48 protein-coding genes and 1 riboswitch (1 of these 49 cut by a window edge) are annotated in these 57,671 nt (G+C 60.0%); of the genes, 23 read left to right on the forward strand and 25 right to left on the reverse strand.

Annotation, left to right across the window (positions count from 1 at the left end):
- The 4 genes from BJF91_RS08085 to BJF91_RS08100 all read right to left on the reverse strand — a co-directional run.
- Nucleotides 1-1,650: the 5' portion of an alpha-galactosidase gene (locus BJF91_RS08085; RefSeq protein WP_075613989.1), read on the reverse strand. The gene continues 456 nt to the left of window position 1, outside the view; only the first 1,650 of its 2,106 coding nucleotides appear in the window; it begins with the start codon at nt 1,648-1,650; its stop codon lies off the left edge, out of view.
- Complete coding sequence (locus BJF91_RS08090; RefSeq protein ID WP_075613990.1) at nt 1,647-2,498, reverse strand: carbohydrate ABC transporter permease; 852 nt, start codon at nt 2,496-2,498, stop codon at nt 1,647-1,649. The genes BJF91_RS08085 and BJF91_RS08090 overlap by 4 nt, the downstream gene beginning before the upstream one ends.
- Nucleotides 2,498-3,406: a carbohydrate ABC transporter permease gene (locus tag BJF91_RS08095; RefSeq protein ID WP_184412807.1), complete on the reverse strand. Its 909-nt coding sequence runs from the start codon at nt 3,404-3,406 to the stop codon at nt 2,498-2,500. Before BJF91_RS08095 ends, BJF91_RS08090 begins: the two co-directional genes overlap by 1 nt.
- A gap of 113 nt (nt 3,407-3,519) precedes the next feature.
- A complete protein-coding gene (locus BJF91_RS08100; protein ID WP_075613991.1) occupies nt 3,520-4,752 on the reverse strand; it encodes an ABC transporter substrate-binding protein in 1,233 nt (410 codons plus the stop codon).
- Between the two features lie 161 nt (nt 4,753-4,913).
- On the opposite strand from BJF91_RS08100, the gene BJF91_RS08105 reads away from it, so the two are divergent.
- Together BJF91_RS08105 and fhuF are read left to right on the forward strand one after the other, a co-directional pair.
- Complete coding sequence (locus tag BJF91_RS08105; protein WP_075613992.1) at nt 4,914-5,849, forward strand: helix-turn-helix domain-containing protein; 936 nt, start codon at nt 4,914-4,916, stop codon at nt 5,847-5,849.
- A gap of 188 nt (nt 5,850-6,037) precedes the next feature.
- Entirely contained in the window at nt 6,038-6,829 is a 792-nt protein-coding gene (gene fhuF / locus BJF91_RS08110) for a siderophore-iron reductase FhuF (protein WP_075614527.1), read from the forward strand.
- 25 nt (nt 6,830-6,854) lie between these two features.
- On the opposite strand, the gene BJF91_RS08115 is transcribed toward fhuF, so the two are convergent.
- The 4 genes from BJF91_RS08115 to BJF91_RS08130 form a co-directional block, all read right to left on the reverse strand.
- Nucleotides 6,855-7,328, reverse strand: a complete 474-nt coding sequence (locus BJF91_RS08115; RefSeq protein ID WP_075613993.1) for a GNAT family N-acetyltransferase — start codon at nt 7,326-7,328, stop codon at nt 6,855-6,857.
- A 167-nt stretch (nt 7,329-7,495) separates the two neighbouring features.
- Nucleotides 7,496-8,116 carry a sigma-70 family RNA polymerase sigma factor gene (locus tag BJF91_RS08120; protein ID WP_083943234.1) on the reverse strand — a complete coding sequence of 207 codons (621 nt, stop codon included), beginning with the start codon at nt 8,114-8,116 and terminating at the stop codon, nt 7,496-7,498.
- 276 nt (nt 8,117-8,392) lie between these two features.
- Nucleotides 8,393-9,712, reverse strand: a complete 1,320-nt coding sequence (locus BJF91_RS08125) for a lysine N(6)-hydroxylase/L-ornithine N(5)-oxygenase family protein (protein ID WP_075613994.1) — start codon at nt 9,710-9,712, stop codon at nt 8,393-8,395.
- 42 nt (nt 9,713-9,754) lie between these two features.
- Complete coding sequence (locus BJF91_RS08130) at nt 9,755-13,747, reverse strand: non-ribosomal peptide synthetase (RefSeq protein WP_075613995.1); 3,993 nt, start codon at nt 13,745-13,747, stop codon at nt 9,755-9,757.
- Between the two features lie 333 nt (nt 13,748-14,080).
- Here BJF91_RS08130 and BJF91_RS08135 point away from each other — a divergent pair, with 333 nt between their 5' ends.
- The 6 genes from BJF91_RS08135 to BJF91_RS08160 all read left to right on the forward strand — a co-directional run bounded on the left by BJF91_RS08135 (nt 14,081) and on the right by BJF91_RS08160 (nt 22,308).
- Entirely contained in the window at nt 14,081-15,217 is a 1,137-nt protein-coding gene (locus tag BJF91_RS08135; RefSeq protein ID WP_075613996.1) for a GNAT family N-acetyltransferase, read from the forward strand.
- Between the two features lie 28 nt (nt 15,218-15,245).
- Entirely contained in the window at nt 15,246-16,649 is a 1,404-nt protein-coding gene (locus BJF91_RS08140) for an MATE family efflux transporter (RefSeq protein ID WP_075613997.1), read from the forward strand.
- Nucleotides 16,646-17,842 (forward strand): PLP-dependent transferase, encoded by a 1,197-nt coding sequence (locus BJF91_RS08145; RefSeq protein ID WP_075613998.1) that lies wholly within the window; start codon nt 16,646-16,648, stop codon nt 17,840-17,842. Before BJF91_RS08140 ends, BJF91_RS08145 begins: the two co-directional genes overlap by 4 nt.
- 173 nt (nt 17,843-18,015) lie before the next feature.
- A complete protein-coding gene (gene lysA, locus BJF91_RS08150) occupies nt 18,016-19,263 on the forward strand; it encodes a diaminopimelate decarboxylase (protein WP_075613999.1) in 1,248 nt (415 codons plus the stop codon).
- A 414-nt stretch (nt 19,264-19,677) separates the two neighbouring features.
- Nucleotides 19,678-20,502, forward strand: a complete 825-nt coding sequence (locus BJF91_RS08155; RefSeq protein WP_075614000.1) for a helix-turn-helix transcriptional regulator — start codon at nt 19,678-19,680, stop codon at nt 20,500-20,502.
- A 528-nt stretch (nt 20,503-21,030) separates the two neighbouring features.
- The gene (locus BJF91_RS08160; protein WP_075614001.1) at nt 21,031-22,308 is read left to right on the forward strand and encodes a glycosyltransferase; all 1,278 of its coding nucleotides are present in this window, start codon (nt 21,031-21,033) and stop codon (nt 22,306-22,308) included.
- Nucleotides 22,309-22,392: 84 nt separating this feature from the next.
- Here the strand turns inward: BJF91_RS08160 and BJF91_RS08165 are convergent, their stop codons facing one another.
- Nucleotides 22,393-23,283 (reverse strand): SMP-30/gluconolactonase/LRE family protein, encoded by an 891-nt coding sequence (locus BJF91_RS08165; protein ID WP_075614002.1) that lies wholly within the window; start codon nt 23,281-23,283, stop codon nt 22,393-22,395.
- 163 nt (nt 23,284-23,446) lie between these two features.
- Here BJF91_RS08165 and BJF91_RS08170 point away from each other — a divergent pair, with 163 nt between their 5' ends.
- Together BJF91_RS08170 and BJF91_RS08175 are read left to right on the forward strand one after the other, a co-directional pair.
- Nucleotides 23,447-23,866 (forward strand): GlcG/HbpS family heme-binding protein, encoded by a 420-nt coding sequence (locus BJF91_RS08170; protein WP_075614003.1) that lies wholly within the window; start codon nt 23,447-23,449, stop codon nt 23,864-23,866.
- Nucleotides 23,863-24,756 carry an NAD(P)-dependent oxidoreductase gene (locus BJF91_RS08175; protein WP_075614004.1) on the forward strand — a complete coding sequence of 298 codons (894 nt, stop codon included), beginning with the start codon at nt 23,863-23,865 and terminating at the stop codon, nt 24,754-24,756. Before BJF91_RS08170 ends, BJF91_RS08175 begins: the two co-directional genes overlap by 4 nt.
- 44 nt (nt 24,757-24,800) lie before the next feature.
- Here the strand turns inward: BJF91_RS08175 and amaB are convergent, their stop codons facing one another.
- Together amaB and BJF91_RS08185 are read right to left on the reverse strand one after the other, a co-directional pair.
- The gene (amaB, locus tag BJF91_RS08180; RefSeq protein WP_075614005.1) at nt 24,801-26,336 is read right to left on the reverse strand and encodes an L-piperidine-6-carboxylate dehydrogenase; all 1,536 of its coding nucleotides are present in this window, start codon (nt 26,334-26,336) and stop codon (nt 24,801-24,803) included.
- Between the two features lie 64 nt (nt 26,337-26,400).
- Nucleotides 26,401-27,684: an NAD(P)/FAD-dependent oxidoreductase gene (locus tag BJF91_RS08185; protein ID WP_075614528.1), complete on the reverse strand. Its 1,284-nt coding sequence runs from the start codon at nt 27,682-27,684 to the stop codon at nt 26,401-26,403.
- Nucleotides 27,685-27,901: 217 nt separating this feature from the next.
- On the opposite strand from BJF91_RS08185, the gene BJF91_RS08190 reads away from it, so the two are divergent.
- Complete coding sequence (locus BJF91_RS08190) at nt 27,902-28,801, forward strand: LysR family transcriptional regulator (protein ID WP_075614006.1); 900 nt, start codon at nt 27,902-27,904, stop codon at nt 28,799-28,801.
- Between the two features lie 161 nt (nt 28,802-28,962).
- Nucleotides 28,963-29,111: riboswitch (FMN riboswitch) on the forward strand.
- 151 nt (nt 29,112-29,262) lie between these two features.
- Complete coding sequence (locus BJF91_RS08195) at nt 29,263-29,739, forward strand: 6,7-dimethyl-8-ribityllumazine synthase (RefSeq protein ID WP_075614007.1); 477 nt, start codon at nt 29,263-29,265, stop codon at nt 29,737-29,739.
- A 58-nt stretch (nt 29,740-29,797) separates the two neighbouring features.
- Here the strand turns inward: BJF91_RS08195 and BJF91_RS08200 are convergent, their stop codons facing one another.
- The 8 genes from BJF91_RS08200 to BJF91_RS08235 all read right to left on the reverse strand — a co-directional run bounded on the left by BJF91_RS08200 (nt 29,798) and on the right by BJF91_RS08235 (nt 38,991).
- Complete coding sequence (locus tag BJF91_RS08200; RefSeq protein ID WP_075614008.1) at nt 29,798-31,126, reverse strand: extracellular solute-binding protein; 1,329 nt, start codon at nt 31,124-31,126, stop codon at nt 29,798-29,800.
- Between the two features lie 30 nt (nt 31,127-31,156).
- Nucleotides 31,157-31,999, reverse strand: coding sequence for a carbohydrate ABC transporter permease (locus BJF91_RS08205; RefSeq protein WP_075614009.1), 843 nt, complete (start codon nt 31,997-31,999; stop codon nt 31,157-31,159).
- Nucleotides 31,996-32,892 carry a carbohydrate ABC transporter permease gene (locus BJF91_RS08210; protein WP_139310631.1) on the reverse strand — a complete coding sequence of 299 codons (897 nt, stop codon included), beginning with the start codon at nt 32,890-32,892 and terminating at the stop codon, nt 31,996-31,998. The genes BJF91_RS08205 and BJF91_RS08210 overlap by 4 nt, the downstream gene beginning before the upstream one ends.
- A complete protein-coding gene (locus BJF91_RS08215) occupies nt 32,882-33,985 on the reverse strand; it encodes an ABC transporter ATP-binding protein (protein ID WP_075614011.1) in 1,104 nt (367 codons plus the stop codon). The genes BJF91_RS08210 and BJF91_RS08215 overlap by 11 nt, the downstream gene beginning before the upstream one ends.
- 36 nt (nt 33,986-34,021) lie before the next feature.
- On the reverse strand, nt 34,022-35,548 hold the full coding sequence (arfA, locus tag BJF91_RS08220) for an arabinosylfuranosidase ArfA (protein ID WP_075614012.1): 1,527 nt from the start codon (nt 35,546-35,548) through the stop codon (nt 34,022-34,024).
- A 230-nt stretch (nt 35,549-35,778) separates the two neighbouring features.
- Entirely contained in the window at nt 35,779-36,705 is a 927-nt protein-coding gene (locus BJF91_RS08225; RefSeq protein WP_075614013.1) for an ArsR/SmtB family transcription factor, read from the reverse strand.
- 78 nt (nt 36,706-36,783) lie between these two features.
- Entirely contained in the window at nt 36,784-38,163 is a 1,380-nt protein-coding gene (locus tag BJF91_RS08230) for a M20 family metallopeptidase (RefSeq protein WP_075614014.1), read from the reverse strand.
- Between the two features lie 87 nt (nt 38,164-38,250).
- Nucleotides 38,251-38,991, reverse strand: a complete 741-nt coding sequence (locus BJF91_RS08235) for a FadR/GntR family transcriptional regulator (protein WP_075614015.1) — start codon at nt 38,989-38,991, stop codon at nt 38,251-38,253.
- A 183-nt stretch (nt 38,992-39,174) separates the two neighbouring features.
- Between BJF91_RS08235 and kdgD the strand changes: the two genes are divergently transcribed.
- The 8 genes from kdgD to BJF91_RS08275 all read left to right on the forward strand — a co-directional run bounded on the left by kdgD (nt 39,175) and on the right by BJF91_RS08275 (nt 48,863).
- Nucleotides 39,175-40,080, forward strand: a complete 906-nt coding sequence (kdgD, locus tag BJF91_RS08240) for a 5-dehydro-4-deoxyglucarate dehydratase (protein WP_075614016.1) — start codon at nt 39,175-39,177, stop codon at nt 40,078-40,080.
- Between the two features lie 85 nt (nt 40,081-40,165).
- Entirely contained in the window at nt 40,166-42,082 is a 1,917-nt protein-coding gene (locus BJF91_RS08245; protein WP_075614017.1) for an ABC transporter substrate-binding protein, read from the forward strand.
- Nucleotides 42,083-42,229: 147 nt separating this feature from the next.
- A complete protein-coding gene (locus BJF91_RS08250) occupies nt 42,230-43,213 on the forward strand; it encodes an ABC transporter permease (protein ID WP_075614018.1) in 984 nt (327 codons plus the stop codon).
- A gap of 77 nt (nt 43,214-43,290) precedes the next feature.
- Entirely contained in the window at nt 43,291-44,361 is a 1,071-nt protein-coding gene (locus tag BJF91_RS08255; RefSeq protein WP_075614529.1) for an ABC transporter permease, read from the forward strand.
- 9 nt (nt 44,362-44,370) lie between these two features.
- Nucleotides 44,371-46,086 carry an ABC transporter ATP-binding protein gene (locus BJF91_RS08260; protein ID WP_075614019.1) on the forward strand — a complete coding sequence of 572 codons (1,716 nt, stop codon included), beginning with the start codon at nt 44,371-44,373 and terminating at the stop codon, nt 46,084-46,086.
- Nucleotides 46,086-46,946 (forward strand): SMP-30/gluconolactonase/LRE family protein, encoded by an 861-nt coding sequence (locus tag BJF91_RS08265; protein ID WP_075614020.1) that lies wholly within the window; start codon nt 46,086-46,088, stop codon nt 46,944-46,946. Before BJF91_RS08260 ends, BJF91_RS08265 begins: the two co-directional genes overlap by 1 nt.
- A gap of 28 nt (nt 46,947-46,974) precedes the next feature.
- Nucleotides 46,975-47,739 (forward strand): NAD-dependent epimerase/dehydratase family protein, encoded by a 765-nt coding sequence (locus BJF91_RS08270; protein ID WP_075614021.1) that lies wholly within the window; start codon nt 46,975-46,977, stop codon nt 47,737-47,739.
- 98 nt (nt 47,740-47,837) lie between these two features.
- Nucleotides 47,838-48,863 (forward strand): DNA topoisomerase IB, encoded by a 1,026-nt coding sequence (locus tag BJF91_RS08275; RefSeq protein ID WP_075614022.1) that lies wholly within the window; start codon nt 47,838-47,840, stop codon nt 48,861-48,863.
- An 89-nt stretch (nt 48,864-48,952) separates the two neighbouring features.
- Here the strand turns inward: BJF91_RS08275 and BJF91_RS08280 are convergent, their stop codons facing one another.
- The 6 genes from BJF91_RS08280 to BJF91_RS08305 form a co-directional block, all read right to left on the reverse strand.
- Entirely contained in the window at nt 48,953-49,282 is a 330-nt protein-coding gene (locus tag BJF91_RS08280) for an L-rhamnose mutarotase (RefSeq protein WP_075614023.1), read from the reverse strand.
- Nucleotide 49,283: 1 nt separating this feature from the next.
- Nucleotides 49,284-50,111 carry an amidohydrolase family protein gene (locus BJF91_RS08285; protein ID WP_075614024.1) on the reverse strand — a complete coding sequence of 276 codons (828 nt, stop codon included), beginning with the start codon at nt 50,109-50,111 and terminating at the stop codon, nt 49,284-49,286.
- A 1-nt stretch (nt 50,112) separates the two neighbouring features.
- Entirely contained in the window at nt 50,113-51,126 is a 1,014-nt protein-coding gene (locus tag BJF91_RS08290) for an aldo/keto reductase (RefSeq protein WP_075614025.1), read from the reverse strand.
- A 124-nt stretch (nt 51,127-51,250) separates the two neighbouring features.
- Nucleotides 51,251-52,192, reverse strand: coding sequence for an ABC transporter substrate-binding protein (locus tag BJF91_RS08295; protein WP_075614026.1), 942 nt, complete (start codon nt 52,190-52,192; stop codon nt 51,251-51,253).
- Nucleotides 52,193-52,301: 109 nt separating this feature from the next.
- Nucleotides 52,302-53,336 carry an ABC transporter permease gene (locus BJF91_RS08300; protein WP_075614027.1) on the reverse strand — a complete coding sequence of 345 codons (1,035 nt, stop codon included), beginning with the start codon at nt 53,334-53,336 and terminating at the stop codon, nt 52,302-52,304.
- Nucleotides 53,333-54,895: a sugar ABC transporter ATP-binding protein gene (locus BJF91_RS08305; protein WP_407639868.1), complete on the reverse strand. Its 1,563-nt coding sequence runs from the start codon at nt 54,893-54,895 to the stop codon at nt 53,333-53,335. The genes BJF91_RS08300 and BJF91_RS08305 overlap by 4 nt, the downstream gene beginning before the upstream one ends.
- A 287-nt stretch (nt 54,896-55,182) precedes the next feature.
- On the opposite strand from BJF91_RS08305, the gene BJF91_RS08310 reads away from it, so the two are divergent.
- The 3 genes from BJF91_RS08310 to BJF91_RS08320 all read left to right on the forward strand — a co-directional run bounded on the left by BJF91_RS08310 (nt 55,183) and on the right by BJF91_RS08320 (nt 57,600).
- Nucleotides 55,183-55,920, forward strand: a complete 738-nt coding sequence (locus tag BJF91_RS08310) for a FadR/GntR family transcriptional regulator (RefSeq protein ID WP_083943235.1) — start codon at nt 55,183-55,185, stop codon at nt 55,918-55,920.
- Nucleotides 55,921-55,959: 39 nt separating this feature from the next.
- Nucleotides 55,960-56,694, forward strand: coding sequence for an SDR family oxidoreductase (locus BJF91_RS08315; protein WP_075614029.1), 735 nt, complete (start codon nt 55,960-55,962; stop codon nt 56,692-56,694).
- A gap of 63 nt (nt 56,695-56,757) precedes the next feature.
- A complete protein-coding gene (locus tag BJF91_RS08320; protein WP_075614030.1) occupies nt 56,758-57,600 on the forward strand; it encodes a fumarylacetoacetate hydrolase family protein in 843 nt (280 codons plus the stop codon).
- The last annotated feature ends 71 nt before the right edge of the window (nt 57,601-57,671 follow it).

Raw genomic sequence — 57,671 nt, forward strand, 5'->3', positions numbered from 1 at the left:
ACCGAGATGATAGGCGAGCGCCACCACGGCGCGGAAATCGAGCGTCAGGCGCCGATCGGTCTGGTGGTTGGGCGAGGCCGAGACATGGCTGCCCAGAACTTCCGGCGGCACGAACACGCTGGCGCCGCGCTGGATTTCCAGCCGCTCCAGGGCATCGGTGCAGTCGGAGGTCCAAACGCGATGCGTGCGTGCCAGCACGCCGTAATCGATCCGGCCGCCGCCCGAAGCGCAGCTTTCGATCTCGACATTGGGATGCGCTGACCGAACCCGGTCCATCAGCGCATAAACCGCTCGGGTCTGGGCAGAAATCTTTGCCTTGCCATCGCGACCACCGGCATGGGTGAGATCGCGGTTCATATCCCATTTGATGTAGGAGACGGCGTGATGGCTCAGAACCGCATCGATCTTGCCGAACAGATAGTCGCTCACTTCCGGCCGGGTCAGGTCGAGCACGAGCTGGTTGCGCGATAGCAGCAGCGGCCGGCCATTGACCTGCAAGGCCCAGTCAGGATGCGCCTTGTAAAGCTCGGAGACGGGATTGACCATTTCCGGCTCGAACCAGATGCCGAACTGCATGCCGAGACCGGTGACATGGTCGACCAGCGGCTTAAGCCCGTCAGGATATTTGCGGGCGTCGATATCCCAGTCGCCAAGGCTGGTCGTGTCGTCGTCACGCTTGCCGAACCAGCCGTCGTCGAGCACGAAGCGCTCGATGCCGAGTTCAGCCGCCGAGGTCGCCTGGGCCTGGAGCGAAACCATCTGGTGGTCAAAATAATTGCCTTCCCAGGTGTTCAGCGTCACCGGGCGCGGCGCCATGGAACCGCCAGGCCAATGCATGAGATCGTCACGCACAAAGGCATGGAAAGCGGCGCGATCAGGGCCGGCATAGGCGACGGGGCTGCGATAGCTTTCGCCCGGTGCCAGGATCGTTTCGCCCGGCTCGAACAATTCGCCGAGGTGCACCAGGCGGCGGCCGTCGTCCAACCGATCGATGGCGATCTGGTGGTTGCCGCTCCAGCCGAGCGCCACGCCGAAGCTCTGCTCCGGCGCTTCGATGGTCAGCATCGGGAACCGGTCGTGGGAGGTACGGCCACGCCGGCTTTCCTGCGACCAAAGACCGTTGCCGAGGGTCTCGCGGCGGATCTGGAATTCACGGCCCCACATGCCGGTAAAGCTGAGGACGTCGACGGCACCTGCTGAAACCGGGAAGCTCGCCGCCATGCAGCGGTCCAGATTATAGTCGCCGGAACCGATATTCTTAAGCTCGGTGGAAAGGCCGATGACGCCTGACGAAAACACCTCGAAACGCAGCGTGATAGCCATGCCGGCCACAGCATCCTGGGCGCAGAGCAGCGTGACGGGTCCTGTCTGCTCAACCGTCCAGTCCGAAAACTGCAGGATGAAGTCGCGCCCGGCGCGGTGCCCTGCTATGGCCGGCCAGCCGAAGAAGCCCATGCCACCGGTTGGCAGCAGGACGGAGGATGGCACGGCGTCATCCATGCCGTTGATGCGGCTGGAGCGTTCGATGTCGACAAGCGTCGGATCAGAACTTGGCGCCTTTCCGAAGCTGATAATGTCAGGCATGCCGCTATCGGGCAGGCTCAGGCCGAGCGCAAAAGCGCCCTTGCCGATGGAAACGATGGTTTTCATCCCTTGGTTGCTCCAAGTGTCAGCCCGGCGATGAAATGCCGCTGCATCAGGAAAAACATGGCGACCGGCGGCAGGGCCGCGACGATCGAGCCGGCGGAAACCAGGTTCCAGGCCGCAACCCATTGGCCGTTCAGGGAATAAAGGCCGGCGGTAACAGGCATGGCCGACTGACCCTGAACAAGGACCGTGGCCCAAAAATAGTCGTTCCAAACGAAGGTGAAGACCAGCACGGACAGAGCCGCAATCGCCGGCCGCATCAGCGGCAATACGATATAGCGGAAGATCCGCCATTCCGAGACGCCCTCGACCCGAGCAGACTCTATCAAAGCGAAGGGCAGACCCTTGATGAAATTGCGCATGAACAGCGTGCAGAAACCGGTCTGGAAGGCGACATGAAACAGAACGAGGCCGGTCACCGTGTCGTAGAGCCCCATTTTCAGGGTCATGTCGCGCACGGGCACCATGAGGATCTGGAAGGGGATAAAGTTGCCGGCGACGAACAGGAAGAACAGGACGAGGTTGCCCTTGAACTTGTAGGTGGCCAGCGCAAAGCCGGTGAGGCAGGAGAGCGCCACCGCGCCGATCACCGTTGGAATGGTGATCTTGAACGAGTTGAGGATATACCAGCCAAGCGGCGAGTTTTCGAAGACCGCGGTATAGTTCTGGACGCCGGCAAAACCGGAGGGAATGCCGAAATAGTTGCCCGCGGCAAGATCGCTCGGAGGCCGCACCGAGGTCAGCGCCACGCCAAGCAGCGGCAGCAGCCACAGGACCAAAGCAATCGGCAGCACGAGGTTGTAGCCGAAACGAATGATCGGCGATGATTTCTGGATCGGTGTCGGAAACATCAGTTATTCCTTTCCTGGCCGAGCATGCGCACGATGAACAGCGTGATGAACACCATCATGATCAGGAACAGGACGACGGCGATGGCTGCGCCATAGCCCATGCGGTAGCCATATTCGGAAAGTGCTTCTTCATACATGTAATAGGAGAGCACGCGGCTGGAACCATAGGGGCCGCCGGCGGTCATGATCGACACGAGGTCGAAGGAGCGCAACGCGCCGATGACGGTCACCACCATGGCGATGAAGGTGGCGGGCGCAAGCTGCGGCAGGATGATATTTTTCAAGAGCGACCAGCCCTTGGCGCCGTCCATGCGAGCGGCTTCCACCTGCTCCGGATTGATATTGTTGAGCCCGGTCAGATAGAGGATCATGCAATAGGCGGTCTGCGGCCAGAGGCCGGCAACGATAATGCCGTAGGTGACGAAGCGCTCATCAGCGAGCACTGCGAAATCCAGCCCCGTCAGATCTTTCAGCAGCACCGAGAACAAGCCGAAATTCGGCGCGTAGAACCAGGTAAAGATCAGGCCGACAACGACCTGACTGATAACGAAGGGGAAGAAGAACAGCGACTTGTAAAGCCTGATGCCGGTGACCGTCTGGTTGAGAAACAGGGCCACGGCCAGACCGCAGGGAATGGCCAGGAGGTAGAGAACCAGCCAGATAACGTTGTTCTGCAGCGAGGTGTAGAAGGCCTCGTCGCCAAGCAGTTCCTGGTAATTGGCAAGACCGATCCAGGTCTTGGCACCAACGCCGTCCCAATCGTGGAAGCTGATCCAGACAGACTGGAAGATTGGCGCCACGACATAGACGAGGAACATGACCAGGCCTGGCGCCAGAAACAGGGCTGGCGCGATGCGCTGTTGATGTCGTTTCCAGAATCCGGATGAAACAGGAGCAGCAGTGCTCACGGCAGCACCTCCGTTATAGCAAGGCCCGACGATGCGGATGCATCTCGACCGTCATAGGAATGAAAAGCCGGCCGGACGCGCAAGACGCGACGCCCGACCGTTGGGAGAACCGATTATTTGTAGACGCGCGCGCGCACCTTATCGAGGCGAGCGAGAATGGCGTCGACCTTGTCAGGCTTGACCATGAATTCCTGGAAACCTTCCATGCCGGCCTTGGCCATGTCGGCAGGCGCATCGCGGTCATAGAACTGTGCGAGGGCGTAGGCGGTCGAAAGCATGTCGAAGCCGGCGCTGAGGAACGGATCGTTGGACTTCTGCGACTGGTTGTTGATCGGCAGCTGACCGAGGATCTCGTTCATCTTGGTCTGGGTTTCCGGCTTGGCCAGGAAGGCCAGGAACTTGCGGGCATCGGCCTTGTTCTTCGCACCCGACGGGATGTGGAAGGATTCGGTCGGCGCGTCTTCAGCCCGCGGCAGCCCGGGGGTGATTTCCGGGAACTGCAGGAAGCCGATCTGCTCTTCCTTCAGGCCGCCATCCTTCATCGGCGCAACGGCGAAATTACCCATCAGATACATGGCCGCCTTGCCCTGCACGAACTGCGGCATGGCATCCTGCCAGTCGAGCGCAGCATGGTTTTCGATGAAATAGCCCGGCTTGACCAGTTCGGCCCACTTGGCGAACACGGCCTTCACGCGCGGATCGGTATAGGGAACCTTGCCTGCGGTCAGATCCATGTGGAATTCGTAGCCATTGACGCGCAGGTCGAGATAGTCGAACCAGCCGGCCGTCGGCCAGAGCGCCTTGGTGCCGATGGTGAACGGCGTAATGCCGGCCTTCTTCAGCTTGTCGCAGGCGGCCACCAGTTCGGCCCAGGTCTTCGGCGGGGTAATGCCCTGTGCAGCGAAGATGTCCTTGCGATAATAGATGCCCCACTGATAGGTCGAATAGGGAATGCCCCATTTCTTGCCGTCGATGTCCATCGACTTGGCTGCGGACTTCAGCTGGTTGTTGAGATCGTCTTTCGCCCAGAGGTCGGATACGTCCTCGAACAGGCCGGCTTTGACGAAGGGAGCCATGCGGTTGCCGGAATACCAGGAAACGACATCAGGCGCATCGGCAGTCAGAAAGTTGCGAATGGCGGATTTATAGCCTTCGTGGTCGAAATTATTCCATTTCACGGTGACATCGGGATTGGCCGCCTGGAAATCCTTCAGCAGCTCTTCCATCGCCTTTTTCGGCGTCGGGTCCGACTGGTCGGAGTTCAGCACGATCTGGCCAGCAAAGGCGCTCGACACGGTCAGCGCATAGCCGAAGGCCAGGCCTGCCACGATTCTAAAATGGGTCATTATGTTCCTCCCCGGGAATCAATCTCAGCGTCATCATCTGCAATGTGCAGCATCTTTGCGTCCGCCTCCTGCAGAAGCATCTTGACCGTGAGCCAGAAAGCCGCAATCTACCTCCGAAATTCCGGCTTAGAATTCCGGTATCCTAAGATTTTTGGTGCGATATGGCTCGACGTCCCGCCGTCGTCAACAGACTAGGCGCAATACCTGTACACCCGGAACGGGACCCTGCCCATCCCTTGGTTGTATTCGGCGATCATCGATTCTGTGCCGGGGAGTTGATGGAAGTGCAAAAGATGGCCGGTCCGCATATGCACAGCCAGATCGAGCTGAATTTCGTGCTCGAGGGCGCCATGACCTACTGGTTCGATGGCCGGGAGCTGACGATTTCGGATGGTAGGCTCTGCCTGTTCTGGGGGATGATCCCGCATCAGGTGATCGATCGCCATGCCGGCACGCGCTTCATCTGCCTTTATGTGCCGATGTCGGTCTTCCTCGGCCTCGCCAATCTCAGCCAGTTCCGTGACTCGGTGTTTCGCGGTGCGGTGATCGAGGCACTCGATCTGCGCCCCTTTGACCGCGAAATTTTCCTGCGTTGGCGCGAGGAACTGCTGCGGGGCGATGAACGCGACATTGAGATCGTCCGCTCAGAACTGACGGCACGGCTGATGCGCATCGAGCGCGACGGCTGGCGTGATCTGCGCGAACAGGGCTCGGCACTCGCCAGTGTCGGACAGCGCGATGCCGGCTGGGTTCTGCATGTCGAAAAGATGCTTCGCTTCATCGGAGAACGCGCGCCTGACGATATCTCGGCCGACGATGTCGGACGTGCCGCCGGACTGCATCCCAACTACGCCATGGGCCTGTTCAAGCGCGCCGTCGGCATCACCATTAATCAGGCCATCATTCGTCATCGGCTGGATACGGCCCAATCCCTGCTGATTTCCTCGGACATGCCGATTACCAAGGTGGCTTACGAATCCGGTTTCGGCTCGCTATCGACTTTCTACGAGGCCTTTCAACGACGCTTCATGGAAAAGCCAGTGCAGTACCGCCAACGCATGCGGGCAAAGGGTACGGTAGCCCAGGCCAGCACCTGATATTCGTCGCGCTTTTAGCAGTTTTGCTCACGACCCAAAAAAAGATGATTATTATCATCATGTTTTCTTGACGCACAGGTTGCGTCGATTTAGCTTACCAGCGATCGGATCAATCGAAGGCTGGGAAAATCAATGGATTGCATCAACAAGGTCTTGATCCTTTTCCGCCCGTTTGCGCGGTGAGCGGTATGGCCTCTGTCAGCGCCTCCGCCCGCCCCCTCTCCTTAGTTGACGGTTTCTCCAGCGGAAATGCTGACCCATGGTCGCCTGATATGCCGGGCGACGATCGGTTTCCGTTCTGCCGGGGCAAATTGCTGCTGAACGAACCAGACGATGGCGAGGTGATGGCCTGCAGCCGACTTGCCGACAAGTCCGTTTTCACAGACCTGATCGACCGCTACGGTGCCAAATATCCCGGCGCCGACAGGCGCGCAGTGACCTCGATGTGGACGCTCTACTATTTCAGCATCCTGACGATTTCACCGACCGTACATCGCCTCGTCCACGGCCGCCAATTGTCCCTTGGCTTCGAAGATCTGTCGCTTGTCTACAACAGCGAGACCGGGGAGCCGCAGGCTTTCTTGTTGCCAGACACCGGTCGTGACTGCAGCGACGCACCCGCTATCGCCGATCTGCATGTGCTGCTGCGCGATCACGCCGCCCCGGCGATTGCCGTCATGGCCGATCACAGCGGGGTTGCACCAAAACTGCTTTGGAATAACGTCGCCGTTTACCTCAACTGGATCATCAAAGAGATCGGCAACAAGGCAGGACCGCATCTGGCGCAGGAAGCCATCGATATCGTCGGCGCGGAACATTGGCCGGATGGCACCCGCAATCCCCTATTTGGAATGATCCGGCTTGCCCGCAGGCAATGCGGAATGGACCATTTCCAGCGCAAGGTCTGTTGCCTGCGCTATAACCTGCCCGGCGTTTCCGGCTGCGGCGATCTCTGCCCAGTGCCAGACGGCCGCCGTTGACGGCGGCCACCAGCCGACTGGTTTGTTATTGCTGCCCGTCCAGTGGGCGAACCAGGAACAGGCACGGAGAGCCCTCGTCCCACAGGGCCGTCAACACTTCCGCCCGCAGGAACCCATTGTTTTCGTAGAAGGCGCGAGTAGCGTCGTAATGCGGTTCGTCGCGTCCGCGCGGTGCCAGTGTCTTAACGGTCAGTAACTTGCAGCCACTCTTGCGTGCGAAGCTTTCGGAAGCTGTCAGCAACCGTCGCCCTACGCCACGGCGCTGATAGGCTTGACGCGTACCGATTACGAGGATTTCCATCGCATCCGGCAGATGCGGCCTTAGCATTACAAAGCCCGCCACTGCGTCTTTGTCCATGCAAGCAAACATTGGCAGGCTATCGGCCACGTCGGCACAAGCCGCAATCACCTCAGGCTCTGAAAACCAGTCGGATAGTTCCGTCATGATCTCCTGGCACAGGACACCTCGGCCAGAGGTCCATTCGACGATTTCCAACATATCAATATATCCATCTTTTAAAACACGTGATGAAAAATCAAGGCGCCACCGAAATCGATGGACGAACTAAAAACGGATGGACGGCGGCGGAACGCGCCACCCCTCCAAAATCGAGGGCAACGGCAACCCTTTAGAAAATCGGCTCCCTTAACGCACCCGCACGCGTCTCACGCCGCGGTCTGCTCGCGATAGGGCGATGGCGCACGGCCCTGCGTCAGGGGAACTTGCGCTTCGATGTGCTTGGCCTTGCGGGCCTGCGCCCGGCACGGCTGTCCATCCGGGCAAATCGCCGCCAGGCACTGGGCGTGGGCATCCCGCAGCAAGCCGCAGACCAGAGCGCAGGACACGCCGGCCTGTCGGGCGATGATGTTTTGCGGCACGCCCTCGAAGAAATGCTCCTCGTAGAATTTGCGGGTCCGCGCCGGCATCGACTCCATTGTGCAGCGGAAGGCCTCATAGGCCTCTACCTCCTGAAGATGCTCCTCCGGGCTGCCGTAATCGGAAGCTGTCTCCCCCTCCTCCTCGTCAGCAAACAGGCCGCGCTCATAGCGCAGCCGGCGCATATGGTCGGTCGCGAGGTTGCGCACCATCCGCATTACGTAGGAGATAGGCATGACGATGTCCGGCTTCAGCGGCTTGGCAATCAGTTGCAGCAACACATCCTGGACGACGTCCTCCGCGAGCGACGAGCAACCGGTGATACGCCGTGCCGCCGCGAGAAGTTTCGGCTTGATCATCAGGGCTAGTTTAATCTGTTCGTCCGATATCGAATGAAAAACATTGGCCATCGTGTTGGGCTCGCCTTGAAATCCCAGATTGAAACCTTGGAATTCCCCTATATTTTTGCGGCACCGTAAAAAACATGATAATAAGAGTCAACATAAAACCAGAGGACGTTCTTGGTTTTCGACAACAAGATTTAACCAACTGTTTTTGAAAGAATATTCCTGACAGCCACTTGTCGTCGGAAGGAATATCCATGCAAGCCAAGACAGAATTGCAATCCCAGCCCCACAACTTCCCAGCGTCGAGATGACGTCGACGCCGGTGATCGTAAAGCTGGATTATTCCGCTGCCTGACCGAGCCGGGCGGCGGGCACGGGATCACCATGCTGTCCCTGCCAATGCACAAGTGGCTCCAGCAACTGCAGATCGAAATGGTCATGCCCGAGCAAGGCGTTGACGATCACGGCGCTGCGCCAGGCGGCAAGGCTCATCTGCGGCTCGGCGATGCCGTGGCTGTGGCGGCCGGCATTGAGCACGAAGATCTTGTTTTCGGCAGGTCCGTCCCAGGCCAGCGAGAAGTCCTGGTTGAGGACCGGTTCGCCGAGCGTGTTGTAATCGATGCGTTGCGCATGAGGCTGCAGGAAGGTCGGCAGCTCGAAACGATAGCCGGTTGCAGCCACGATCAGGTCGACCTCGACCGTTTCAATGCTCTCGTCGAAACCATTGCGCATGGTCAGTTCGATGGTCTGTCCCTGGCGGCGGCCGGCCGTGACATCCCGGAACGGACGAAGCTGAATGCCGTCGTCCCCAGCACCGCCACGCTCCAGCCGCCGCTCGTAGAGCCGGCGATAAAGCTTTTTCAGGGTCGAGGCAGAAATGCCGTCGCTGGCCAGCAACTGGCGGCGGGTATGGGTGATGCGCAGATCTTCCGTCAGTCCGTGGAAGCAATCCATATAGCCGGGCGTGAAAAGCTCATTGGTGAAAGGCGTCGCATCGAGCGGCTCAAAATTAGGCCGACGGCTGATCCAGAGGACAGAGTCGACACTTTTGAGATCCAGCAGCGCATCGACGAGTTCAGCACCGCTCTGGCCACCTCCGATGACAGCAACGCGGCGCGCCTTGACGCCACCCAGACGGTGCGCGGCCTCGCTGTTGTGGAAGATCATCGACTTCGGCAGATCCTCAGCCCAGGTCGGCAGCGACGGTTTCTTGCCGACGCCAACGGCGAGGTTGCGGGCGACGACACATTCACCATCGACGTCGAGGGCGAGCGCGCCATCGACCTTATCCATCCGGCGTACCGTCTTGCCGAACGAAAGCGACGGCAGGTTGCGGGCCACCCATCCAAGGTAATCGGCGAATTCCTGGCGCGGCACCGCCTCATATTCTGCATTGAGGAACTGGTAGAAGCGCTTGTGGCGCACGAGATAGGCGAGAAAGCTCCAGGGGCTGGTGGGGTTGGTGCCGGTTACCAGATCCTTCAGGAACGAGGTCTGCATTTCCGCGCCCGGCAGCATCATGCCCGGGTGCCAGGAGAAGGCCGGGCGGCTATCGAAGAACTGTGCCTTGACCGCCGGGATCGAATCCAACTGGGCGGCGATGCTAAGGTTGAACGGACCAATTCCGGCTCCCGCCAGATCGAGCACGTGGGATGTCATGTTTCACTCCAGACTGAGTTTGAAAATGGGAAAGCGGAAGGTTCAGCTCTCTTGCACGGCGAGGTCGAGCCTCTGGGCAAAGCGCTGGTGGAAGCGGGACTTGCCGATGATCGACAGGTGATTGGTGCCGGGCACGAGTTCAGTGGCCGTGGCATTGGGAGAATGGCGTCGCCAGTCGATGACGCTAAGGCCGCGGGTAACCGAATCCTCCGCCGAGAACGGATGGATGCGGAATTGCGAGGATTTCAGCTGATAATTGCGGAAAATCATCGCGTTATCGAGCAGGACCCAGAAGATATGCTCTTCCGAGCCGATATCGGGACCATCCACCGGCAGCAGTACATTGTGCTTGACGATATGGAACAGGAACTGCTCGTAGACCTCGGCGTCCATCGCCGCGAGCAACCGGTTCCAGTCCTCGCGCATCGGCGCCACCTTCAGCCAGCGCTGCACTGCCTCATGGGTGCGCTCGCGCGCGCCTGGTTCGAACTGCGGCCAGACACCGATGGCAAATTCATCGCCCATGTCGCAGACATCGACCATGCCGATCATCTTCAGGTCGATGTCATTGCCGAGCTGCTGGGCCGCCTCATAGGCGAGCAATCCGCCCCAGGACCAGCCGAGGAAAGCGCAGGGACGCCCCTTGGCCTGGCGATGGACAGCTTCGGCATAGCGGGCAGTGATATCTTCCACCCGCGTGCTGAGCGCCGGCGTTTCCGTCAGTGAATAGCAGACGAAACCGGTGGCCGGCTGGTTCGGCCCGAGATAGTCGACCAGCCGCATATATTCACGGGTGCTGACCAGGAGGCCTGGGAAGCAAAAGAGCGTCGGCCGATCGCCATCACGACGCAGATAGATCGCGCCTAGCTTGTCCTCCTGGCGGTTTTCGTCCATCGCCAGCGCCAGGTCACGCACGGTCGGATAGTTGAACATGTCGGCAATGGTCAGCGGCCATTTGGGATGCAGCATCTTAAGCCGCGAGACAATGCGCACCGCCGCAAGCGACTGGCCGCCGGCATCGAAGAAGTTTTCGGTGACGCTGAGTTCGCTCACGTCGAGGATCTGCTTCCAGACCGCGAGAATAGCCGCTTCCTTATCGTTTTCAGGGGCGACGATCTCGCGATTGAGCTTCGGCAGCGGAAGGGCGGCGCGGTCGAGCTTGCTGTTCGGCCCCATCGGCAATTCATCGATCAGCATGATATGCTGCGGCACCATATAATCGGGCAGAACCGTCACAGCAGCGCGGCGCAGATCGTTGACGTTGAGCTCTTCGCCGTCGCGGGGCACGACATAGGCAATCAGTGCACTACGGCCACTGTCCTGATGCAGCAGCACAACCGCTTCCGCGACTTTGGGGTCAGCACGCAGCGCCGCCTCGATTTCGCCGGGCTCGATCCGGTAGCCGCGCAGCTTGATCTGGTGATCGACCCGGCCGGCAAATTCCACCGTGCCATCCGCACGCCAGCGACCGAGATCGCCTGACTTGTACATCTTCCCGCCGTCAGACGAGAAGGGATCGGCAATGAACCGCTCTGCCGTCAACTCCGGCTGGCCAAGATAGCCACGGGCGATACCGCTGCCACCGATATGGATCTCGCCGATCACCCCGACCGGCAACGGCTGCAAATCGGCATCGAGCACATAGATACGCCGGTCGCCAACACCGCGACCAATCGGTGCAACGGTCCCTTCAAAGCGGGTTCCGGCCGGAATTTTCCAAACCATCGGCGTCATGATGGTTTCGGTTGGGCCGTAGCCGTTGATCAGCATCTTTGCCTGGAGATTGTCTGTAAGCAGATCGAACACTGCCTGCGACAGCGCTTCACCGCCGAAGGAATAGAGCCGCAATTGCGGAATGCCGCCCTTTTCCGCCGCATATTCGGCAAGGCCGCGCACATAGCTGGTTGGCAGGCTGGCATTGTTGACGCCGTGCTTGCGCATCAGCGCAAAGGCCTCTTCTGGGGTCGCCAGCTTGTCCGAAGTCAACACCACCCCGCCACCGGCCATCAACGGCACCATCCAGCGCTCGTGCCCACCATCCGATGTGAAGGGCAGGACGGGATATTCACAGGAGTTTTCGTCCATCTCGTAGATGCGCAGCGTTGCCTTGCAGTGATGGGCAAGCGGGCCATGGTCGACGGCAACGCCCTTCGGCACGCCGGTCGAGCCTGACGTGTAGATCACATAGGCAAGCTGCTCGGGAGCGATGGCGGTTTGCGGGGCAACGTCGCTTTCGCCTGAGAGATCAAGCGTATCGAGATCGAGGATTGGCGTGGCAATATCGCGCGGCAGCTCGTTGATGGAGCGTTTGCGGGAAATCACCAGGGCGAGGCCCGGCGCACTCAGAATGTGGCGATTGCGCGCTTCGGGATGATCCGGCTCAACAGGGGTAAAGGCGCCGCCCGCCTTCATGACCGCGAGGATGGCGATGATCGCCTCGATGGATTTGGTCAGCGCCACAGCTACCCGCTTCTCCGGACCGATACCCATAGCGATCAACCGATGCGCCAGCCGGTTGGCCGCCGCGTCCAGTGCGCCATGGGTGATGGTGCGCTCGCCTTGCGCCACGGCAAAGGCATCCGGCCGCCGACGTGCCTGGGCAGCGATCACCTCATGCACAGGCGTGCCGTCATCTGGCTGCGGTTGGTCCGGATAGGGTGCGGCAAGCCTTGCCAGTTCCTCTGGCGCCATGAAGGCGATTTCTTTGACGGGCGTTTCTGCATGATTCCCCAGGGCCTCGAATGCACGGCTGAGATCGCGGCCAAAATCGGCAACCATGATTTCGGAATGGCTGCGCGGGTCAAAACCCAATGTCAGTGCCAGCCGGCCGGAGCCACTACGCGCAACCGTGACGACAAGCGCCGCATCGCGGCGAGCAGGCGGCTCAATGTGGACCGAAACCGGCTTATCAGCCATGGCGTGGCCGTCCACCACCAAGGCCGGACGAATGTCGAGAAGCGCACCGATAACGCTGCCGGTGTCGAAACGATCATCGCGTCGCGCCAGCGCATCGGCCAGCGTTTCGAACGGCAGGCGATGCGACAGCGCCGCTTCCAGCCCCTCGGCCATTCGGCCGCGCACATCGTCCAGGCTGAGATTGCCGTGAACTTCGCCAGTTACGACAAGAAGATCCTCACTGCGGGCCACGACCGCGCAATTTGCGGGGCGGGTGACAAGGCCGATACGCTGGCTGGGGCAACCGCTATAGCGACGCAAAACGACAGCCAGCGCCGCCAAAGCGTTTTGGGTTAGGGCCGCATCATCCTGCGCAATGCTCGGCGCGACTTCGATCTCCACGACCTGCTCGGACCACGCCAGTTGCGCATCGCCTGAAGCGCTTGCGGTCTGCCCCGGCAGCACGGCAATGGTCTCCTGAGCCGCGAGACGGTCAAACCAGACATCGACCTCAGCCTCCAAGGTCGCTCCGCCGGAAACAGCCGACTGGTTCATCCACTTGTAAGCCTCGACAAAGGCACCAGCATCGGACCAGTTTGCCGGCAACGGGTGCTGGAGCATGTCCAGAAAATCAATGGCCAGTCGGTCCAGAGCGGCGCGGTCGCCGAGCAGCGGATGCAAAGCAAAGAGTGCAGCAACGGTCTTCCCCGCCTGGCTAAACAGGTAAAAACGGGCGGCTTTATCCTTTTCGAGGTCAATGGCTCTCTCGGCTTCAGCCTGAGCAAACAGGTCGAACGCCTTATCAAGCGCTTCATCGTCGCCGAGAACCTGCTCCACGAGATCGAAGGCGGGCGCCTGATACGGACTGTCGTTGTTCAAAGCCTGATAGATCGTGCCGCCCTTGCGCACCCCGAAGCGGCGCGTCAGAAGCGGATGCCGCCCGATCAGCGCCTCAATCTGCGCGCGAGCGACAGACTGCGCAACTGGCTCAAAGCTGAACCCCAGGACCTGCCGTCCGTAAATCGCCTCATGTCCCGTTTGCGACAGAAGCCAAAGCCGTGACTGCTGCGGCGTCAGTGGCCAAGCCTGTCCGCCCTCAGCCTCCGTAAGGACCGTCGCTGCCCGATCATGAATTGTCATTGCTTCCAGTATCCCGCATCTGTTTTGGTGTAGACAGGCAAACGGTCAGTCTTCATGCCCAGCATGCATCGCATCATCGAAATCAAACCAAGCCATTATATTTGATAATAAAATTAGAATTGCATATCGCATCGACTGCCGAATGCCGTGTCGAAGCTAGGACGAACGAGGCTCTGCCAAATTCAGAAAAAAGTTTGAAAAATTAATTTTGCGGATTCTGCTGAATTTCGTCAGCCCCCATTCGTCTAGCGGAAAGTGTGCGAATTTATACGCTCGGCTCAGCCTCGTGAGCCGGCATCGGTTACGCGTGCCACGTCGCAAATGGAGATTTATATGGACGCCTCTCTCGCAGCCGCACGATCCAGCAGCGGCGCGCCTTCGCTTTCCTTTCGCCTTCCCGCCGATGACTTTCGCAGCCATTCACTCGCGCAAAAACAATCTTTGATTGTATTTTTTGATGAGGTCGGGCTGCGTGTCCGCGACGGGGCTGTAGATGTCGCCCAAGCCCGCATCGACCTTTCCAACCAACCGAAGCTTGTCGTCGATAGCCTTGCGCCGGAGCATTCCGAAAGCGCCGTGGTTGCCTTGCTTGAAGCGCTTTTCGCCTGCCAGCCTGACATCGCCAACCTTGCGGTCGAGCTACCGCAGCAAGTCGACATCTCGCCGCTGATCGCCTCAGGCGCGCTGATCACGACCGACACCGGTTTGATAGCCAAGGCACAGGCCGTGTTTCAGCTGGCGAAGCCCTGGCTCGGCACCGTACCACCTGCCTACCCGGATTTGCCGGTTATGACCAACGGCACGCTGCATCCTATGCGCCCACCGAAGCCGACGGGGGCAGTCTATCGCCGCTTCATCCCCTGGTTAAATACGGAACTCGGGTTCCACGTTGCCGACCGCGAAGCGGATCTTCCGCATTTTCATCGCTGGATGAACGATCCGCGTGTCGCGGCGATCTGGGAGGACAACGGCACGCTCGATCAGCACCGCGCCTTTATCGATAACCGCCTTGCCGATCCCCGGACTTTGCCGCTGATCGGCACCTTCGGCGGCGTGCCCTTTGGCTATTTCGAGCTCTATTGGGCAAAGGAAGACCGGCTTGGGCCGCATTACGATGCAGACGGGCACGATCGCGGCTGGCATGTGGCTGTTGGCGAAGACGCATTTCGTGGCAAGGCCTATGTCAGCGCCTGGCTGCCATCGCTGATGCATTACATGTTCCTTGCGGACCCGCGCACGAAACGCATCGTCGGCGAGCCGATCCATCATCACCAGCAGCAGATCCGCAATCTCGACCGATCCGGCTTTGCGAAGATCAAGCACGTGCAGTTCTCCCACAAGAAAGCCCTGCTGGTGATGCTGCTGCGCGAGCGCTTCTTTGCCGATCAGTTGCTATCGCCCGACCTGACCGGCCTCACCGATGCCAATGGACAGCAGGTTCTCGGCTCACTTGCCCGAAACGCATTGTGATGGAGCGAGCTGTAATGGAGATGGCGCAATGACCAAAGCGGCTGATCTCAACGATCCCCGCATCAGGCGGCTGGTGATGGTCATGGCCCTGCCCGCCGTGGCGGGGCTTACGGCCAATGCCGGCCACCATGCCGTCAATGCGATGTTTATCGGCGCGCTCGGGCCTCAGGCGCTGGCGGGCGTAAGCCTTGTCCTACCGCTCTTCCTGCTGGTCGGCGCCGCCACAGAGGGGTTGGGCATTGGCCTTGCCACTCTGCTGGCCCGCTCGCTTGGCGAGGGTGACGCGAAAACCGCGTCCTCCGTCGCGGTAACGGCGCTTGTGGCCACCATTCCGGCCGGCATCGTGCTGTCGACGCTGATCTATCTCGCCCTACCCTCCTTCGTGCAGGGCATCGGCGGCGAAGGCGGGCTGCTCACCTCAGGCCTGGTCTATGGCCGCCTCGTCGCACTTGGCGTCACGCTCGGCATGCTGCAGGCCATCTGCGACTTCATCGCCATTTCCGAGGGCAATTCAAGGTTTTCGATGATTGTGCTGATTGCGAGCTTCGCGCTCAACATCGTGCTCGACCCTATTTTTATCTTTCTCCTCGATTTCCGCGAGGCCGGGGCCGCCATCGCCACCATGCTGTCGGCCGTGGCCGCGCTGATTGCCTACGCGGTCTACTTCCACCGCAGGCTTGGCAATGTCCGGATCGATCTCGGCCTGATCCGCTGGAATCTGCTGAAGCCCATTGCCAGGATCGGCGTGCCGGCCTGCGGGATCACCATCGTCACCGGGCTTGGTTTCATGCTGCTGCTGCGCCAGGCCAATCTCTATGGTGGTGACCATGGCGTTGCCGCCGTCGCCATCGCCATACGATTGATAACGTTCGGGCAATTGCCGATCTTCGGCTTCTGTCTCGGCGCACAGAGCGTCGTCAGCCATGCCGTAGGCCTCGGCGACAACGATCGCCTCAAAGCCGCCGTCCGCTTCATGCTTGTGGTCACGATACCGGTCGCGTTTGCCTATGCCGCCCTGCTGTTCGTTGCGGCCGAACCGATCGCGAGGCTGTTTACCGCAGACCCAGATGTGGCCAGCAAAACAGCCACCTGCCTCAGGCTGCTGTTTCCGCTGTTTCCGCTCGCGGCCTTCCAGTCGGTGCTGCTGGTGCTGCTGCAATCACGCGGGCGCGCCGGCCTGTCCGCCTTGGTCGGTCTTGCGCCAAATGGATATATGCTGATGCCGCTGCTGGCGATTGCTCCGCCGCTGCTGGCGGCTTCCGGCCTTGGCTTTTGGGCTGTGGCCGCAGCACCGACAGCGGCGGCCATCCTGACGGCCGCGCTCGGCCTTGCCGTTGCCCGCCTGGAATGGGCGAGCATCATTCCCGCCGGCCTCACGCCGCTTCACCCTGATTTTTCCGCACTTCATCCTGAAACCAGAGGTCTGTCATGAACGAGAACCCGCGCTTCAATCCCCTCGCCGTCCCGGTTACTGCCTCGTCCTTTGCCGGCCACAGCAATGAGAGAGGCCACGACCCCTTCGACGCCGCCGTGCCACCGATCTACCAGACGTCGCTGTTCCTGTTTGAAAATTATGCCGAGCTGGAAGACGTGTTTGCCGGCCGCTCGGCAAAGCCGATCTATTCGCGCGGCGACAATCCGACTGTGCAATTGCTCGAACGCCGCGTAGCCGCCATGGAAGGGGCCGAAGAAGCCCGAGCCTTTTCAAGCGGCATGGGTGCGATTGCCGCCAGCGTTCTCGCCTTCGTCAATCCCGGTGATCGCATCGTCACTGTTCGCCATGTCTATAGCGATGCCTTTCGCTTCTTTGAAAAGGTGCTGAAGCGTTTTGGCGTGTTGGTCGATTATATCGACGGCACGGACACCGAGCAGATGATTGCCGCGCTGCCGGGCGCAAAGCTCGCCTATCTCGAAAGCCCGACCTCGATGGTGTTCGAGTTGCAGGACCTGACGGCAATTGCCGCCGAGGCCCGCAAGCATGGCGTGCTGACCATTGTCGACAATTCCTGGGCAACACCGCTGTTCCAGCAGCCGATTGCCGCCGGCATCGACCTCGTCATCCACGCCGCATCCAAATATCTCGGCGGCCAAAGCGATACGGTAGCGGGTCTCGTCACTGGCTCCAAGGAGTTGATCGCCCGGATCAATGGCGAGATCTTCCCCTATACCGGCGCCAAACTGTCGCCCTTCGAGGCGTGGCTGGTGCTACGCAATCTTGAGACCCTGCCGTTTCGCATGCGCCATCACCATCAAGCCGGGCTTGAGGTCGCCGAATGGCTGAAGACCAGCGACGCGGTTGCAAGGGTCATGCACCCGGCCTTCAGCGGCCATGCGGGGCTAAAAACGCTCACGGGCTTTGGCGGCCTGTTCTCGTTCGAACTTGCCGATCATATTGATGTCGCCAGCTTCGTCGACGCGCTGCAACTGGTGCGGATCGGGGTCAGCTGGGGCGGGCCGGAAAGCCTTGTCGTGCCGGCTAAGGCAGCACTCAGCATTTCGCCGGAGACCAATGTCTTCGCCCGCTTCGGCGTCAGCGGCCAGACCATCCGCCTCAATGTCGGGTTGCACGAGGGCCAAGCTGTGATCGCAGATCTCGCCCAGGCGCTTATGCGGGCGGCGAAATAACCTCCCCTTTCCGATATTTCGGCTCGACACCGGCGCAGCGCCTGTAGCGCTGCGCCGGTATTTTTGCCATATGTCACAGCGCCCTGCCTTTGTTGTTCGATCCGGCCCTGCCGGCTCGGCGTCGAGACGGAGCCGATGCAGTCACATTATCAAATCCGGATCGACGACAGACCATGACACGCCTTTCAAACGACACGCTCATCACGCTCGCCGAAACCTATGGGACGCCGGTCTGGATCTATGACGCCGACAGCATTCGCGACCGTATTGCGCAACTGTCCTCCTTCGACACGATCCGCTATGCGCAAAAATCCTGGTCCAACACCCATATTCTGCGGCTGATGCGCGAAGCCGGCGTCGTCTGCGATGCTGTAACGCTGGGCGAAATCGAACGCGCCGTGCGCGCTGGCTATCGCCCCGGCGCGGTCGACGGACAGACCGAGATCGTCTTTACCGCCGATATTTTCGATCGCCGCACGCTGGAACGGGTGGTGGCGGAAAAGATCGAGGTCAATGCCGGGTCGATCGATATGCTGCATCAGCTTGGCGCGGTTTCGCCGGGCCATCGCGTCTGGCTGCGCATCAATCCGGGTTTCGGGCACGGCCATAGCAACAAGACCAATACCGGCGGCGAAAACAGCAAGCACGGCATCTGGCACGAGCAATTGAAGGAAGCGCTTGCGGCGGTGCGCCAGCATTCGCTGAAGCTGGTCGGCTTGCACATGCATATTGGCTCAGGCGTTGATTACCGGCATCTGGAGCGCGTCTGCGGCGCCATGGTCGGCTTCTGCTGCGAGCTTGGCGCAGACATCGAAGCGATTTCCACCGGCGGCGGACTGTCCATTCCTTATCGGGATGGTGAGGACGAAGTCGATACCGTCCACTATTTTGCTCTGTGGGACAGCGCCCGCAAGCAGATAGAAGAATTCCTGCGCCACAAAGTGCGCCTGGAGATCGAGCCTGGCCGTTATCTGACCGGCGATGCAGGCCTGCTGCTGGCAGAGGTTCGGGCCGTCAAAACCATGGGCAGCAACCGCTTCGTGCTTGTCGACGCCGGTTTCAATGACCTGGCGCGTCCGGCCCTCTATGGCAGCTATCATCCGATTTCCGTGCTGCCGGCACCGGGCTCTGCGCCGTTGAGCGATGAGGAGGTTCCGACCGTGGTGGGCGGTCCGCTTTGCGAATCAGGCGATGTCTTTACCCAAGGCGAACTTGGGGTCATCGAGAAGCGCAACCTGCCACAGGCCCGCGTCGGCGATTACATGATCTTTCACAAAGCCGGCGCTTACGGCGCATCCATGTCGTCCAATTACAACAGCCGGCTCTACCTGCCGGAAGTGCTGATCGAGGGTGAAAGCCACCGGCTGATTCGCCGGCGCCAGAGCCTCGATGAATTACTGGCGCTGGAAATGGTCGACTGATTTAACACCGTTGAAGCGAGCAAATAGCGGGGGCGTGTGCTTTAAACCGCCCCTGCAACTCCGAAATTTGCTTTCAGGCGCAAAGGCTTCATCCCGGTCGGACGGGTCATCCAACGATCTGACCCATTTCGGCGCAGATCGACATGACAACCACGCATGGCATGTGTGCGATGCAGCACCATTCAGATTTCGTTTCCATTGATATCCACGGGCTCCAAATTGACATTGACCGCCTGCCCGTAAATGCTACACTGCAACATGAAGCAAGACACAGCATAATTTAAGACGCCTACAACTTATACTGTTATTTTTGATCATTAAATAAGAATATACTGATTTTATTGTGCGGACTTCCCGCATCTCCGATGTCCGCTCTTCTATTTTTCAATGAACGACGATTTGGAGTAATTTTTCATGCACGACATTAGGCACAAAGCTATCGATCCACTCGATCGTTTCATTACGCGGCTGAACGGAGCGACCTGCACAGCGGATATGAAATCCGTTATGGATGCAACGATCAAGTCCCTAGGCTATCGGTATTTTTCCTACCACATTATCCAGACGCCGGTCTTGAACGCCACGACCGAGACTCGCCATACATTCGGGATCAGCAACTTTCCCGAAGAATGGAGCGAACTCTATGCGGCCGAACGGCACGTTTATAACGATCCGATTGTCAACGCAGGTCTCACTCGCAAGACGCCGTTCCGTTGGAAAGACGTGATCGATGCTGGCGGCTTGACGGCGAATGAACAAGCGGTCCTTGATGACGCCGCCCGACATGGCATCGCTAACGGTCTGACCGTTCCGCTGATGTCGCGCCATGGCGAACTCGCCGTCATGACCGTCATCCCGGAAGACAAGTTCCAGGCAGAACTGCCGGAAGCTCATCTCATCCACATCGTCGCGCAGTATTTCCACTCCTGTGCGCTGGCCGTTGTCATGGAAGAGCATCTGATCGGCAGCTATCGCCGCCGCCGTTCTTTCCTATCTGCTCGCGAAAAGGAAACGGTGATTTGGGTCTCCAAGGGCAAGTCGTCCTGGGAGATTGCCAAGATCCTCGGCATTTCCGAAAAATCAGTCGAGTTTTACATGGAATCGGTCAAGCGTAAGCTGGAAGCGGTCAATCGCACCCAGGCTGTCGTTAAGGCAATCATGCTTGGCCTTATTCAGACCGACAGGTTTCAGACGGCGGAGGCCCGCAAGGTAGCCATTGCCATGCCGTCACGCGCCTGAGGCATCAGGCCGGCTCACTCTTTGGCAATAACCTGAATGTGTTTAACGTGGAACTGCGATCAGGCTCAGCGCTGCTGTGTCTGACCGTTCCACGTCGAAATGAACGACACTCGTCACAGCGTCCTATGGGATATGTCGCATGGCCCTTCTTAGACAAAAGGCGTTTTCGTGAACTATACGACAACCCTGGGATGTGTCGGCACAGCGTCAACCGCGCCTGCGTAGAGGAGGCGCAGCACGGGCCCGGTTTTTTCCCCGGGTTGCGACCGCACCGGCAGCATAAGACGATGAAATCACACACCACGGCCGGCGGACATCCAGTCTGCCGCCGCCGGAATGCTGCTGCATAATTTCTGACGTACTCACCTGAAACCTTCAGGGGATCGGAAGGGAAAATGATGCGGAAGTTCAAAGGGCTACGCATCGCGCGCTTTCCACCAAGCGCGGCTGTTTGGGCTCCGGTTTTGCCGAGTGGGTCGAAGATCCGGTGCCGATGCAGGGCACCGATAGCAGGTAGTTGAGCAAACCATGCAGATCGTCATATTCACGATTGGCACAGAGGGTGATGTCCGGCCATTGGTCGCGTTAGGCGTTGGTCTCCAGCAAGCTGGCCATCGCGTACGGATCGCAACCGATCCGCAATGTGCCGATCTCGTCATCGAGCATGGCCTGGAATTCGCGCCACTACGCGGCGATTTCCAGCACTGGATGCGAAGTGATAAAAAGGCGATGTCCAAGGCACTGTCGCCATTGGCAATGGCAAGCGCTGCAAGACGGCGATTGAAATCCATGGCGGCCACCTGGCCGGCTCAAGGCCTGCGCGCCACCCAGGATGCGGATTTGCTGATCGGCAATGGTATGGTTTTTCATCTTGCCGCAGCGCTCGGTGAATATCTGGGTCTGCCGGTTGCGGAAACTCAGTTGGTGCCCACCCTGCCCTCGCACCAGCCGCCGCTTTTGCCGCTGCCGGAATGGGCACGCTCGCTGCCGGGGCCGTTCAATGTCGCGCTCGGCCATGCGACGCAGATGCTGATCTGGCATATTCTGCGCCCGGCCTATAATGACGTGGTGCGCCCGGCCCTGCGGCTCGCGCCATATTCCTGGCTCGGTCCCTACACCTACCGCCCGCGATCGCATTTACGGCTATTTGCCTATAGCCCGACGCTGGTCCAGCCCCCTGCCGATTTGCCAGCCAATGTTTGGGTCACCGGCCCTTGGCAATTGGAAGAGGGATCGACTTGGCAGCCACCGGCAGGCCTCACCCATTTCCTCAACGACGGGCCACCGCCCGTCTATGTCGGGTTTGGGAGCATGATCGGTCCGGATGGAGGCCGCTTTGCCGATCTCGCGCTGCAGGCTGCGCGCAAGACCGGCAAGCGCCTGGTGTTGGCGGCCGGTTGGGGGGGGCTGCGCAGCGATGACGACAATGATGATGGCCGGATTTTCCGCATCGAGCGCGCGCCCCATGACTGGCTGTTCCCAAAAATGGCGCTCGCGGTGCATCATGGCGGCGCCGGCACGACGACGGCAGCCGCGCGGGCCGGCATTGCGTCTGTCGTCGTACCTTTTTTCGGCGACCAGCCATTTTGGGGTCATCGCCTGCAAAAGCTTGGTGTCGCTCCGCGACCTCTGGATCGGGCAGGTCTTACCGTTGATGGCCTGGCCGACGCGATTGCATCGGCCGATAGCGACGACATGCGCCGCAATGCCATGGCGCTAGGCGAACGCATGCGCGCAGAAGATGGGTTGGCAATGGCCATTGCCGCCATAAACGGGCTCGGCATCAAAAGCCGTTCTCATGGCTAGGCGTTTGCGGGAAGGTGACCGGCGCCTACGCAATCCTCTGGCGCCTCGCTTTCCCTTGGAATACCAGCGGCACAGGCACCTCGCCTAAAGGGCACCCTTGCGGTTGAGCGAAATCGCGTAAATGCTGGTCGTCGCCGTGATGAACAGCCGATGCTTGCCACGGCCGCCAAAGCAGAGATTGGACACTGTCTCCGGCACCAGGATCTTGCCCATCAGATGCCCGTCCGGCGCGATGCAATGAACACCATCCGCCGCCGAGGACCAGAGATTGCCCTCGCTGTCCAGCCGCATGCCGTCGGCGCAGCCCTTGTCGATCACATGAAAGACCTCGCCGCCAGTCAGCTTCCAATTGCTGTCGACATCGAAGACCCTGATGTGCTGAGGATCGTTGCTGTGCATGCGGCCGGTATCGGCGACATAAAGCCGCTTTTCGTCTGGGCTAAAAGCCAGTCCGTTCGGGCAGTTGAAATCGGTCAGAACAGCAGCAATCGTGCCTGACGGGTCGACGCGATAGACATTGCAGGGCAATTCCTGCTCGCTTTTCGTACCCTCATAGTCAGTGGCGATGCCGTAATGCGGATCGCTGAACCAAATGGCGCCATCGGAAGCAACGATGACGTCATTGGGCGAATTCAACCGCTTGCCCTCAAAACTGTCGGCAATGACAGTGATCGAACCGTCATATTCGGTGCGGGTGACGCGGCGGGTGCCGTGTTCGCAGCTCACCAACCGTCCCTGCCGGTCGCGCGTATGACCATTGGAGAAATTGGACGGCGAGCGGAATGTCGTCAGCGTCCCATCCGGTGTCCAGCGCATGACGCGGTTATTCGGAATATCTGAGAACAGCAGGCAGTCGAGATCACCAAACCAGACCGGGCCTTCGACCCAATCAAAGCCCGTCGCCAGCTTTTTTACCGGCGCATTGCCCATCACAAACCGGCCGAAAGCCGGATCGGAAACTTCGAAAAACGACATGTGACAGCGCCTCCCAACACGTACAGATATCTTTGCGCGAGCCGGTTTTGACACAGGGTTTTAACAGATGTTGGCGCGCAGCTATTGCCTCTCGCCAAGCGCATCCGGTTCGCATATGGTATCGTTAACATGAGGAAGAGCACCTGCCAAGGGAGTGGTTTACATGAGCTTCACGACACCATCGAGCGCTTTGACCGACGAGGGAGTGGCCGCACTCCTGCGCGCCGCTATCGATGCGGCAACGGCTATGGGCCAGCCGCAATGCATTGTGATTGTTGACCAAAGCGGTGTGTTGCTGGCGTCGTTTCGCATGCGTGGCTCGCGGTATCTGTCGCTGAAAAGCGCCACAGCCAAGGCCCGGACTGCAGCCTCGCTTGCCGCCCCCAGCCACAGCGTGCCCGACAGTGCCAAGCTGCTATTGGCGGCTGCCACCCAGAACGAGGCAACAGGTCTACGCGGCGGTCTACCGATTCGGGTCGGCGGCATGCTGATCGGTGGCATCGGCATCGGCTCCGGCTCCGGCGAGCAGGATGAGGACGTGGCACGCGAGGCGCTTGCCGCCATCGGAGCCGATCTGCCATGAACTCGCAGAAGACCCGTATCGCCTTTCTCGGCACCGGCCTGATGGGCGGGCCGATGGCGCGGCATCTGGTCAGCCAGTTCGAGGTTACGGTCTGGAACCGGTCGACGGAGAAGGCCGAGGCACTCGCTGATGTTGCAAAGATTGCCGCAAGCCCGGCTGAGGCCGCCCGCAATGCGGATGTAGTGATTTCTATGCTGCTCGACGGTCCGGCCACCCGCGCGGTGCTTGAGGATGATGGCGCGATCGCCGCTGCGGCTGATAAAGCCCTCATCATCGACATGGGTTCTGTCGAGCCGTCCTGCGATCAAGCGTTGGCGGCGCTGGCCACAAAGATGGGCAAGCGCTTCCTGGATGCCCCGGTCTCCGGCGGCGTTGCGGGGGCCGAGGCAAAGACGCTGTCGATCTTCGTTGGCGCAGCGCCTGCGGATTTCGAAGCCGCCAAGCCAATTCTCGAAATCCTGGGTCGCCCAACCCTGATGGGTCCTGTTGGCACCGGCCAGACGGCAAAGCTTGCCAATCAGCTGATCGTCGCCGTCACCATCGGCGCAGTCGCAGAGGCCTTCCGGCTGGCAGACGCAGCCGGCTGCGATCCTGCTACGCTACGCGGCGCCTTGCGCGGCGGCTTTGCCGATAGCCGCATCCTCGACCTCCACGGGGAGCGCATGGTCACAGGCAATTTCAAGCCGGGCGGCCGATCTGCGGCGCAGTTGAAGGACCTGAACAATGCGCTGGCGGTCGCAGAAAAGCATGCGCTTACCCTGCCGCTGTCGGAAACGGTCAAAGCAGGCTTCAGCGATTTCGTGCATAACAAGGGCGGCGCCGATCTGGACCATTCCGCCTATTATCTCTGGCTGAGCCAGATCCAGCCGGATAAAGCTAACCGCTCATGAGCGCTACCCCACCTCGACGATGTCGAGGTGGGGTGCTTTTCATCTCATTCGACGTCGAACTTCACGCCCTGCGCCAGTGGCAAGCTGCGGCCGAAATTCACCGTATTGGTCGCGCGGCGCATATAGGCCTTCCAGGCATCCGAGCCGGATTCGCGGCCGCCGCCTGTTTCCTTTTCGCCACCGAAGGCTCCGCCGATTTCAGCGCCCGAAGGGCCGATATTGACATTGGCAATGCCGCAATCGGAGCCGCGATCAGAGACGAAAGCTTCGGCTTCGCGCAAATCGTTGGTGAAGATTGACGAGGACAGGCCCTGCGGCACATCGTTGTTGAGCGCGAGCGCCGTGTCGAAATCGCTGTAGCGCATGACATAGAGGATCGGCGCGAAGGTTTCCTCCTTCACTGGGCCGGTCTGGTCAGACATTTCCACCAATGCCGGACGGACATAGAAGGCATCGTCACCGAGCTCCTCACGCACGCGCATGCCGCCATGCACCGTGCCACCGGCCGCCTTGGCGGCTTCCAGCGCCTTCTGCATGCCCTGATAGGCGCGCGCGTCGATCAGCGGGCCGACCAGCGTCCCGGCTTCCAGCGGATTGCCTATCGTGACCGAGCCATAGGCCTTGATCAGCCGGGGCACCAGCGTATCATAAACGCTGTCATGCACGAACAGACGGCGCAACGACGTGCAGCGCTGGCCAGCCGTGCCCATGGCGGCAAAGGCAACGCCGCGCAGCGTCAGATCCAAATCCGCCGTCGGGCCGACGATCGCGGCATTGTTACCGCCGAGTTCCAGAATGGCGCGGGCAAAGCGTGCCGCAAGGCGCGGTCCGACAGCCCGGCCCATGACCGTCGAGCCGGTAGCCGATACCAGAGGCACTTTCGGGTGATCGACCAGCACTTCGCCAATGGCGCGCTCGCCGATCAGCACGGTTGAGAGATTGTCAGGCGCCACGCCGCCGGCCGCAACATAGCGGCGGACAGCCTTTTCGAAGATCGCTTGGGTCGCAAGCGCCGTCACCGGTGTCTTCTCGGATGGCTTCCAGACCACGGCATTGCCGCAGACCAGGGCCAGCGCCGCATTCCAGCACCAGACGGCAACTGGGAAATTGAAGGCGGAGATGATGCCGGTCACGCCGAGCGGATGCCAGGTCTCCATCATCCGGTGTTCGCCGCGTTCAGTGGCAATCGTCAGGCCGTAAAGCTGGCGCGACAGACCGACGGCGAAATCGCAGATGTCGATCATTTCCTGGACTTCGCCCAGGCCCTCCGAGGTGATCTTGCCGACTTCGATGGAAACAAGCCGACCGAGATCGTCCTTATGGGCACGCAGTTCCTCGCCCAGCAGCCGCACCAACTCGCCACGCTTAGGCGCCGGCACCAGCCGCCATTGCAGGAAGGCCGCATGGCCTGCATCGATGGAGCGGCTCGCGTCATCCGCCGAAATCACCTTCAGCTTAGCGATGGTGCTGCCATCGACCGGCGATGTCACGGCCAGAGAGCCACCGCTCAGCGCATCGGCGGAGACACCGAGACCGGTGAGAATGCGTGAGACCTCGGCGGGCAGATTGGTATTCGACATTGCTTTGATCTTTCCTTGAAACTTCGATTGCTAAGAATGGGATAACAGGAATGGGCGGTTTAGGTCAGAGCCGCTCGCCCGCGAGATGAGCGACTTGCGCGCCCGCTTCGTAATAGGCTTCTTTCAGCGCCCGCAACGGCACGGCCTCGACGTCGCTGACCGGAAGCGGCAGATCCGCCTCGCCGATCTCGCCCAGAACCAGTTGCGCCAGTGTCCGCCCGAAACTGGTGCCCGGTGCGATGCCCCGGCCGTTATAGCCGCTGAAGCCGACGACACGTTTGGCAAAGCGGTGGAAGCGCGGTACGGCATCCGTGGTCATGCCGATCTTGCCATACCATTCGGCTTCAAACTCGACCTCGCCAAGATGCGGAAACAGCCGCTTCAGGCTGCGCATGGCCCAGGCGCGATGCACTGTCGCTCCACCGTGGCGCAGCGCGCCGACGCTGCCGAACACCAGCCGACCGGACTGATCCATGCGGAAGGAAGAAAGAATTTCCTTGGTATCCCAGCAGCCTTCGCGGCCGGGCAGAACTGAGCGGCGCAGATTGTCGCCCAAGGGCTTGGTGGCGAAATTGAAATAGGGAAGATGCATCTGCTCTTCCCGCACGCTTTGCCAGGGGCCGGTGGAATAGGCGTCGGTAGAGACGATGATCCAGCGGCAGGAGACATGACCGGCGGCAGTCTTCACCAGCCAGTTTTCGCCTTCCTTCACCGTCTCGGTCACTGGACTGCCGGTGAAAATCCGCACCCCGGCCTTGATTGCCGCCGCGGCCAGACCGCGGGCATAGGCAAGCGGCTGCAGCGTTCCAGCGCGGGGATCAAACAGCGATCCAAAATAGCCCGAGCTTCCCACCCGGCGCGCGGTTTCCTCAGCAGACAGCAGCTCGACAGGTGCGCCGCGCGCCCGCCATTGGCGATGACGGTTCTGCAATTCTTCAAGACCATCGGCACCAACAGCGAGATGCAGCGTGCCATTGGTTTCCAATTCGCAGGCAATCCCGTGCTTTTCAATGGTCTTACGCACCAGCAGCGGCGCGTCCCCCAGTTGCTGCAGCACCCGTTCGCCATGGACAGTGCCGAGCACGGAGGCGAGATCATCGGGCATCACCCACATGCCGCCATTGATCAGCCCGACATTGCGGCCGGCGCCGCCAAAGCCGATCTCGACGGCTTCCAGCAGCACGACCGGAACACCGGCCTTGGCCAGATGAAGTGCCGCCGAAAGCCCGGTGTAACCGCCGCCGACCACGACAACGTCGGCAATGAGATGCTCGGTAAGCGGAGCGGTCACAGGTGCCGGCGGCGCGGTGCGCTCCCAAAGGCCGTGCGAACGTGGATTCCCCTGCATGACGGTCCCTCTACGTCGGATCAGCAAAGCCATTGCCTGCCGCCCGACTGTGGTTTTTGCTTGTTTTGGCAACTCAAGTCTAGCAACTGCATAGCCGGTTCGCCAGAGCGCGCCTATCGCTGTTTGTGCAAGAGTTCTTTCCCAGACGGAATGACCTTTGCCGAAAAACGGCCTATAGCTTCACATCGACCACACACCGACCGACCTTGGACCCGCAATGCAAAGCCCGCGCCGTTTCCTGCCTTCCCTACAACTTCTCTCCGCGTTCGAAGCGGCGGCGCGCACCGGCAGCGTCACGGCGGCCGCGCGTGAACTCAGCCTGACGCAGAGTGCGGTCAGCCGGCAGATCAAGGCGCTGGAGGAACAACTCGGCGTCGAGCTTTTCCACCGGGAACGCCAGACGATCCGGCTAACGGCAGGCGGCAATATCTATGCTCGTGAAATCCGCGATGCGCTTAGAATGATCAGCACCGCCTCGCTGACGTTGAAGGCCAATCCCTTTGGCGGCACGCTCAATCTCGCCATCCTGCCGACTTTCGGCACCCGCTGGCTGGCACCGCGCCTGCCGGGTTTTCTCAACCAGCATCCCGGCATCACCATCAATCTGGTCACCAAGCTGTCCTATTTCGATTTCCGGCTGGAGCCTGTCGACGCCGCCATTCATTTCGGGCTGGCGGACTGGCAGGGTGCGGAAATGTCGCTGCTGCGCTCAGAAACGGTCGTGCCCGCCTGCAGCCCTGGCCTGCGCGATACCTATCGCTTCGAGAGCGCTCATGACGTGCGCGATGCGCCTCTGCTACACTTGACCACTCGGCCGGACGCCTGGGAGCGGTGGCTGCGGGCCAACGGCGCCGAGGCCGACCAGGTACGCGGCATGCTGTTCGACCAGTTCGCCACGGCAGCCCAGGCGGCGATGGCGGGTCTTGGCGTGGCATTGCTGCCGGAGTTTCTCATTCAAGAAGAGCTCGCCTCGGGCCGTCTGGTCAAGGCAATCGACCGTCCCATGCAAAGCGCGGAAGCCTATTATCTTGTCTGGCCGAACGAACGGGGCTCCCACCCGCCGCTCCAGGCTTTCCGGGACTGGATTCTCGCAGAAACAGCGCCGGACAGGAGCTGAATTGCGCGGTTCCCGCGTCGTGCGCTTCTACTGAAACAAAATTGAGCAGGATAATTTACTGCATATCAGAGAGGCGATAGCAGGTTTATGCGTTTTTGAGCCGCCTCTTGCTGCGGTTGCGAAATAGGCTTGATTTCCTGATCCATTCAACTCTATTCTCCAGATGTTCTCAGGGCGGGGTGCAATTCCCCACCGGCGGTATCGGGCATAGCCCGGAGCCCGCGAGCGCTTTCAGGGGTAGCCTTGAAAGGTCAGCAGATCCGGTGAGATGCCGGAGCCGACGGTATAGTCCGGATGGAAGAGAGCACGCAGGAAGCACTGTGTCTGGAGGCAACTCCATGCATAGCGTTGATTGCTGTTCGCCCAAGGGAAAATTTGCCGCGTCCGCGCGGTGTTGCAATCGGTTCGCTTGCTTGTCAGCAAACCGGGCGGCGATGTGCAAACCCTTGAAAGGCTAGAAGATGACTATTGCAGCAAGACTTGAACCCAACCGCATCGCCGTAATCCGTGCCCGCTGGCATGCCGGCATCGTCGATCAATGCGTAAACGCCTTCGTTGCCGAATGGCAGGCACTGGGCGGCACGGCAAGCGAGATCGACATTGTCGACGTGCCCGGCGCCCTTGAAATTCCGCTTCATGCCCAGACGTTGGCAAAGACCGGCAAATACCGCGCCATCCTCGGCTGCGCGCTTGTTGTCGATGGCGGCATCTACCGTCATGATTTCGTCGCCGGCACGGTTCTCGATGGCATAATGCGCGTGCAACTCGACACCGAAGTGCCTGTGCTGTCAGCGGTACTGACCCCGCATAATTTCCAGGAAAGCGAAGCCCACATTGCCTTCTTCCGCGATCATTTCGTGATCAAGGGCAAGGAAGCCGCCAACGCTTGCAAGGCCATTCTGGCCGCCCGCGCCGAAGTCCTGGTATCCGCCATCTAACACAAACAGCCCGGAGCCAGTACGCTGGCTCCGGGCTGTTTTCGTCAATGTCAGTTTGTCACAGGTTGCCGAGCAGGTCGTTCACCCGGCCCTCGGCGTCCTTCAGAGCAGCGTCGACATCCTTCTGACCGGACACGGCGGCACTCATTTCTTCCCCGATAATATCCTGGATCGGGAACTGCCGCTGGACCTGCGACGGCAGCGGACGTCCTAGCGTCGCCACGGCCGATACCGTATCGCGATGCGGCAGGGCCTTGAAAGCATCCGAAGTCAGAACCGCCTGCACGGCCGGCAGATGGCCTGTGCGCGACCACTCGAAATCATTGTCTACGAAGAATTTCAGAAAGCGGGCGATAGCCTTTGTCTGCTCGGGCGTCCGGTCCTTCACCGAAACCGCCCAGGTATGGCCGTCGGCATATTGGGCATGATCACCGGAAAACAGCTGCGGATAGGGATAGACGGCATAGCCGCCCTTGTTCAGTGCCGTGCCCGGCTTGGCGGCGGACGCGTTATAATCACCGATCACCCAGGTGCCGTTCAGATGCACGCCACCGGCGCCGGCGAGGAAGGCAGTTATCGAGGCGCCGTAATCCATGTCCTTGGTCGTATAGCCCTTGGCATAGATGGTGCGGTACATCTCGACGACGCGCTTGGCTTCCGGCGTATCGAGCTTTACATGCTTGGGATCGGCAAAGAAGTCTGAATTCTGCTGGAACAGATAGGTGTAGAGATTGCGCATATAGAGCGCGGTCTCATTGGCGAGGTTCTGCACGAAATAGGGCTTGCCGGTCTTCTGCTTGAACTGCTCGGCCTGAGCCAGCAGCTCTTCCGGCGATTTCGGCAGGATCGGCGTACCATCAGGATTGACCAGGCCCGCCTGTTTAAACAGGTCCATGTTGATATGGTAGAGCATGGTCCAGCTGTCGATCGGCAGGCCGTAGAACTTGCCGTCCTTGGTCGCGCCCTGCCTTGCCGCCTCGGTGAAGGTATCAGGCTTGATGCCCTGCGACGCCAGGAGATCGTCGAGCGGCATGATAAGCTTCTTGGACTGGTAATCCGACAGCGCCGATTCATGGATGGTGACGATATCTGGTGGGTCGTTGGAGGCAAATTGCGCATTCAACTGGTCATAGCCCGGCCACTCCACCGTCGCGACGGAAACGTGAATATCCGGATTGTCGGCATTGAACTTGTTGATCAGCGACGTGATGATACCGCATTCACCAACCGATTTGCTGACATCGGTATTGCTGCCATATTCGGCGTCGCAGGCGCCAAAGAAGCGCTGGATGTTCAGTTCCACAGGGTCTGCCGCAAAGGCGGCGGGCGCCGTCATCATCGCCAACACCGGAATGACGGTGCGGATCAGTTTCCTATAAGCTACCATTGTCCTTCTCCTCCCATTACTTTTGCATTCTCATCGCACCGCGGCTCCCGACACGGCCGTGACGATATATTTCTGGAAAAACAGATAGATGATCAGGATAGGCGCGCCTGCAAACACCGCCTGCGCCATGAGATAGCCAATACCCTCCGACTGGCCGAAATTGGTCTGGGTGGAGGCGAGGCCCACTGTCAGCGTGTACATGTCCTTCTTGGTGGCCGAGATCAGCGGCCAGAAATAATCGTTCCAGGATCCGAGAAAGGTGAAGATGCCAAGCGTTGCCTGAGCCGGCAGCGTCAGCGGCAGCAGCACTTTCCAGAAGATCTTCAGCCGACTGGCATTGTCGAGCAGCGCCGCCTCATCCAGATCGCGCGGAATGGCGCGGAAATACTGGGTCATCAGGAACACGCCGAAGGCGCTGGACAGGCCGGGCAGGATCAGCCCCGGATAGGTATTATGCAGGCCAAGCATGCTGAAGATCTGATGGCGAGCGACCAGTACCGCCTGTTCAGGCACCGCGAGCCCGAACAGCACGACGACGAACAGGATATCGCGGCCCGGGAAATTGAGCCGGGCAAAGCCATAGCCGGCGAGCGACGACAGTATCAGCGTGCCCAGGGTGAGGCTGACCGAGACGATCAGGCTGTTGAGCACCCAGCGGAACACCGAGGACGTGTTGATGATATTGATGTAATTGCCGATGATATAGGGCGCATGGAACACCGAATTGGGATCGGCCATCAGCGCGCTGTTTTCTTTCAGCGACAGGCCGATCACCCAGAGGATTGGCAGCACCATCACCAGCGACAGCAACACGACCAAGGCGAGTACGATTCGGTCGCCAAGACGGCTATGGGAAGACGAAAAGCCGCTCATGCCACCTCTCCTTTGCGTCGGGTCACAAGATACTGGCCCATCGCGGCAAGCAGGATCAGAATGAACAGCACTTCGGACGCCGCCGCTCCAAGACCGAGATCCCAGCGCCGGAAGGTGACTTCGTAAATGTAAAGAACGATTGGCCTGGTCACATTGTTCGGCCCGCCCCTGGTCATCAGCAGCGCTTGGCCAAACAGCTGGAATTGCAGCACGATCTGGATAATGACAACGAGAATGAAGGTGCGCTTGATCGACGGCAGGGTGATGGCCGTCAGCGTACGCCAGCGGCTGGCATTGTCGAGTGCCGCCGCCTCATAGATATCGCCGGGGATCTGTTGCAGGGCCGAGAGAAACAGCATCATCGGCAGGCCGAGGCACCACCAGACCGTGGCGATGGCAATCGCGATCATCGCCAGATCAGGATCGGACAGTGCCGCCGGAGCCTGAGCTCCGAACCAGCCGAAAATTGTCGCCAGCAAACCGAATTGCGGGATGAACACGATCCGCCAGATCAGCGTAACGATGGTGACTGACAGCACCGATGAAGCGAAGAACAACGTGCGAAACACCGCTGCGGAGCGCGTATTGCGGTTGAGCGCCAGCGCCAGAAACAGGCCGAGCAACGCAAGGGCCGGGACTGTCAGCAGCACGAAGTAGAACGTATTCCAGATCGACTGGATGAAAACCGCATCGCGAAACAGCCTGACATAATTGTCGATGCCGACAAAACGGCCGCTCGAGAACATATCGGCCTTATGAAAGCTGAGCCAGATGCCCCAGATCAGCGGAAAGACCAGCAGTGTTGAAAAGAACAGCAGATACGGCGCAACGAACACGGCGTTGCGCCAGCGTGGCTGATGGATGCTGAAAGAGGAGACGGCGCTACACGGCATTGGACAGTGCCTCCGCATGAAAGGCCAGCCCCTCGCCGTCAAACAGATGCGCCTTCTCACCTTCAAAACGCAAGCCGACGGGGTCGCCGATCTTCAGTTGAGTCTGGCCTGGCGCCGCCGCAACGACGCTCTGGCCATCGATGAGCCGCGTATAGATAAGTGTACGATCACCCAGCCGCTCCAGGACCTCAATGACGCCATCGGCATCGCCAGCACCTGGTGGTGTGACATGGACGGCTTCGGCACGAATGCCGAGCGCCACGGCTGACGCGGATCGAGATGGATCAATGGCAGTGGAGATCGCGACATGCTGGCCGCAGCGGGCAACCATGCCGGAGCCCGAGGGCTGCAAGCCGCTCACATCGAGAAAATTCATCGCGGGCGCGCCGACGAAACCGGCGACGAAGCGCGTGGCGGGCCGCTCGTAGATCTCCATCGGTGTGCCGATCTGCTCGATACGGCGGTTGTTCATGACGACGATCCGGTCAGCCAGCGTCATCGCTTCGGTCTGATCATGAGTGACGAAGATCATCGTCGAGCGCAGCCGCTGGTGCAGTTGCGCCAGTTCGATCCGGGTGCGGGTGCGTAATGCGGCGTCAAGATTGGAGAGCGGCTCGTCAAACAGGAAAGCTTTCGGCTCCTTGACGACGGCGCGGCCGATGGCGACGCGCTGACGCTGGCCGCCGGACAACTGGCCCGGCTTGCGCTCCAGCAGGTGGCCGATTTCCAGCATCCGTGCCGCCTCGGCAATCCGATCCTCGATCATGGCGCGCGAAACGGCGATGTTTTCAAGCCCGAAGGCCATGTTCTGCTTCACCGTCATATGCGGGTAGAGCGCATAGGACTGGAACACCATGGCGACGCCGCGCTGGCCGGGCGGCAACGCATCGATCCGCGCGCCATTGATGCTGATCTCGCCGCTATCGACGCTTTCAAGCCCGGCAATCATCCGCAGCAAGGTCGATTTCCCGCAGCCGGACGGGCCAAGGAACACGACGAATTCATGGGCTGGAATGGACAGGGAAAGCCCATCCAGCACAGTCATGGCGCCATAGCTCTTGCGGACATTGCTGATTTCGATCTGCGCCGTCATTGCTACCTCCTCCCAAAGGCCAGATGCTGAAAGCCGCTATTGCGCTGCCGGCTGCAGCTTGATCCGGATCATCTGGTAGGACATCGGCGGGAACGTACCGGCAAGGCTGGCACCATCGATCACGAGGCCATCGCCCGCGCGCGGCGCGACTTCCATCATCTGCTCCAGCGAGTTGACCGCCTTCAGGTCGGCATGGGTCATGACCTGGTAATCGGCAATAGACGGTGCGGCGGCAAAGCCCTGCAAATCGAAAGCCGTTTCGATCGCCGTCTGCGACCGGTTGACCACGAAGAAGCTCAGGAAGCCACCCTCGGCATCATGAACGGCTGCGACATCGAGACTGTCGACTTCACCGATATCAGCGACCTCATAGGTCGGGCTCTTGACCCTGAGATCAAGCGCTGTGCCGCGGCCATAGCGGGAAGCAAACATATAGGGGTAGAAAATCGTCTGCCGCCATGCTTCACCACCGGGCGCCGTCATGATCGGCGCAATCACGTTGACCAGCTGCGCCAGGCAGGCGATCCGCACCACGTTGGAACGGCGAATGAAGGTGTTGAGGATCAGGCCAACCTGCAGCACATCCTCGAAATTATAGATGTCTTCGAGCAATGGCGGCGCAAAGGGCCAGCCATCATTGCCTTTCAGGATTTTCTCGTCCTGCTCCTTGGAATGGTACCAGACATTCCACTCGTCGAAGGAAATGTAGACGTCCTTCGAAGACCGCTTCTTGGCCTTGATGAAGTCGATCACGCCGGAAACCGAGACAATGTAATCGTCCAGCTTCTTGTTCTGGGCGAGATAATTCGGCGTGTCGCCTGCCTTGTTGTCGAAATACATGTGCAGGGAAATGTAATCGACCTCATTGTAGGTATGGTCGAGAACGGTGGCCTCCCACTGCGGATAGGTCGGCATTTTCGCGTTCGACGAGCCGCAGACGATCAATTCAAGCGAGCTGTCAAACGACCGCATCGCCTTCGCCGTCTCATGGGCCAGACGGCCGTATTCGTCAGCCGATTTGTGGCCGATCTGCCAGGGGCCGTCCATCTCGTTGCCGAGGCACCAAAGCTTGACATTGAAGGGCTCTGCTCGGCCGTTGCCGATACGCAGATCGCTCCAATAACTGCCGCCGGGATGATTGGCATATTCGAGAAAATTGCGGGCTTCATCCAGCCCGCGCGAGCCGAGATTGACCGCCAACATCATTTCCGTGCCGACCGAGCTGCACCAATCGGAAAACTCGTGCAGACCCACCTCGTTGCTTTCAGACGTATGCCAGGCAAGGTCGAGGCGAACCGGACGCTGATCCTTAGGACCAATACCGTCTTCCCAGTTATAGGCCGAGACGAAATTGCCGCCAGGGTAGCGCACGATCGGCACATCGATTTCACGCACCAGATCGATTACGTCCCGGCGCATGCCGTTTTCATCAGCGGTAGGGTGCTCAGGCTCATAGATGCCGGTGTAGACCGCCCGGCCGAGATGCTCGATGAAGGAGCCGTAGAGCCTGGGATCGATCTCCGCAATGCTGTAATCGGCATGCGCCAACACGGTCGCCTTCATAGTCATCCTCCCATTTATATCGTATTTTTTGATTTAAAACACCTTCTCGGATATACAATCGCGATTTTCAGAGTGCGTCAAGACAGAAAACACGGCAATCGGGCGTTAATGAATGCTGCATCACAGCAAAAAAGCTCAATGACAACAGTATGACAGCCAGATGAAGGTCCTGACAAAAGCACCTGAATAAAGCCGACACCTCCGCGCATCGAAATCAGAAATGCGGATATTCAAGCTGTCCGGATGCGCAAAACGATATCCTGATCGTAATTGCCGAAACCTCGGCCGAAAATGTTGATGCCACCGGGATGGCGAGCGTCATCGCGCACGCCGATCCGCACTCGAATCGAATGGTGGCCGAGCAGATCGATGGCGTCGAGATCGATGGACGAAATCTTCACGCCGTCGACAAAAGTGCCTTCAGCGCTGATCCGCCAGTTCTTCAGCTTGCCATATTGCGAGCCCTTCAGTTTCCACCATCCCGGGGTATAGACACCGCGCTTGTCGCCGAAATCGCCAGGAGAAGTCCAGGTGCCGACATCGGTGCCGTTGATGGAGAGCGTGATGTCGGAAGGCCAGTCGGCGCTGGTGCCGGGGACTTCGGAACTGAGCTCCATGGCAATCTCGATTTCCCGGATCTGCGCGCCGGAAAGCTTGGCATTGTTGGGAAATTGATATTCGACATAGCCCCGGGTGAACCAGATCAGCCCGGCCTTCATCCTATCAGGATCAAGGAAAGTATTGGGCACATCGAGCAGCCCGATAATGCCGTCTGGCGAGCAGAGACCACAGGGTGCCGTCACCTCGTAGCTGGTATAGAGGCCGATCGGCATCGACACTTCAATGGCATTTGCGTCGATCTCCCGCCGGTCGCTTTTGAAGACGACCAGCACTTCCTCCGCCGTTGGATAACAGATTTTCTGGCTACCCTTGCGCGCCTTCTGGCTTTCGGTGCGGATCAGCCCCGCCTCTTCCAGCACCTGCAGATTAGTGGAGACGGTGGATTGCGGCAGGGACAGGTGTGCGGCGATGTCATTGACATTCATCGCGCCTTTTTCATGCAGCAGCTTGAGCATCGATACCCTGAGCGGCGATGCCAGCCCCTTGAGAACAGCCATTCCCTCTTCCGGGTCAATCACAAGGAAATTTCTGCTCATGGGCTGATATCAATCCGAAAAGAAGGTCTCTTTCGGATTGATATCACGAATCCTGATTGAATCAACGCCGGCTACGGATCAGAGTTGCTTCAATTCATCGGCCTTCTCACCGATGTCGAGAAACAGTCCGGTCATGATCCGCATGCCCTCTTCGGCGATGGAAAGAAGCGCGTGCTCGTTCGGCCCATGCTGGCCGCATTCGGCATGGGCATGCGGCACCCAAATGGTGGGAAGACCGAGAATATCGGTAAAAGCGTCGTTTGGCAGCGACCCGGCCAGATTGGGCAAGACATGCACGGCCTTGCCGCTGGTGCGGGCAAGGGATTGCTCGACGAAACGCACCCAGGGATGATCGGGCGAAAAGCGCGTTGCCCGGAACGCCTCTCCGCGCGCCGCCTCCACCGCAACCATCGAGAAGCCATTGGCGTCGAGATGCTGGCGCAATGCCGGCAGAATGCCATCCATATCCGTGCCGACCACGAAGCGTAGCTGGCAGGTGGCACGGGCCGAGCCTGAAATCGCATTCTGCGGCGCGTTGATATTGCCATTGGACATGGCGAGCACGGCAAAGGAATTCCAGCCGAACACCCGCTCGGAAGGCGTCAGTTCCGCTTGTCCCCAATCCGGGTCGTGCCGGCGCGGCGGCAGGTCCTTCAGCGCGGCTTTGATATCGTCCGTCAGGCTGTTCGGCAGCCATTCCGGGATCTGGATCTGGCCGCGCTTGTCGACGATAGTTGCAATCGCGTGGGAGAGAATGATGGCGGGATCGGTCAGCAATCCACCGAAATTGCCGGAGTGATGGTCGCCGTCGCGCAGATTGACGATCAGGTTGAAGGCAAAACCACCGCGCGAACCCATGAACATGGTCGGCGTATCCACCGCCAGTCGCGGCCCATCCGAGGCTATCAGCACATCGGCGGCCAGCGCCTCGCGCTTTGCTTGGAAGAACTCCCGCAGACCATAGGAGCCGGTCTCCTCAGCCATTTCAAGAATCAGCTTGACGTTGAAGCCGAGCTTGCCGTTTTCCCGCAAGATCAGTTCCAAGGCCTTGATGTTGATCAGATGCTGCATCTTGTTGTCGGCCGTGCCGCGCCCGTAGAGCTTCTCACCCTCTTGATGCAGCACGAAAGGCTCGAGCCCCTCGCGCCAGCGATGCGCCTCGCCATTGCAGACATCGCCATGGCCATAGATCAGCACGGTCGGCAGCGTCTCGTCCTCGATCAGGCTTGCCAGCAGCAGCGGCGCGCCGCCTTCTCTCGGGTTAGGAAAAATCTCGCTCTTGAAGCCGAGCGAAGCCAGCAGCGGCTGGATGTCTTCGTTTAGATAGGCCTGCAAATCCTCCGGCTTGCCTTCGGATTGACTGACAGAGCGGCGCGCGACCAACTGCGCGAGGTCACCGGCCAGCTTACCGCTGAGCGCGTAGTCGGAAGCGTTGCGAATGAGGATCTCTCTGGTCATGAAAAAAGGCCTTATGTTCGTTACCGACATCTAAAATGGATTTAAGCGAATAGGGCTGTGAACCACAGCCCGCGCCTGATCAGCGGATCAACCACCGTCCTTGCGCAGCGTGCGCGCCAAGGCCCGATGCCGCTCCTGCGACTTTTCAATATGCTGGCGCATGGCGGCCCTGGCGCCATCGCTGTCCTGCGCCGCTATGGCATCGGCTATGCGGCCATGCTCCTCCACGACCTGCGACAGATAGGTCTCGCTGCGCGATGACGCGAGGTTGGGCAGGTTGGAACGGGGAATAGCCTGCGGCCCAAAACTCTGCAGGGCGCTGAGATAATAGCTATTGTTGGTCGCCCGGGCGATCGCCAGATGAAAGTCGAAATCTGCCTTCGACGTGGGCGCCTTCTCGGCCACGAGATCGGCCATCATTTCATGGGCCGCGCGGATTTCGTATTCCTGGGCCGACGAGCGCCTGACCGCGGCAAGCGCAGCTGCTTCGGTTTCGATTGCCACCCGAAATTCCAGCATTTCAAGCGTTTTCGGTATGGTGCGCTGCTCTTCCGAACTCAGGCGCAGTTCCTGGCCCGGCAACTCGTCGGCTACAAACACGCCCTTGCCCTGGCGGGCATCGACCAGGCCAGCGGCACGCAGCTCCGCCAGTGCCTCGCGGATGACCGTGCGGCTGACGCCAAAGCGCTCGATCAGCCCCGGCTCAGTCGGCAACTGCGTGCCGATCGGCAGGTGTCCGGCCAGAATATCGGCCCTCAGTGCCTCGATCACACTCTCGGCAAGCCTTGGTTTGCGCTGCGCTTCGCTCGGGGAAGGAGCCTTGGCCATGCATATCTCCAGATTTCCTGCCGATGCCGGCTGGACAGGTGTTTTAATTCATATTATGACTACGCTCGAAATCATGATACGACTAGGGCGTAGTCATTATAAAGCACGAGGACAGCCGTCCGTTCAAGCCTTTCGCGAGAAAGATCGTGCGGCACGGTTCAGTTGAACGGAGAAGAGTGGAGCATGGAACCCAACAAATTGAAACAGGCGCTTGGCGCCGGTCTGCTGTCCTTTCCGGTCACGCCTTTCGATGATGCTGGGGAATTCAACCCCGATGCCTATGGCGCCCATATCGATTGGCTTTCGGGCTTCGACGCAACAGTACTGTTTGCCGCAGGCGGTACCGGTGAGATGTTCTCTTTGTCGCCGGACGAAATTCCGCGTATCGTCGCCATAGCCAAGGCCGCATCGAATGGGACGCCGATCGTTGGCGGCTGCGGTGGCGGCACGAGAGTCGCCGTCGAAATCGCCAAGGGCATTGAAAAAGCCGGTGGCGACGGCATCCTGCTCCTGCCGCAATATCTGATCGATGCACCACAGGCCGGTCTCTACGCCCATGTAAAGGCGGTCTGCGATGCCGTCGGCTTCGGCGTCACCGTCTACAACCGCGACAATTGCGTGCTACAAACCGAAACCATCCAGCGGCTGGCAGATGACTGCCCGAACCTGATCGGCTTCAAGGACGGAACTGGCGAGCTTGGTCTGGTGCGCCGCATCACGGCAACCATAGGCGATCGACTGACCTATATCGGCGGCATGCCAACAGCCGAACTGTTTGCCGAAGCCTATCTCGGCGCCGGTTTCTCCACCTATTCCTCCGCCGTCTTCAATTTTGTGCCGCAACTGGCCTGTGATTTTTACAAGGCGCTCCGCGCTGGTGATCGGGCAACCTGCGAGCGCATTCTCAACGATTTCTTCTTCCCCTTCATGGATCTGCGCAGCCGCCAGAAGGGCTATGCGGTTTCGGCCATCAAGGCCGGCGTACGCCTGCAGGGTTTTGCTGCCGGCAAGGTGCGCCCACCACTGACAGATCTGACGGAGCAGGAAGTCGACATCCTGGCCCAGCTGATGGCCCCCTGGAAGAAATAGGACCAAGCCGCGTGGCAAGGCACCGGGAGCGCGCCCTGCCACACGGCTCGCATGAGCAGAAAATGGGTTCGGGAGGAACAGGACAATGAAAACAAACAGATTTTTGGCGACGGTGGCGCTTGCTGCCCTGATGGGCATGCCGGTGGTGAGCCTCGCCCAGGATTACCACCAGGCACCGGCGCTGGATGCGCTGGTCAAGGACGGCAAATTGCCGCCTGTCGAAAAGCGCCTGCCGGAAAATCCGCGTGTCGAGGACATGGTGGAAAAGGTCGGCGTCTACGGTGGCTACCAGACCGGCGGCCTCGTCGGCGGCAACGACCGCAACGCGCTGGTCAAGCTGACCGGGTATGAACCGCTGATGGCCTGGGACCGGGAATGGTCCGGCAAGATCATCCCGAATGTCGCGACCTCCTATAAGGCCAGCGACGATGCCACGACCTTCACCTTCGAGCTGCGCAAGGGCATGAAATGGTCGAACGGCATGGATTTCACCGCCGAAGACATCGCCTTCATGGTCAACGACGTCCTGCCCGATGACAAGTTGTTTCCCGCAAAGCCCGCCTGGCTTCTCGTCAATGGGAAGCTGCCGGTTGCGACCGTCGACAGCCCGACCAGCGTCACCATCAAGTTTTCCGGCCCGAACGGCCTGTTCATGATGAATGTGGCAGGCGTCTTCGGTACGCAGTTGACGCTGATGTCGAAGCAGTATTGCAGCCAGTTCATGCCGAAATTCAATCCGGACGCCGAAAAACTGGCCAAGGATGCCGGTGATGCCGGCTGGGTCGAGCATCTCAGCAACAAATGCGGCTTGGAAATCGAGCAGGTCCAGCGCTGGCGCAACCCCGACATGCCGGTGCTTGGCCCCTGGAAGATCAAGGACCCCTATGTCTCAGGCGCCACTCAGGTGACCTTCGAGCGCAATCCCTACTACTTCAAGGTCGACCCCGCCGGCAATCAGCTGCCGTACCTCGACGGTGCGCGCTACAGCGTCAATTCCGATGTGCAGACCGTGCTCTTGGCGGCCATGGCCGGCAAGATCAACTATCAGGAACGCCATATCGGCGTGAACCAGAACCGGCCGGTGCTGAATGAGAGCGCCGATAAGGGCGGCTATGAGCTGATCGACCGGGTGACCGGCCAGGGTGCCGACACGTCGTTTGCCTTCAACATGACCCACAAAGACCCTGTCATGCGCAAGATCTTTGGCAATAAGGATTTCCGCGTCGCCATGAGCATCGCCATCGACCGCAAGGCCGTTATCGATGCAGTTTATCTCGGCCTCACTCAGCCAAAGCAGGTGGCGCCGAACGAAAACACGCTTTACGCCAACGACCGCCTCGCCCATCAATATCTGGATTACGATCCTGACAAGGCCAACAAGCTGCTCGATAGCATCGGTCTCGGCAAGAAAGATGCCGACGGGTTCCGGTTGCGGCCAGATGGCAAACGCCTGACCTTCACGGTCATCACGCCTGCGGCACTTTCCAACTGGGGCGATGTCGCCGAACTTGTCATCCGCTATTGGCAGGCTGTCGGCGTCGATGCCCGCTTCCAGTCGATGGACCGCACCCGCTACTATGATCTCAAGAGCAATAACGACCACGATGTCGCACTCTGGTCCGGCGAAGGCTACGGTGTCGACGCGCTTCTCGATCCGCGTCTCTATATGCCTGTTTCGTTGGAATCCAACTTCGCCATCGCCTGGGGCAAAGCCTATCTGAAGATGCAGGGCGGCGAGGAACCACCGGAAGCAGTCAAGAAGCAATGGGCGCTTTACGACCAGATCAAGTCGACAACCGATCAGGCCAAACAGACGGCATTGTTCCAGCAGATCCTCGATATTGCCGCAGACCAGTTCTACACGATTGCGATTTCATCACCGCCTGCCGGTTTTGCCGTCAAATCTAAGAACCTGCACAACGTCATGAACAACGCGCCGACCTCCTGGATCTATCCGAGCCCGGCACCCAGCAATACGGAACAGTGGTTCATCCAGAACTAAGAAAGCTCCTCCCGACTTCGGGGCGTCGGCCGGGCGGCATACATGACATCCATGTGGTGTTGACCGGCCCGGCGCCCCGAAGGGAAGCCTTGGCAATTCCTCGCTCCCGCCCGCCGGGCAGGAGCGCAAGACCTGAAAGGATCGTCGATGTTACGGTTCATCACATTGCGCGTGCTGGGCATGATCCCCGCCATGTTCGCCATCTCGCTCCTGACCTTCGTGGTGATCCAGTTGCCACCCGGCGACTTCGTCTCGACGCTGGCCGCCCAGGCTGCCGAGCATGGCGACACCATGACGCCCGAGCAGCTGGAAACGCTGCGGGAACGCTATGGCATTGGTGAGCCGATCATGACCCAATATGTTCACTGGGTCGGCGGCGTGTTGCAGGGCGATTTCGGCTACTCCTTCGAGTGGAACCAGCCTGTCAGCCAATTGGTGATGCAGCGCATGGGCATGACAGCACTTGTGGCCTTCATCACCCTGATGTTCGTGTGGCTGACAGCTCTGCCGATCGGCATCTACTCGGCGGTGCGCAAATATTCACCCGGCGACTATATCTTCACCCTGCTCGGCTTCATCGGCATGGCGATCCCGAATTTCCTGCTCGCCATTCTCCTGATGTATGTGGCGACCATTCGCTTCGGCCAGAGCGTCGGCGGGCTGTTTTCACCCGAATATGCCAATGCACCGTGGTCGCTGGCAACGATCGGCGATTTCCTGAAACATGTCTGGATCCCCGTGATCATTCTCGGCGCCAGCGGCACCGCGGCGCTGATCCGGGTGATGCGCGCCAATCTGCTCGATGAATTGCGCAAGCCCTATGTCGAGGCGGCGCTTGCCAAGGGCCTGCCAGCCAGGCGCGCCATCCTGCGCTATCCCGTGCGGGTCGCCATCAATCCCTTTATTTCAACGGTCGGCTGGGTTCTGCCGACGCTGATTTCAGGAGAGTTGATCGTCTCGACCGTGATGAACCTGCCGACCGCCGGCCCGCTTCTGCTGCAAGCCCTGAAATCCCAGGACATGTATCTGGCCGGCGCCTTTCTCTTGATGACCGGTGCGCTCGTTCTTGTTGGTACGCTGTTGTCCGACATCTTGCTTGCCATCGTCGATCCGAGGATCCGTCTGACATGACAGTGACATTATCCGCTCTCCCCCCGGCCGCAGCCCCGAACGAACCGTTGCTCGACAATCAATCGACCGGCGACCGCATGGTGGTTGCTTCGCAATGGGCGCTGATGTGGTTCAAGTTCCGCCGCCATAAGCTGGCGATGATTGGCCTGGTTGCCACGGCGCTGATCTATTTCCTGGCGATCTTCGCGGAATTCCTGTCCCCGGCCCTGCCGAGCACTTTCAAGCCGCAATATACCTTTGCGCCGCCGCAGCCGATCAGCCTGTTTCTCGACGGCAAGTTCCTGCCGCATGTGAAGGGCTATAAGAATGTCGTCGATCCGAAATCCTTTACCCGCGTCTTCAAGGTCGACGACGCCGCCATCATTCCCATCGAGTTCTTCGCGCGTGGCGAAAACTATGACATGTGGGGCCTGTTTACGACAAATCTGCACCTGATCGGCCCGGTCGATCACAACAAGCCCTTCTACCTCCTGGGCGCCGATCGGCTCGGCCGCGATCTCCTGTCGCGCGTCATCTACGGCACCCGGGTTTCCATGTCGATCGGCCTGATTGGTGTGTTTCTCAGCCTGGTCATTGGCCTGATCCTCGGTGGCATTTCAGGCTATTTCGGCGGCATGATCGACAGCGTCATCCAGCGCACCATCGAATTCATCCGCTCCATCCCGACCATTCCGCTCTGGCTGGGACTCGCGGCCGCCATGCCAAAGGACTGGTCGTCGCTGAAGGTCTATTTCGTCATCCTCATTATCCTGTCATTGATCGGTTGGACCGAGATGGCACGTGTCGTGCGCGGCCGCTTCCTGTCGCTGCGCACCGAGGACTTCGTAACCGCCGCGAGACTTGACGGCGCCAGTGAAATGCGGGTGATTGCCCGTCATATGATGCCCTCTTTCACCAGTCATATTATTGCTGCGGTAACGCTGGCGATCCCGACGATGATCCTGGCCGAGACCTCGCTGAGCTTCCTTGGCCTCGGCCTGCAACCGCCAATCGTCAGTTGGGGCGTGCTGTTGCAGGACGCCCAGAATCTGCGGGCGCTGACGCAGGCGCCCTGGCTGCTGGCACCCGGCGTTGCTGTTGTCGTCGCCGTGCTCAGCCTGAACTTCCTTGGCGATGGCCTGCGCGATGCGGCCGATCCCTATTCGTGAGGTAAGACCATGACCACCAGCTCTAAGCTACTGTTGCAGGTCAAGAACCTCAGCGTCGAATTTCCTGTCCATCGCCAGGTCATCCAGGCCGTGCGCGATGTCTCCTTCGATGTCTACGAAGGCGAAACGCTCTGTGTGCTCGGCGAAAGCGGCTCGGGCAAGAGCGTGACGGCCCGCGCCATCCTGAAGCTGTTGGCCGATCCCGGACGGCTGACATCAGGCGAAATCCTGCTTTCTGGCGCCGAAGGCAAGCCTGGCTACGATATAGCCAAGCTCAAATCGTCAAGCGAGGAGATGCAGTCGATCCGGGGCGGCCAGATCGCTATGATCTTCCAGGAGCCGATGACCTCGCTGTCGCCGGTTCACCGCATCGGCGAGCAGATCATTGAGGCGATCTTGCTGCATGAGAAGATGGACAAAGCGCAGGCCCGCAGCCGTGCCATCGAGCTTCTGCGCCAGGTGCGCATTCCCGATCCGGAAACCGCCATCGACCGCTATCCATTCGAATATTCCGGCGGCATGCGCCAGCGCGCCATGATCGCCATGGCGCTGTCTTGCAATCCGCGCCTGCTGATCGCAGATGAGCCGACCACGGCGCTCGACGTCACCACCCAGGCCGAAATTCTCGACCTGATCGTCACGCTGCAGCGTGAGCGCGGCATGGCGGTGCTGTTCATCACCCATGATATCGGCGTGGTCGCCGAAATCGCCGACAGGGTGATGGTAATGTATCGCGGCGAAAAGGTTGAAGAGGGTCTTGCCGAACAGGTGCTACGCCGCCCGGCCGCCGCTTACACGGCCGCCCTTCTCGGCGCGGTGCTGAAGCTCGAAACGCCGCTGCCCCGGCGCACGCTGCCGGCCGCCGCAAAGCCACTGATCTCAGTATCGGATCTCGAACTGCAATTCGGTTCGCGCCGCCGCTGGGGTGTGAAGCAGACGTTCGGGGTCAAGGCCATCGATGGCGTCAGTCTATCGCTGTCGCCGGGCGAAACGCTTGGCATCGTAGGCGAAAGCGGCTCGGGCAAGACGACGCTTGGGCGCACCATGCTGCAAATCTACAAGCCGACAGGCGGCCACGTGCATTATGCCGATGCAAACGGCCGGGAGGTCGATATCGCCAAGGCGTCGCGCAACACGATGCGCCATCTCTATACCGAAATGCGCATGGTGTTTCAGGACCCGCATTCCTCGCTCAACCCGCGCATGACCGCGTTCGAGACAATTGCCGAGCCGATGCGGATGATGGGGCTGTCGGCCAACCAGATGCGTGAGCGGGTGGAATATCTGCTCGACCGCGTCGGCCTGCCGACCAATGCCGCCAACCGCTATCCGCATGCCTTTTCCGGCGGCCAGCGCCAGCGTATTTCCATTGCCCGTGCCATCGCGCCCAATCCAAGACTGATCATCGCTGACGAGCCGACCTCGGCGCTCGACGTGTCGCTGCGACACCAGGTGCTCGACCTCTTGGCCGAGATCCGGGCGGAACTCGGCATCAGCTTCATCTTCATCAGCCATGACATCACCGTCGTACGCTATTTCTGCGACCGGGTGGCCGTGATGCAGAAGGGCAAGATCGTCGAGATCGGCGATGCCGACGAGATCTGCCTCCGACCACAGCATCCCTATACGCAAAAGCTGATCACCTCGGTGCCGCAGCCCGACATGTCGCGCCGGCGCAAGCCGCTGTTGGCACCATCCGCTCCCTCCGTCGCCCGGGAGGCCTGATGCACGAATTCACCGCCCGACCGCTCGACCTTCCCGCCGTTGGCGTTGCCGAAAGCCCGCAGTGGCACGAGGATGCCCTTTGGTATTGCGACATCGAGGCCGGCGGGTTGCTGCGGTTCGATCCTGAAGATGGCAGTCTTAAGCGCTGGACGATCGATGGAGCGCTTGGCTCCATTGCCCCAACAGATGGCGGCTTTATTGCTGGCACGTCGCGTGGGTTCGAGCGCCTGTCCATCATCGGCGATCAACTGGAACGGACGCTGCTTGCGGCTCCATTTGACGCGAAGCCCGGCACCCGGATGAATGATGGTATCGCCGATCCCGCTGGCCGATTCTGGTGTGGAAGCATCGAACCGGAACGGCCGGGCCTTGGGCGGCTGTTCTGCCTCGACAAGGGCAAAGTTCGCGTGGTGCGCGAAGGATTTCGCACCGTGAACGGGCTTGCCTTCACCGCCGATGGACGGCGACTTTTCGTCTCCGACAGCCATCCCAGTGTCTGCAAGGTCTGGACTGTCGCGCTCGACGATGATGGCATTCCCATCGGCAACTTCACTCTATTTGTCAACCTCTCCGAATTCGGCGGACGTCCTGATGGCGCGACGGTGGATGAGGACGGCCGTTACTGGATTGCTGCGTCGGATAGTGGCCGGGTTCTGCGGCTAGGGCCTGACGGGCGGCCCGATATGACAATTCATGTCCCGACCACAAACCCGACAAACATCACCTTCGGCGGCCCGAACTACCGGACAGCCTATATCACCAGCCTGAAGCCAGGCGGCAAGGGCAATGCCTATGCCGGCATGGTGTTCACCGTAGACCTGCCCGTTGCCGGTCGTTCCCCAGACCGTTACATCTGCTGACGACGTATCGCAGAAAGAGAACAAGAGCATGACCCGCCTTCTGATCACGGGTGCCGCTGGCACGATCGGTACCGTCCTTGCCCCTGAACTAACCGCTCTCGGCTATGATCTCGTGCTGAGCGACCTCAAGGATGACGTGGCGCGTGGCATCAGGGGTGCCGATCTCACAGATCTCCAAGCGATGACGGACATCATGCAGGGTGTGGATGGGGTCGTACATCTCGGTGGCATGGCCAATGAAGCACCGTTCGAAGTCGTGCTCGACGCCAATATTCGCGGCACCTATCATGTCTTCGAAGCCGCCCGCCGCCTTGGCATCAAGCGCGTCGTCTTTGCCAGCTCCTATCACGTCGTCGGCTTTCATCCCTTCCGCGAGCCGCTTGACGAGACGGCGCCGATGCGGCCGGACAGTTTCTACGGCCTTTCGAAAGCCTATGGCGAGTTGCTGGCCCGGACCTATCACGACAAATGCGGCATCCAGTCCGTATCCGTGCGGATCGGCTCCTGTTTTCCGACCGTGCGCAGCCCGCGCATGCTGACCACCTGGCTCAGCATCGGCGATTTTGCCCGGCTGATAGATCGTGCCTTTACAGTCGAGGAACTCGGCTGCCTGATGGTCTATGGCGTCTCCAATAACGAGCGCGGCTGCATGGTCAGCAGTGATGCGGCAAAGCTCGGCTGGGCCGCTGAAGACCGATCCGAAGATGCCCCTATGGATCCGCAGCCGGAGAGCGAAGTGATCGGTCCGCTTCTCGGCGGCCCCTTCGCGGAAAAAGATCTGCCTCGGGCCTGAACTGGAACCGCAGGCGGCCGCCGGCGTTTGGTGAGATAGTTAAATCGGACGGCGAGAGCGCGAGGCTCAACCGCCCGCGCTGGAGTATCCACTTGACAATGCATGACAATTCCCATCGCCTTCTGCTGCGTAAGGCCGGCCTCGTCTATGTCAACGATCAGGAACCCGGCATTACTCGGGAACGCAAGGGGCGCGGCTTCTGCTATCGGATGCCCGACGGGAGCCTGCTCTGCGACACCGAGATCCGCAAGCGCATCAAGACCCTCGGCCTGCCGCCCGCCTATCGCGATGTCTGGATCTGCATGCTTGACAATGGCCATCTGCAAGCGACCGGCATCGATGCGCGCGGGCGCAAGCAATACCGCTATCACACCGACTGGCACGCGCTGCGCGACGAGAAGAAATTCCACAGCCTGGCGGCCTTCGGCGAGGCCCTGCCGCGCATCCGCCGTCGTGCAAGGCGGGATGCCGAGCAGACGGAAGATGGCGAGATCGCCACGCTCGGTGCCTTGGTTCTGCTGCTCGATGCCGCCCATCTCAGGGTCGGTAACAAGGCCTATCTCGAGGAAAACGGCACCTATGGCGCCACAACACTTTTAAAGCGTCACGTGTCCTTCGGTGACATGATGGAACTGCATTTCACCGCCAAAGGCGGCCGCAAGGTCCGCCACCGGCTGCGCGCTCCACGTCTCCAAAAAATCCTCGAGCATATTGCCGACCTGCCGGGCCGGCAGTTGTTCGTCTGGAAGGACAGTGACGGCGATGTGCATCCGGTCGATTCCGGCCGGCTTAACCGTTATCTCTCCGAACTGGCCGGTGAAGGCATGTCGGCGAAAACCTTCCGCACCTGGGGCGGCAGTCTCGCCGCCTTCGAATGTGCCGTAGCACTCCTTAGTGAGGATACCGTCCCCTCGATCAAGGCACTGTCCGAGGCCTCGGCCATGAAGCTCCTGAATACCCCGGCCATCAGCCGCAAGAGCTATATCCATCCGCAGATCCTGGCGCTGGCTACCGAGGAAGACGCTCGCATGCTTTTGAAACGGCAATTGCAGGAGCCGGTCAAACCGCCCGAAGGCCTGCGGGTGTCGGAGCAGCGGATGATTGCCTATCTGGAAGCCGCCTGACGGGCGATCGCCAAGCGGCAACGCAGCTCTCCTATCTTGTTTTCGTTTGTCTTCTCGGAAAACCGGTTCCCACTTTTCCCGGACAACCCCTATTCCATATGGAACACAGGTTCCATCATCGCCCACCATTCGCCTTCCGCCCGGGTTTCGAGCGGGGCCTGACAGGGAATGCAGAAGGACCACCATTCCTGGTTTTTCGGATCAGCGGCCATGAGGGCCATGTCAGCCTCGTAATCGCTGCCGTGATATTCATAATAGCCAAACAGCAGATTTTCCGGCTCGCGCAGGAAGATCGTGTAGTTGCGGATATTGCAGCGAGTGAGCAGAGCCAGAATCTCCGGCCAGACGGCGGCGTGCAGTTCCTTATAGGTCGCGACCATGTCCGGCTTGACCCCGAGCACCATTCCCATTCGCTGCATACTAGGCTCCCAATACATTCAGCCGGTAAAAGGCAATGGCATTATCGCCAAAGACAGCACCATGATATTCCTTGGGCACGATGGCCTCGCAATAACGCAGCCAGGCAAGATAATCGCTCGCCAGTCGCACCACAGGCCAATCGCTGCCCCACAGCACTCGCGCAGGCCCAAACAGGTCGAGAATGGTCTCGATATAGGGCCGCATGGCCTCGGACTTCTGGTCGCCGGCCTCGACAGGCAGGCCGGATAGCTTGCAATGCACACCCGGATGGGCAGCGAGATCCGCCATCGCCTTGCGCCAGCCAACGAAACGCCCCTCGCCAATCTCCGGCTTGCCGCCGTGGTCGATCACCATCCTCAAATCAGGATGGCGCTCGACGAGATCGAGGATCGAACCAAGATGGCGCGGCTTAACCAATGCATCGAAGGCAAGATCATGGGCGACAAGGCTTTCGAGTGCCGGGCGAAGCTCCGGCCTCAGGATCCAGCCATCATCTTCGAGGTCCTGCAGCATCGGCCGCAACCCCTTGAACAAAGGATTGGCAGCCCGGGCTGCAATCTGCTCGCCCGCATCAGGAGCGGCGAGATCGACCCAGCCGACAACGCCTTTGACGAACGGTGTCGTCTCAGCCAGATCCAGCATGAAATCCGTATCGGCGGTGCTTTCCATGGTCTGCACCAGCACGGTGCCATCCATGCCTGCTTCGCTGAGCAGAGGCGTGAGATCGGCAGGTCCGAAGTCGCGATAGATGGCCTCAAGCTCAGGCGGCGGCCATTGGCCGGCCCTCGCCTTCAGCTGCCAGAAATGTTGATGGGCATCGATCCGCATGTCAGGACGCCTGATCCGGCAGGACCGCCTCGGCATCGACCAGATTGCGAGCCTTCAACTCCGCCCAGAAGTCAGCGGGAATGGCCTCTTCGATCCAGTCGGCATTGGCGTTGAGTTGCGATGCATTTCGCGCACCCGACACAACGGAGACGACAGCCGGATGCGCGAGGGGAAATTGCAGCGCCGCCGCCTGCAGGTTGACGGAATAACTGTCGCAGACCTGCTGCAGCGTCTCGACGCGGGCAAGAAGTTCTGATGGCGCCTCATCATAGTTGAACTTGCGATTGCCGGCGAGAATGCCCGAGTTGAACGCTCCGGCCACAACGATTGCTGTTCCAGCCTTCGTGCAGCGGTCGAGGAAGCCACGGCTCCCCTGTTCCAGCAGCGTGTAGCGGCCGGCCAGCATGGCCACATCGACGTCGAACACGTCCATCGCCCGCGCAATCACTTCCCATTCGTTGACGCCGAGTCCAACGGCCTTGGTCGCGCCTTCGTCACGCAGCCGCGCCAAAGCCGTGAAGCCGCCGCCATCGGTCAGTTGCGACCAGTAATGCGCGTCTTTTTCACCATGGGTGACGGGGCCGATGTCGTGGATGTAGAGAATATCGGGATCGATCACGCCCAACCGCTTCTGGCTATCCTCGAAGGAGCGCAGAATGCCGTCATGGCTGTAATCATAGACGCCGCGAAAAGGCAGCGGCGCAACAAAGCCATTGGCCTCTTCGCCGATGGTGGCGTCGGGCACCATCAATCGCCCGACTTTGGTGCTGACCACGAACTCGCCACGCGGCTTGTCGCCCAGCATCGTGCCGAGCCGAAGTTCCGAGCGGCTATGCCCGTAATGCGGGGCGGTGTCGAAATATCTGACGCCCCGATCCCAGGCCGCATCGAACGCGCCTTTGGCCTCTTCATAGGGCGTTAACCGATAAAGATTGCCCATCTGGGCGCAGCCGAGCCCCATGATAGATGTCGACAGGTCGGCGCGGGGCAGTTTGCGGGTCGGAAACAGCGTCATGACAGGGGCACCTTCACAAGATTAGGCCGCGCGTCCGGTCAAAGTTTGTCAGGGAAAAGTGGAATCCGGTTTTCCCGAAAAGACAAACGAAAACAAGAAAAGCTAGACGCGCGGCCAGTGAGTATTAGTAGAGGACGTTCTTGGCTTCCGGCTTGTCGATATTGTCCTTCGTGACAAGCACCACGCCGGTATCGACGAACTTCTCGACCTTCTCCTTCTTCAGGACCTTTGCCAGGGTTTCGATACCCTTTTCGCCCATCTGGTAGGAGCCCTGAACCGCAGTGCCCATCAGGGTGCCGTCCTTGACGAAATCCTGGAGGTCCTTGTTGCCGTCGAAGCCGACAGCCACAATCTTGCCGGCCTTGCCGGACTGAACGATGGCGCGGCCCATGCCGATGGCTGTCGGCTCATTGGCGCCGAAAATGCCCTTGAGATCCGAATGAGCGGCGAGAACGTCGGTCGTCTGGTTCAGAGCGGTCGCCATCTGCGACTGCGAATAGAAGGGGCCGACGATTTCCAGCTTGGAATGCGCCTTGATATAGTCGGTAAAGCCGCCGACGCGGCCGATTTCAGAACCGGCACCTGCAACGTAGGACATCACGGCGATCTTGCCCGTGGTGCCGACCTTGTCGATCAGCGCCTTGGCGCAGAGTTCGCCGGCCTTCTTGTTGTCGGTCGACAGGAAGGACTGGTAATATTGCTCGGAGCCCTTGGCCAGCATGCTGTCGATGACGATGACAGGAATATGGGCTTCCCAGGCTTTCTTGACGGCGGGCACCAATGCATCAGGATCGGACGGCGCGAGCACGATGCCGGCCACCTTCCGGTTCACGGCATTTTCGACCATGTTGACTTCGTCGGCGATGGCCGACTCCGAGGCCGGACCCTGGAAGGTCATGGTGTAATCGCCGCCGGCCTTCTTGATCGCGGCGTCGGCGCCCTTCTGGACGTTCTGCCAATAGGTCGAGTTGACCGTCTTGACGATGACGGCGATTTCAGCGGCGCTGGCGGGCAGGCTGTAGAGCATGGCGACGGATGCCAATGCCGCAAATGACAATTTCTTCATGGTTTTCCTCCGGTTGTCTGGCTTGTGAGCCGTTGATTAAAAGAACACTCCCCTGTTCTTTCTGGTGGGTCTGTTGTTACTGGTGGGTCTTATAAGGCTGGCGTGGATGTCAGCGCCGGTTGCGCAGCTGGTCGATCCAGACCGTGCCGAGAATGACCAGGCCGATAATGATCTGTTGGGTGAAGGCCGAGACGCCGTTCATGTTGAGGCCGTTGCGCAGGATACCGATCACGAAGGCGCCGATGGCAGTGCCAGAAATCGTACCGACGCCGCCGATCAGCGAGGTGCCGCCGATCACGGCGCTGGCGATAGCGTCCAGTTCATACATCACGCCCTCGTTCGGCTGGCCCGTCACAAGCCGCGACATCAGCACGCAGCCGGTCAGGCCGGCGAGCGTGCCGGACAGGATGTAGGTGAAGCTAGTGACACGCGACACGTTGACGCCCGACAGCCGCGCTGCATCGACATTGGATCCGACCGCATAGATATGGCGTCCGAGAATCGAACGGTTGAGCATGAAGGCGACGGCCAGCGCCAGCACCACCATCAGGATGACGGGATAGGGAATGCCGGGAAAGCTGACATTGGGAAAGCCGTCGTCGCCGATTGTCACCATCCGCAGGAAGGCGCCATTGCCCAACTCGCCAAAGGCATCGCCAAGGCCGGAGACCGCGCGCGCATCGGTAATCTGCAGCGCAACGCCGCGAGCAATCAGCATCATGCCCAGCGTAGCGATGAAGGGCGGCAGACGTAGCCGGGTGATGACGAAACCGTTGATCGCCCCGCAGGCCGTGCCTGTCAGGATGCCCAGTGCCATGGCCAGCGCCACCGGCCATTCCCAGTCGCGCACCGCGATAGCCGCAACCACGCCTGAAAGCGCCAGCACGGAGCCGACCGAAAGATCGATGCCGCCTGTTATGATCACGCAGGTCGCGCCGATACCGAGGAAGGCAATAGACGTCACCTGCAGCGCCACGGTCATGCCGTTGTTGACGCTGAAGAATGCAGGGCTGGTGGCCGAGAAGATCGCGATCAGCACGACAAGGCTGCCCAGCGCTGCAAACTTCTGGATGATGTCTTTCTGCCGATCGCTAAGGCGTGGCGCCTTCTTCTCGACAGAAGGCGGCATGGTCACATCCTTCATGGCGCGCTCCGCCGATAGCCTGAGGCATAGTGCATGATTTCCTCCTGAGTGGTCTTAGGCGTATCGAGGATGGCGGTGATCCGCCCCTGGTGAAACACCGCGACGCGATCCGTCAGCCCTAGAATTTCCGGCAATTCCGAGCTGATCAGCACGACGCCGATCCCATCTGCCGCCAGTTCGTCCATAATTTTGTAGATGGCGAATTTCGCGCCGACATCGATGCCGCGCGTCGGCTCATCAAAGAACAGGATGCGCGACTGGCTGAACAGCCATTTGCCAATGATGATTTTCTGCTGATTGCCGCCAGACAGCAGCCGCACGGGCTGCTGGATCGACGGCGTGCGGATATTGAGCTTGTCTACATAATGCCGGGCAACGGCATCGTGGCGCGCCTTATCCACCAAACCGTAACGGCTGGAGACCGCCTGCAGATTGGCAAGCACCATATTGGCCGAAAGCGGCATCTTCACCGCCAGTCCCTGGCTTTTGCGATCTTCCGAGAGGTAAGCGATCCCCTCGGCAATCGCATCGCGCGGCGTGCGGATCGAAAGCTCGCGGCCTTGATAAACGATCGAGCCGCTATCGGCAGGCTCGGCGCCAAACACGGAACGCGCAACTTCGGTGCGCCCAGCGCCCATCAGCCCGGCAAAGCCTAGGATTTCGCCGCGCCGGAGCGTAAAGCTGATATCGGAAAACACCCCTGCCCGCCTGAGATTCTTGACCTCGAGCAGGATCTCGTCTGATGGCACCGACAGCCGCTCCGGGAATTTCTCCTCAAGCGAGCGGCCGACCATGCGCGAGACGATCTCATCGACTGTGGTTGCCGCAAAATAAGTCGTGCCGACATATTTGCCGTCGCGCAGCACTGTCACCCGGTCGACGATTTCAGACATTTCGTCCAGGCGGTGCGAGATATAGGCAATGGCAACGCCTGAGGATTTCAGCTCGTGGATAACCTTAAACAGCAGCCGCGTTTCCTGCTCGGTCAGCGATGAGGTCGGCTCGTCCATGATCAGCACTTCGGCGTTGAGCGACAGGGCCTTAGCGATTTCCACCATCTGGCACTGCGCGACCGACAGATTGCGCACCGTCGCATCAGGCGAAATGTCAACCCCGAGCCTATCCAGGTGACGCTTCGCCTCAGCCCGCAGACGCTTGCGGTCGACAAGGAAGCTGGCCGGAAAAGGCTGGCGCGGTTCGCGGGCGAGGAATATGTTTTCCGCTACGCTCAGATGCGAAACGAGATTGAGTTCCTGATGGATGATGGCAATGCCGGCTGCCTCGGATTGCAGCGGCGAGGAAAAGCTGGCTGGCTGGCCTTTGTAGACGATCTCGCCCGCCGTTGGCTGATAGACGCCGCTGATGATCTTCATCAGCGTGGATTTGCCGGCGCCGTTCTCACCGCAGACAGCATGAACTTCGCCGGGATAGAGATCGAGCTGGACATTGGACAGAGCCAGGACCGCTGGAAATTCCTTAGTGATGCCTCGCAGGCTCAGGATCGGCTGGCCGGCACCGGGAACCGTGGTTGCGGCCGCATGCGACATGGATGTGCTCATCAGGCCCTCCTCTGCCCAATTTCGCCGGCAGGGCGGCTCTCCTCAAAACCCCTGCACCGGCGACAGAATTAAGCGCGGCCTCAAAATTGGTCAAGCCACTTTTTTATTCGCAATCGATAAAACGCGACCTATCAACCAAAACACGTTTGACAATGGGGATATAGCCCCTAGTATCGAGCAGATTAAAGGGCGCTTGCCGGTCACCTCGACATTTGGTAAGGCCAATCTGGTAAGGCCAATTTTGGCCAATGATACTAAGGCAGGCGGAGGGGAGGCCGCAGACCGCGATGGAATTAAAACCGCTCGATCCGCGCCGGCTGTATCAGCAGGTCGCCGACCAGATCCGCCAGTTTATCCAGGACCGGCAATATGCAGCGGGTGCGCGGCTTCCGAGCGAGCGGGATCTTGCCCAGCAGCTCGGCGTGTCACGGCCATCGTTGCGCGAAGCGTTGATTGCGCTTGAAATCGACGGCACCGTCGAAATCCGCATGGGCTCCGGCATCTATCTCAGCAATGACCGCGGCAATCGCAGCCAAGCCACCGGCTCGTTTGGCGAAAGCCCGAGCGAGTTGATGCAGGCGCGGATCCTGATCGAGGGGTCGAGCGCGCTTGTGGCTGCAACCCGCATCAGCGACCAGGGCCTGGAGACGCTGAGCGACATCATCGAGGGCATGGAGCGGGAAATTGCCGCCGGTCGCCGGCCGCTGGAACTCGACCGTAGTTTCCACCTGACCATCGTCACCCAATCCGGCAACAGCGTGCTTGAGCGTATCGTTGGCTCGCTGTTTGACGAACGCTACAGCCCAATTGCCGAATATTTGCAGAACCGTACCGAAAGCGAGCAATCCTGGCTGGACGCGCTGGCGGAACACCGGGCTATCTTGAATGCGCTTGAGGCTCGTGATCCATTGCTGGCCCAGGCCAGCATGCAGATGCATCTGGATGCATCACGACGACGCTGGACGCAGGAAGACGGCGCGTTCACCACCCGTAAGGTCCAGCCCGTCGCTGCCGCATCCTCCTGATCGCCGAAACCTAACGCCACCAATTTCAAGGAAAAAGCCATGTCCGCTTCCCTTCAAAACAAGAAGGTTCTGATAACAGCCGCCGGCCAGGGCATCGGCCGCGCCACGGCTCTCGCTTTCGTGCGCGCTGGCGCCGACGTCGTGGCAACCGATATCAACGAACAGGCCTTGGCGAGCCTTAGCTCCGAAGCCGGCGTCACGACCAGGCGCCTCAATGTGCTTGATGACGCCGAGGTCAAGGCAGTCGTTGCCGAGACCGGCCCCTTCGACGTGCTGTTCAATTGCGCCGGTTTCGTCCATGCCGGCTCGGTCCTCGATATGAAGGACGAAGACCTCGATTTCGCCTTCGACCTCAACGTCAAGGCGATGGTCCGAACCATCCGCGCCGTACTTCCGGCCATGCTGGAAAAGGGCGATGGCACAATCATCAACATGTCCTCGGTCGCCTCCAGCATGAAGGGCGTTCCCAACCGTTGCGCCTATTCGGTCACCAAGGCAGCCGTCATCGGGCTGACCAAATCCGTTGCCGCTGAATATGTCGCCAAGGGCATCCGCTGCAATGCGATCTGCCCCGGCACGGTCGAAAGCCCGTCGCTGCAGGACCGGCTAAAGGCCCAGGGCGATTATGATGCAGCCCGCGCTGCCTTCATCGCCCGTCAGCCGATCGGCCGGATCGGCACGCCGGAAGAGATCGCTGATCTCGCCGTCTATCTTGCCGGCGCTACCTATACGACAGGCCAGGCCTATGCCATCGATGGCGGCTGGTCTCTCTAACCGTTTCGGGTGGCCGACGGCCGGAACCGTCCGCGTGCCGCCACAGAATGAAAGGACAATTCAATGAAACTGATGCGCATTGGCCCGATTGGCCAGGAAAAGCCCGCCCTGCTCGACCAGGACGGCAAGATCCGTGATCTCTCCGCCCATGTTGCCGATATCGGTGGCGCGGCGATCTCACCCGAAGGCCTGTCGCAACTGGCGGCACTCAACACCGCCACCCTGCCGGAACTGGCACCAGGCCGGATCGGCGCCTGCGTCGCCGGCACCGGCAAATTCATCTGCATCGGCCTGAACTATTCCGACCACGCCGAAGAAACCGGCGCCACCGTGCCGCCGGAGCCTGTGATCTTCATGAAGGCCACCTCGGCCATCTGCGGACCCAACGACGAAGTTCTGATCCCGCGCGGCTCGGAAAAGACCGACTGGGAAGTCGAGCTTGGTGTGGTGATCGGCAAGACGGCAAAATACGTCTCCGAGGCTGAGGCCATGGATTATGTCGCCGGCTACTGCGTCTCCCATGACGTGTCCGAACGCGCCTTCCAGACGGAACGCTCGGGACAGTGGACCAAGGGCAAGTCCTGCGACACCTTCGGTCCGATCGGCCCATGGCTCGTCACCAAAGACGAAATCACCGACCCGCAGAATCTGAAAATGTGGCTGACCGTCAACGGCGACACCATGCAGGACGGCTCGTCGAAGACCATGGTCTATGGCGTTGCCTTCCTCGTCTCCTATCTCAGCCAGTTCATGAGCCTCCATCCCGGCGACGTTATCTCGACCGGCACGCCTCCCGGCGTCGGGCTCGGCATGAAACCGCCGCGCTTCCTGAAGGCCGGCGACGTTGTTGAACTGGGGATAGAAGGTCTCGGCACCCAAAAGCAGACCTTCATCGCCGACATCTGATCCGCGATTTCCATCGTCATCGTTTGTCTTTCGGGAAAACCGGCAACCACTTTTTCCAGACAAACTTCTAA

Source organism: Gillisella taibaishanensis (assembly GCF_001938985.1).
GTDB classification, from domain to species: Bacteria; Pseudomonadota; Alphaproteobacteria; order Rhizobiales; family Rhizobiaceae; genus Allorhizobium; species Allorhizobium taibaishanense.

What these genes read in the sequence shown, in the direction of transcription:
- BJF91_RS08090 (WP_075613990.1), bottom strand. Translation starts at nt 2,498, where the DNA reads ATGTTTCCGACACCGATCCAGAAATCATCGCCGATCATTCGTTTCGGC.
- BJF91_RS08100 (WP_075613991.1), bottom strand. Translation starts at nt 4,752, where the DNA reads ATGACCCATTTTAGAATCGTGGCAGGCCTGGCCTTCGGCTATGCGCTG.
- BJF91_RS08105 (WP_075613992.1), top strand. Translation starts at nt 4,914, where the DNA reads ATGGCTCGACGTCCCGCCGTCGTCAACAGACTAGGCGCAATACCTGTA.
- fhuF (WP_075614527.1), top strand. Translation starts at nt 6,038, where the DNA reads ATGGCCTCTGTCAGCGCCTCCGCCCGCCCCCTCTCCTTAGTTGACGGT.
- BJF91_RS08115 (WP_075613993.1), bottom strand. Translation starts at nt 7,328, where the DNA reads ATGTTGGAAATCGTCGAATGGACCTCTGGCCGAGGTGTCCTGTGCCAG.
- BJF91_RS08120 (WP_083943234.1), bottom strand. Translation starts at nt 8,116, where the DNA reads ATGGCCAATGTTTTTCATTCGATATCGGACGAACAGATTAAACTAGCC.
- BJF91_RS08125 (WP_075613994.1), bottom strand. Translation starts at nt 9,712, where the DNA reads ATGACATCCCACGTGCTCGATCTGGCGGGAGCCGGAATTGGTCCGTTC.
- BJF91_RS08130 (WP_075613995.1), bottom strand. Translation starts at nt 13,747, where the DNA reads ATGACAATTCATGATCGGGCAGCGACGGTCCTTACGGAGGCTGAGGGC.
- BJF91_RS08135 (WP_075613996.1), top strand. Translation starts at nt 14,081, where the DNA reads ATGGACGCCTCTCTCGCAGCCGCACGATCCAGCAGCGGCGCGCCTTCG.
- BJF91_RS08140 (WP_075613997.1), top strand. Translation starts at nt 15,246, where the DNA reads ATGACCAAAGCGGCTGATCTCAACGATCCCCGCATCAGGCGGCTGGTG.
- BJF91_RS08145 (WP_075613998.1), top strand. Translation starts at nt 16,646, where the DNA reads ATGAACGAGAACCCGCGCTTCAATCCCCTCGCCGTCCCGGTTACTGCC.
- lysA (WP_075613999.1), top strand. Translation starts at nt 18,016, where the DNA reads ATGACACGCCTTTCAAACGACACGCTCATCACGCTCGCCGAAACCTAT.
- BJF91_RS08155 (WP_075614000.1), top strand. Translation starts at nt 19,678, where the DNA reads ATGCACGACATTAGGCACAAAGCTATCGATCCACTCGATCGTTTCATT.
- BJF91_RS08160 (WP_075614001.1), top strand. Translation starts at nt 21,031, where the DNA reads ATGCAGATCGTCATATTCACGATTGGCACAGAGGGTGATGTCCGGCCA.
- BJF91_RS08165 (WP_075614002.1), bottom strand. Translation starts at nt 23,283, where the DNA reads ATGTCGTTTTTCGAAGTTTCCGATCCGGCTTTCGGCCGGTTTGTGATG.
- BJF91_RS08170 (WP_075614003.1), top strand. Translation starts at nt 23,447, where the DNA reads ATGAGCTTCACGACACCATCGAGCGCTTTGACCGACGAGGGAGTGGCC.
- BJF91_RS08175 (WP_075614004.1), top strand. Translation starts at nt 23,863, where the DNA reads ATGAACTCGCAGAAGACCCGTATCGCCTTTCTCGGCACCGGCCTGATG.
- amaB (WP_075614005.1), bottom strand. Translation starts at nt 26,336, where the DNA reads ATGTCGAATACCAATCTGCCCGCCGAGGTCTCACGCATTCTCACCGGT.
- BJF91_RS08185 (WP_075614528.1), bottom strand. Translation starts at nt 27,684, where the DNA reads ATGCAGGGGAATCCACGTTCGCACGGCCTTTGGGAGCGCACCGCGCCG.
- BJF91_RS08190 (WP_075614006.1), top strand. Translation starts at nt 27,902, where the DNA reads ATGCAAAGCCCGCGCCGTTTCCTGCCTTCCCTACAACTTCTCTCCGCG.
- BJF91_RS08195 (WP_075614007.1), top strand. Translation starts at nt 29,263, where the DNA reads ATGACTATTGCAGCAAGACTTGAACCCAACCGCATCGCCGTAATCCGT.
- BJF91_RS08200 (WP_075614008.1), bottom strand. Translation starts at nt 31,126, where the DNA reads ATGGTAGCTTATAGGAAACTGATCCGCACCGTCATTCCGGTGTTGGCG.
- BJF91_RS08205 (WP_075614009.1), bottom strand. Translation starts at nt 31,999, where the DNA reads ATGAGCGGCTTTTCGTCTTCCCATAGCCGTCTTGGCGACCGAATCGTA.
- BJF91_RS08210 (WP_139310631.1), bottom strand. Translation starts at nt 32,892, where the DNA reads ATGCCGTGTAGCGCCGTCTCCTCTTTCAGCATCCATCAGCCACGCTGG.
- BJF91_RS08215 (WP_075614011.1), bottom strand. Translation starts at nt 33,985, where the DNA reads ATGACGGCGCAGATCGAAATCAGCAATGTCCGCAAGAGCTATGGCGCC.
- arfA (WP_075614012.1), bottom strand. Translation starts at nt 35,548, where the DNA reads ATGAAGGCGACCGTGTTGGCGCATGCCGATTACAGCATTGCGGAGATC.
- BJF91_RS08225 (WP_075614013.1), bottom strand. Translation starts at nt 36,705, where the DNA reads ATGAGCAGAAATTTCCTTGTGATTGACCCGGAAGAGGGAATGGCTGTT.
- BJF91_RS08230 (WP_075614014.1), bottom strand. Translation starts at nt 38,163, where the DNA reads ATGACCAGAGAGATCCTCATTCGCAACGCTTCCGACTACGCGCTCAGC.
- BJF91_RS08235 (WP_075614015.1), bottom strand. Translation starts at nt 38,991, where the DNA reads ATGGCCAAGGCTCCTTCCCCGAGCGAAGCGCAGCGCAAACCAAGGCTT.
- kdgD (WP_075614016.1), top strand. Translation starts at nt 39,175, where the DNA reads ATGGAACCCAACAAATTGAAACAGGCGCTTGGCGCCGGTCTGCTGTCC.
- BJF91_RS08245 (WP_075614017.1), top strand. Translation starts at nt 40,166, where the DNA reads ATGAAAACAAACAGATTTTTGGCGACGGTGGCGCTTGCTGCCCTGATG.
- BJF91_RS08250 (WP_075614018.1), top strand. Translation starts at nt 42,230, where the DNA reads ATGTTACGGTTCATCACATTGCGCGTGCTGGGCATGATCCCCGCCATG.
- BJF91_RS08255 (WP_075614529.1), top strand. Translation starts at nt 43,291, where the DNA reads ATGGTGGTTGCTTCGCAATGGGCGCTGATGTGGTTCAAGTTCCGCCGC.
- BJF91_RS08260 (WP_075614019.1), top strand. Translation starts at nt 44,371, where the DNA reads ATGACCACCAGCTCTAAGCTACTGTTGCAGGTCAAGAACCTCAGCGTC.
- BJF91_RS08265 (WP_075614020.1), top strand. Translation starts at nt 46,086, where the DNA reads ATGCACGAATTCACCGCCCGACCGCTCGACCTTCCCGCCGTTGGCGTT.
- BJF91_RS08270 (WP_075614021.1), top strand. Translation starts at nt 46,975, where the DNA reads ATGACCCGCCTTCTGATCACGGGTGCCGCTGGCACGATCGGTACCGTC.
- BJF91_RS08275 (WP_075614022.1), top strand. Translation starts at nt 47,838, where the DNA reads ATGCATGACAATTCCCATCGCCTTCTGCTGCGTAAGGCCGGCCTCGTC.
- BJF91_RS08280 (WP_075614023.1), bottom strand. Translation starts at nt 49,282, where the DNA reads ATGCAGCGAATGGGAATGGTGCTCGGGGTCAAGCCGGACATGGTCGCG.
- BJF91_RS08285 (WP_075614024.1), bottom strand. Translation starts at nt 50,111, where the DNA reads ATGCGGATCGATGCCCATCAACATTTCTGGCAGCTGAAGGCGAGGGCC.
- BJF91_RS08290 (WP_075614025.1), bottom strand. Translation starts at nt 51,126, where the DNA reads ATGACGCTGTTTCCGACCCGCAAACTGCCCCGCGCCGACCTGTCGACA.
- BJF91_RS08295 (WP_075614026.1), bottom strand. Translation starts at nt 52,192, where the DNA reads ATGAAGAAATTGTCATTTGCGGCATTGGCATCCGTCGCCATGCTCTAC.
- BJF91_RS08300 (WP_075614027.1), bottom strand. Translation starts at nt 53,336, where the DNA reads ATGAAGGATGTGACCATGCCGCCTTCTGTCGAGAAGAAGGCGCCACGC.
- BJF91_RS08305 (WP_407639868.1), bottom strand. Translation starts at nt 54,895, where the DNA reads ATGAGCACATCCATGTCGCATGCGGCCGCAACCACGGTTCCCGGTGCC.
- BJF91_RS08310 (WP_083943235.1), top strand. Translation starts at nt 55,183, where the DNA reads ATGGAATTAAAACCGCTCGATCCGCGCCGGCTGTATCAGCAGGTCGCC.
- BJF91_RS08315 (WP_075614029.1), top strand. Translation starts at nt 55,960, where the DNA reads ATGTCCGCTTCCCTTCAAAACAAGAAGGTTCTGATAACAGCCGCCGGC.
- BJF91_RS08320 (WP_075614030.1), top strand. Translation starts at nt 56,758, where the DNA reads ATGAAACTGATGCGCATTGGCCCGATTGGCCAGGAAAAGCCCGCCCTG.